Consider the following 40,586-nt stretch of genomic DNA (forward strand, 5'->3'; position numbering starts at 1 on the left):
CGCCCGAACAGCTGGCACGCCAGCGACGGCCAGCCCGGATCGGTGTCGNCGCGGGCGCGGTCCAGGCAGCGCAGGCACGGCCCCGCGCCGGGCAGCACCAGCGGCCCGACGATCCCGGCCCCGTCGCGCAGGGCCACCGGCAGGTGCGGCACCCGCTCCCGCATGAGCCGCGCGACCAGCACGGGATCGGGGGAGAGGGCGTCCGCGAGCAGCACGAGATCGACGCCGCGGCCGGCGGGCGACCAACTCCGCGCCGTCCCGGCGGTCACCCGGACCGCGTCGAGCGAGGCGAGCTCGCCGAGCACCGTGTCCGAGACCGGCCCCTTGCCGTGCAGGTGCACCTGCAGGTGCGAGCGCGGCGGCTCGGCCTCGAGCAGGCCGTGGCCGCGCAGCGCGTCGAGCAGCTCCCCGACGTCGGCGGCCGTCATCCCGAGGTCGGCGGCCCGGCGCTCGAGCTCCCGCGGGGTCCGGAAGGACTGCAGCCACCGCAGCAGCCCCGCGGTCGCGTCCGGCGCCAGCCACGGCGGCGGCCGCAGCACGGGCGCGCCGGTGGCGGACGCGCCCAGCTGTACCAGCGTGGGCGGCCGCACCACGACGGTGAGGTACGGGTTCAGACGGTGCCGCATGGCTCCAGTCGAGCACGCCGATGCGCCGCGAACCGCCCGGAATCACCGGTTATCCACAGGCCGGAACTCCCCGTGACCAGGGGTGACCCGCCGCGGTCGAGATCCGTCGTGCGGCGGCCGCGGCGCGGATACGGTCAGTCGTCGGATTCGCCGCCGGATTCGCGCCCCAGCCGCTCGATCGCGCCGATGGGGTCGTCGAGGTCCGACGGGTCCGCGCCCGACGCGTCGCCCAGCATGCGGTCGATGAAGGCCGCGGGCGCGTCCAGATCGGAGGCGTCCGGGATGAGGTCGGGGTGCGCCCAGATGCCGTCACGCTGCTCCATCGAGGTCGCGTTCAGGATCCGCTCCCACAGGTCGGCGGCCTCGCGCACCTTGCGGGGGCGCAACTCCAGCCCCACGAGCGTGGCGAAGGTCTGCTCCGCCGGACCGCCCGACGCGCGGCGGCGGCGCATCGTCTCGCGCAGCGCGGCGGCGCTGGGCAGCCGGTCGGCGATCGCCGCGTGCACGACCGTCTCGACCCAGCCCTCGATGAGCGCGAGCAGCGTCTCGAGGCGCTCGAGCGCCGCGGTCTGCTCCGGCGTGGCCTTGGGCTGCAGTGCGGCGCCCTGCGCGGCCATCAGCTCCTCGAGCTTCGACGGGTCCTGCAGAGCGCTCGGATCGAGGTTCTGGGAGAGCTCCTCGATGCCCGACATGTCGATGGTGATGCCGCGCGCGTACTGCTCGACGGTGTCGAGGACGCGGGCCCGCAGCCACGGCACGTGGGAGAACAGGCGCTGGTGCGCGGCCTCCCGCGCGGCCAGGAACACCAGGATCTCCTGGTCCTTGACGTCGAGGTCCTTGCCGAAGGCCTCGATCGCCTCGGGCAGCAGCGCCGCGGTGTCCTCGGGGCCGAGCGGCACGCCGATGTCGGTGCTGGTGAGCACCTCCTTCGACAGCGAGCCCAGCGCCTGGCCGAGCTGCGTTCCGAAGGACATCGAGCCGATCTGGGCGAACATCCCCATCATCGGCGCGGCCATCTCGCGCGCCTCCTCGGGCATGCTCTGCATCCACGAGCCGGAGATCTTCTCGGCCACGGGGTTCACGAGCCGCTTCCAGGTGGGCAGGGTCTTCTCCTGCCAGTCGACGGGGGTCCACGCGGCGGTCTTCTGCGGGCCCGCGGGGAGCACGGTGGCACCGTCGAGCCAGAGCTGCGCGAGGTGCATCGACTCCTCGACGGCCTTCCGCTGGCCGTCGGAGACGGGCTCGTGCTTGCCGAGCGTCTGGCGCGCGAGCTGCGCCGCGACCGTGTAGTTGACGGGCTCACCGGTGCCGGCGCCCGGGCCGGTCATACCGGAGCCCATGCCGGAGATCATCTGGCCGAGCTGGCTCAGCATGTCGCCCAGCTGCGACATGTCGAAGGGCTGACCGGCGCCGAAGGGCTGGTCCCGTCGGCCTTTGCCGTCGTCACCGCCGTCGTCGCCGGAGGAGAATCCGAAGGGCAGGTCATTCATGACTCCACGGTACTGCCCCGGTCCGGTTCGGACCGTCCTGTGCGTCACGCTCTGCGCGAACAGGCGGCGGTTACGCTGTGGCCCGTGACGGAACGCAGGATCACGACAGCTCTCGCCGCCCTGGTGCCGCTCCTGGTGCTCGTGTTGCTGGGGATGGTCGTGACGGTGCCCTACGTCGCGGTCGGGCCCGGCGACACCGCCGACACCCTGACCACGTACGCCGAGCGCGGCGCCGACGGCACGTTCTCCGACCGCAAGGTCATCACCATCGACGGCCTGCCCGTGCACCAACCCGCCGGGCAGCTGCGGTTCACCACGATCGCCGTCACCGACGGCCTCAATCTCTACGGCGCCCTCGCCAAGTGGATCAGCGGCGAGCAGATCGCGCCCCGCGACGCCTACTACCCGCCGGGCGCCACCCGCGAGCAGATCGAGGCGGGCAACCGCGAGCAGTTCACCGGCTCCGAGTCCTCGGCCACCGTCGCCGCGCTGCGGTACCTGAAGATCCCGACCGCGGCCGGCGTCGTCGGCCTCAGCGAGGGCGGACCGTCGCAGGGCAAGCTGCGCGAGGGCGACGTCCTCGAGTCGGTCGACGGCGCGCCCGTCACCACCCCCGACCAGGTCGCGAAGGGCATCGAGGGCAAGAAGAAGGGCGACGTCGTCACCGTCGCGGTCCGTCGCGCCGACGGTGCCGCGCAGGTCCCCGTCACGCTCGGCGAGTCCGAGGGCAAGCCGCGCCTCGGGATCGTGGTCGGGCAGGTGCCCGCCGATCCGAAGATCCACATCGGCTTCGGGGTGCAGCAGGTCGGCGGCCCGTCGGCGGGGCTCATGCTCTCCCTGGGCATCATCGACCTCGTCGAGCCGGGCGACCTCACGGGCGGGAAGAACGTCGCGGGGACCGGGGAGATCGCCTCCGACGGCAAGGTGGGGCCCATCGGCGGGATCGAGCACAAGCTGCGCGGCGCCAAGCGCGACGGTGCCTCCGTCTTCCTGGTGCCCGCCGCCAACTGCGACGCCGCGAAGTCCTCGCCGCCGGCGGACCTGCAACTGGTCAGGGTCGAGACGCTCGACGGTGCGCTCCGGGCGCTCGCCGACGTCCGCGAGGGGCGCCCCGCGCCCTCCTGCTGACGTCCGCGGCGGGCTCAGTCCTCGTCGAACGTGGCGAGCAGGCCCTGGATCAGGCCGGGCGCGAGCTGGTCGGCGCGCAGCAGATCGGCGTCGGCGAACGGGTCGTCGTCGTCCGGCTGCAGCGTGAGCAGCGTGATCCGGTGGCCGTCGCGCAGGACCGCGGCGACCATCCGCGCGGTGCGTCGCTCGGGGTGGCTCTCGGCGGCGGCGCGGCCCGCCCGGTCGGCGGCGTCCACGTCGGCCAGGTGGGGTTCGAGGGCCCCGTCGAGGTCGGCCTCGGCGTTCGGCGGCAGCACGATGATCTCCTGCACCAGCGCGCAGCCCACCACCTCGTCGGGCCACGTGGTGGTGGCGAGCACGTGGTTGAGCTCGGTGCTCCCGCCCTGCGGGTCGCCGGGCAGCGGCTCCTGCTCGATGACGGTGAGCGAGGCACCGTCGTCGAGGATGTCCGCCCACTCCGGCTGGCTGGTGGCGAGCAGGGTGGTCGGGACCAGCCCGAACAGCTGCGGCGGCTGGCCCCATCCCTGCGGCTCCACGAACTCGATGGCCTCGCGGGCTGCGCGGCCGAGGGCCGCCTCGTCGAATACCTGCTCCGGCTCGTCGTAGCTCACGCGCCCATGATCGCATCCCGCGCCGCGCGCGGTACCACGTCGGTGAGCACGCGCGAGTCCCATCTCGGGCAATCCGTACAGTGGTTGTCGTGACGACACCTCGTGCCGCGGGCATCCCTTCGCTGTCCCGCCGGGCAAAGATCCTCATCGCGCTGGCCGTGGTCCTGCTCGCGCTGCTGCTCATCGGTCCGCGGGTGGTGGACGTGATCACCGCCTTCCTCTGGTACGGCTCACTGGGCCACGCCGGGGTGTTGCGGACGGTGCTGCTGTCGCGCTTCGGCCTGTTCCTGGTGACGGGCGTGGTCCTGGCGTTGTTCACCTTCGCCGGCATGTGGCTGGCGTACCGGGTGCGGCCCGCCTTCCTGCCCTCGCCCACGGACGATCCGGTGGTGCGCTACCGCGCCGTCGTGACCAGCAAGCTGAAGACCTTCGCGATCGTCCCCGCCCTGCTCATCGGCCTCATCGCCGGCATCTTCGGGCAGGCCGGGTGGCAGCAGGTGCTCCTCTTCTTCAACCGGCAGCCCTTCGGCGAGACCGACGCCGAGTTCGGCATGGACATCGGCTTCTACGCGTTCACGCTGCCCTTCATCGAGTTCGTCCTCGGCTTCCTGTTCGCCGGCCTCATCGTCATGTTCCTCACGAACCTGGTGGCGCACTACGTCTTCGGCGGCATCCGCCTCGCAGGCCGCGAGGGCTCGCTGTCGCGCGGCGCGCGCATCCAGCTCGCGGCGATCGCGGGCGTCTTCCTGTTGACCAAGGCCGTCGCGTACTGGTTCGACCGGTACGCCCTCGTGTACTCGAACCGGTCGCCGATGTTCACCGGCGCGAACTACACCGACATCCACGCCATGCTCCCGGCGAAGGCGATCCTCACGGGCATCGCGATCATCTGCGCCGCGGCCTTCTTCTTCGGGATCGTCCTGCGGGACCTGCGGGTCCCCGCGATCGCGACCGTGCTCATGCTGTTCTCCTCGCTGGTGGTCGGCGTCGGCTGGCCGACCGCGGTGCAGACCTTCTCGGTCGGCCCCAACGCCGAGAAGGAGCTGCCCTACATCGCGCGGAACATCGAGGCGACCCAACAGGCCTACGGACTCGCGAGCGCCAAGTACGAGAAGTCCGACCCCAAGGCCTCGCCGGACGCCCTGCAGACGCTCACCGCCAAGGACGCGCCGTCGCTGCAGAACGTGCGGCTGCTCGACCCGAACGTCGTCTCGCAGGCCTTCTCCAACTTCGGCGGGCTCAAGGACTACTACCGGCTCACCGGCAAGCTGTCGGTCGACCGCTACGACGTGGACGGCAACCTCACCAACGTGCTGCTCGCGCCGATCGAGCTCGACCCGAGCAAGACCCCGTCGGACTGGACCTCGCGGCACATGGTCTACACGCACGGCAACGGGCTGATCACCGCGCCCGCCGGCCAGGTCGACCAGGTGGTCAGCGAGAGCGGCCGCGACGCCGTGAACAACAACAACGCGGGCGGCCAGCCCGTGTTCACCCGCAACGGCGTGGCCGGCAGCAAGCCCGTCACGCAGCCGCGGATCTACTACGGCGAGATCATCGGGTCCGATCCGAACTTCTACTCCGTCGTGGGGAGCACCGGCGACCCGCGCGAGCTCGACAGCGACACCGAGCGCTCGCGCTACGAGGGCGACGGCGGCGTCGGCATCGGCAACTGGTTCACCCGCCTGGCCTACGCCATCAAGTTCACCGAGCGGAACATCCTGCTCAACGGGAACATCGGCCCGGACTCGAAGATCATCTACCAGCGCGACCCGCGCGACCGGGTCAAGCAGCTCGCCCCCTTCCTCACGGTGGACACGAAGACCTATCCGATGGTCGATTCGCGCACCGGCCGCATCCTGTGGGTGGTCGACGGCTACACCACGCTGCCGAAGTACCCGTACGCGCAGCAGACCTCGCTGTCGGACGCGACGGGTTCGCGCCAGCAGAACACGCCCGGCCAGCAGGCGCAGCGTCGCCAGGTGGACGAGAAGGTGGGCTACATCCGGAACTCGGTGAAGGCCACCGTCGACGCGTACGACGGTTCGGTGCAGCTGTACCAGGTCGACGAGGCCGATCCCGTCCTCAACGCCTGGAAGAACGTCTTCCCCGGCGTGGTCCAGCCGAAGAGCGCCGTGCCCGCCGAGGTCGCGCAGCACTTCCGGTACCCGCAGGACCTGTTCGAGGTGCAGCGCTTCCTGCTGCAGAAGTACCACACGACGGACCCCGACACCTTCCGCCGGCAGAATGACGTCTGGCAGGCCGCTGCGGCCCCGAACGAGACGCCCGACAAGGACGGCCTGCAGTCGCCGTACTACTCCGTGGGCGCGGCTCCCGGCGGCGGCCCGGCGCAGTTCCAGCTGTCGTCGATCCTGCAGGCGAAGGACCAGCCGTACCTCGCGGGCCTCGTCTCCGTCGCCTCGGAGGGCGAGGACGCGGGCCGGTTGCTGGTGCGCGACATGCGCGAGCTGCCCGGGCGCCGGACCCCCGGCCCCATGCAGGCGGCCGACCTGATCAAGGGTGCACCGCCGGTGGTGGCCGACAACGCCAACATCCAGGCGCTCAACCCGAGGTTCGGCAATCTGCAGGCGATCGCGCTCGCGAACGGCGGCCTGACGTACGTCTGGCCGATGTACGCGCAGTCGACGGGGGAGAGGGCGGCGCCCAAGCTGATCAAGGTGCTGAGCCTGAACCCGGTCACCGGCGGCGCGGGCTACCGCACGACGGTCGCCGCCTCGCTCACCGACGCCGGCTACCGGGGCGTCGATGCTGCGCTCGCGACGGCCGCGACGGGCGTCTCCGGCCCGACCCAGGGCCAGACGGTGCCCGGCGGGCAGCAGCCCGGGCCGAGCCAGCCGCCCACGCAGGCGACGGTGCCCGGCGGAGACACTCCCGAGGTGCAGGCGGCCGTGAAGGCCGTCTCGGACGCCTGGAGCTCGGTGCTCTCCGCGCAGCGCTCCGGCGATCAGGTCGCCGTCGGCCAGGCCATGAAGCAGCTCGGTGACGCGATCACCAAGCTGCAGGCGGCCGAGACGAAGGCCCGGGGCGGCAACTGATCTCAGCTCTCGGGCCGGGGCGGCGACGCCCGGCCCGGCCCGAGAGACGAGCGTCACGTTCAACTGATTTGCACATCGTGAGCGCATTCCAGTAACGTGGTGTTCACCCGACGCGGGGTGGAGCAGCTCGGTAGCTCGCTGGGCTCATAACCCAGAGGTCGCAGGTTCAAATCCTGTCCCCGCTACTAGGTCGAAGGCCCCCGGAGAAATCCGGGGGCCTTTCGCATTCCCGGGCTCTCTCCACATCAGGACCGTTGGGAATCAGTACCGTCGGGGCGTGGCCACGGAACTCCAGCGGATGCTCGCGGGCGAGCGCTACCGCGACAGCGATCCCGAGCTCGTGGCGATGCGGCGCTCCTGCGGCCGGCTGCTGGACCGGTTCAACGCCACCGCCGCGGACGACGACGCGGGGCGCTCTCAGATCCTCCAGGAGCTCCTCGGGGGCATCGGCGAGGGTTCCTGGGTCATGCCGCGGTTCCAGTGCGACTACGGGGCGCACATCAGCATCGGTGCCAACAGCTTCCTCAACTACGACGCGATCCTCATGGACTGCGCGCCCATCACGATCGGTGACGACTGCTCGATCGGGCCCCGCGTGCAGTTGCTCACCGCGCTGCACCCCGTCGAGGACCATGCCGCACGCCGGGCGCGGTGGGAGACGGCGCAGCCGATCACGATCGGCGACAACGTCTGGTTCGGCGGGGGCGTCATCGTGTGCCCCGGCGTCACCATCGGCCGGAACACCGTGATCGGCGCCGGCAGCGTGGTGACCCGCGACGTGCCCGATCACGTCGCCGCCGTCGGCAACCCGTGCCGCGTGGTGCGCTCGCTCCCCGTCGAATGAACCAGGTACCGCAGCTCGTGACAGCAGCGACAACCTCCGATAAGGTGGCCTTATGAAGCTCGTCGCCGAGTACCGGGCGGCGCGGCAGGAGGAGAACGCCGCGCGGTTGCGGCGTGGACTGGCGCTGCGTGCTCTCGTCGCCTCGGGTTTGAGCCAGCGTGAGATCGCGGATCGGCTGGGTATTACGCAGCCTGCAGTCAGCCAGCAACTGAAGTCCGCGCCGCCGTCGAGCGATGTGCACCCGACGGAGCTACTCGATGCGGCAAGCCCCATCCTCGTCGCCCTCGCCGCAGAGCACGGTTACCGACGGCTGGCCGTGTTCGGCTCAGTGGCTCGCCGCGAGGCGCGAGCGGATTCCGACATCGACCTGATCGTCGAGGCGCCGCCCGAGACATCCACGTTCGAGTTCCTACTCTTCAAACGGCTCGTCGAGGAGGTCCTGGGGCGCGAGGTCGACCTGCTCGAATACGGCGGCCTGACCCCGGGGCTCGATGACGACATCGAGCGTGAGGCGGTACTTCTCTAGATGGAGCGCGCCGTCGCAAAGGAACTGATCCACATGCGCGGATGGCTCGCGCGCGTTGCCGGCATCGTGGCCCGGGGAAAGGCCGACTACCTTCGAGACGAGCTACTGCAGGAAGCCGGTGACTCGCCGATGATGAAGGTGGGCGAGGCGGCGAACCGACTAGCTCGCCTCGAGGTCGATGCTCCCGACGGAATCGACTGGGCGATCGCGGTGGCCAACCGAAATTTCCTTATTCATCAGTATGATTCGATCAGTCGCGAGCTCACCTGGTTGACCTTGTTCCGCGATCTCGCAGCGTGGGCCATGCTGCTGTCCTCGCTGTTCGACGAAGCAGATCGGTCCTCCGGAGCCTCCGATCAGTAGTCGATCGCTACCTGTTCGCGCGCACCTCGGCGACGCGCTGCCGCACGCGCGGCGCCACGTCCACGACGAACCGGCGGCACTGCTCGTAGTCGTCGTCATCGGCGCCGAAGACGAAGGTGTCCATGCCCGTGTCCACGACGAGGCCGGTCAGCTGCTCCGTCCACTGCTCGACGGTGCCGTGGAAGGGCTCGTCCGACGGGGCGTCGTCGATCGACCCGAAGATGTTGTAGACGCGCCGGATCGAGGCGGGATCCCGGCCGGCGGCGCGCGCACCGTCGTCGATGGCGGCGTGCCGCTCGGGCAGGGTCGGGGGAGGGAAGAACGAGTTCGACGGTGCCCACCCGTCGGCATGGCCGCCGAGGAAGCGCAGCAGCTTGGGGCCGCCCACACCGAGCCAGACGCCGATGTCGTGGGCGGGCCGCGGGCCGGGGTGCACACCGTCGAGGCGGTAGTGCTCGCCGTGGAAGCGCACGGACCGGTCCCCGGACCACATCAGCCGGATCACCTCGACGGCCTCCTTGAGCGCGCCGGCCGCCTCGCCCGGGCTGCGCTCGGGGCCGCCCATCGCGGCGATGGCGGGCCAGAAGGCGCCCGCGCCGAGGCCCAGCTCGAAGCGGCCCTCGGACAGCACGTCGAGGGTCGCTGCGGCCTGCGCCATCACGGCGGGCGGCCGCAGCGGGAGGTTCGCCACGTCGGGGAAGACGCGCACCTCCTCGGTGCGGTCGAGCAGCGCACCGATCAGCGTGAAGGTGTCGACGAAGGCCTGCTGGTAGGGGTGGTCCTGCACCCCGAGGAACTCGACCTTCCCGTCCGCGAGCTCGGCGAGCGCGAAGCAGTTGTCGAGCGCCGCGGCGGACGGGGTGACGAAGAGCCCGAACTCGACGGGGCGGAGGTAGTCCATGCCGCCAGCCTAGGCTCCGCGGGAGCGGCCGGCAGGGGTACGGCGCGCGTCGGCGACGGCGGCCCGGACGGCGCTCCTGCCCGGATCCGCGCCGGTGGGGACCGGAGGTGGCTACGCTCGGCCTGTGCCGACGAGCGCTGACTTCCGGGCGTGGTGCGCCGCGAGCGGGTACGACGAGGGAGCGATCAGGGAGGCGGACCGTCGCGGTCTGCGACTGGTGTCGCTCGCGGCGTACGCCTCGGCGGCGGTGAGCTTCGGCTTCGCGGTGATCGGCCTCGCCTTCGGCGGCCCACACCAGGTGATGATCGTCAACGTCGTCTCCGGCGCTGCGCTGGCGCTCGTCCCGCTTCTCGGCCGGTTCGGGCCGCTGGCGGCGCCGACGGCCTTCTTCGCGGTCGCGACGGTCACGCTGTGGAGCCTGTGCGTCCTGCTCGGCGAGGGCGTCGGACTCCTGTTCTACTACCTGGCCATGGCGGTCGGCGTCCCGATGATCGTGGGCGTCCGCAGGATCGCGGCGTCCGCCGTCGTGGTCGTGGTGTGCCTCGCAGCCGTGATCCACCTGCACTTCACCGTGCCGGACGACACCGGACTGGTTCCGCACTGGTTCGCGACCACGGGCTTCGTCGTCAACGTGATCGCCGCCGCGTCACTGGCCGTGGCGACGGTCGGCGCCGGGCTGTTCCAGATCGAGCGCACCGAGGCGGCGCTGGAGGAGGAACTCCGACGGTCCGAGGCGCTGCTGAACAACATCCTCCCGCGCTCCGTCGCGGACCGGCTCAAGCAGCCCGATCATGCCGAGGTCGCCGATTCCTACGCCGACGCCTCGGTGCTGTTCGCCGACATCGCCGGATTCACGGAGATGTCCAGCCGCACCTCGGCCGCGGACGTCGTGCGCTACCTCGACCGGCTGTACACGACCCTCGACGCGCTCGTGGAGCGGCACGGGCTCGAGAAGATCAAGACCACCGGCGACTCGTACATGGTGGTGAGCGGCGTCCCCGAACCGCGCGCCGATCACCTCGAGGAGCTCGCGCGGTTCGCCGTGGCGCTCCAGGCCGCGGCGGCCGGGGTGGCGAACGCCGACGGCCGTGCGACGCCGCTCCGGATCGGGCTCGCGGACGGGCCCGTCGTCGCCGGCATCGTCGGCTCGAAGAAGTTTTTCTTCGACGTGTGGGGCGACGCCGTCAACGTCGCCTCCCGGATGGAGTCGACGGGGATCGTCGGCCGCATCCAGGTGACCTCGTCGGTGCACGACCGGCTGGCGCCGTCGTTCGCGTTCGAGGAGCGGGGCGTCATCGCCGTCAAGGGCAAGCCGGACCAGCTGACCTGGTTCCTCCTCGGCGAGCGGGCCGGCCTGCAGGCCTCCTGACGCCGGTCAGAAGCGGATGGGGCCGGTCAGCAGCGGTACGAGTTGTCGGTGCCGACCGACTTCACGGTGGGCTTCTTCCCGCCGGTGCAGGTGATGGTGTTGTCGTGGCCGCTCACGTCCACGGTGGAGGCCGAGCCCAGGGTGATCGAGTTGTCGCTGCCGATCACGCGGAGCGAGGTGACGTCGCGCAGCGTCAGCGTGTTGTCGTGCCCGTTGACCTCGACGCGCTTGCACGCGGAGGTGAAGACGAGCGCGTTGTCGGAGCCGATGATCTTCACGTCGTCGTTGCAGGCGAGGGTGCGCACCTGGTCGTGACCGAACAGGTCGATCGTGGCGGAGGCCATGGGCGCGGCGAGCGAGCCGCCGAGCAGGACGGCGGCCGCGACGGCGGCGGAACGGGCGAGGGGCTTGGGCATGGCGGTCGTCCTTCTACAACGTTCGATCCGGTCGAATCGGACAGTACCGGGTTCGGATCACACTGATCGGGACGGTTCCGATCCTGTGACGTGATCGGCAGAGTGTCCTGTCATGCCCGGGCGAGTCCCCTCGCCCGCCCCAGCCGCAGGAGTCAACCATGCCCACCCTCGTCATCGTCGCGTTCGTCGGACTGCTCGGGCAGCTCGTCGACGGGAGCCTCGGGATGGCCTTCGGCGTGACCGCGACGACCTTCCTCGTCGCGCTCACGACGCTCTCGCCGGCCGCCATCAGCGCCACGATCCACCTGGCCGAGATCGGCACCAGTGCCGTCTCCGGCGCCTCGCACTGGCGCTTCGGCAACGTCGACTGGAAGGTCGTGCGCCGCATCGGTATTCCCGGCGCGATCGGAGCGTTCGCCGGCGCGACGGTGCTCTCGAACCTCTCCACCGAGGTCGCCAAGCCGCTGATGTCCACCATCCTGCTGCTGCTCGGGCTGTACGTGCTGCTGCGCTTCACCTTCCGCGGCATCGACACCAAGAACCTCGGCAAGCCCCTGAAGTCCCGCTTCCTCGCCCCGCTGGGCCTGTTCGGCGGCTTCGTGGACGCCACGGGCGGCGGCGGATGGGGCCCGGTCGGCACCCCGGCGCTGCTCGCCTCGGGCCGGATGGAGCCGCGGAAGGTGGTCGGCACCATCGACACCAGCGAGTTCCTCATCGCCCTGGCCGCGTCGCTCGGCTTCCTCGCCAACCTCGGCGGCGAGGGCGTGAACTTCGCCTACGCGGGCGCGATCCTGCTCGGCGGCGTCATCGCCGCGCCCTTCGCGGCCTGGCTCGTGCGCCACTTCCCGCCGCGCCTGCTCGGCGCGTCGGTCGGCGGCCTCATCATCCTCACCAACGCCAAGACGCTCATGGGCAAGAGCGGGCTCGCCCTCGATCCCGGCACCCAGCGCGTGGTGTACATCCTGATCGTGGCCGGTTGGATCGCCGCCTTCGCGTACTCCTTCGTGCAGTACCGGCGCGACGCGGTCCTCGAATCCGCCGATTCCATCGCCGATCTGGCGGCGCGCAACGCGAGCTCCGCGGGAGAGGCGAAGGAGACCGTCCCGGCCTGAGCGCCTGATCGCCGGGTGCGCTGCGCCCTGTGGAGGATCGTCCTCGCTGAGCGAGCTCGATCCTCCACACGACGATCCGCGCGGGGTTCCGTGCGGCGGACGAACTCATGGTGTGGGAACCGGGTCCCGCGTCCACGTCGTGATCGCCGCGGGCCCGTGGCCGCGATCGAGCCCTCGGATCAGGACGGCGCAACCGATTCCGGAGAGCAGCATCCCGATGGTGAAGGTCGGCGCGTAGCCGAGCAGATCGCCCGAGGCTCCGCCCGCGAAGCCCGCCGCGCCCTGCGCCGCCACCACCGCGCACGCGAGCACGGTGTAGTCCGCCCCGGCATGGTCGCGTTCGCTGGCGTCCATCATGAGGGTGAACAGCGCGACGGTGGCCGCGCCGCCGAAGACGTGCTCGGTGAGGTTGGCCGCCACCACCATCGGAAACCCGCCGACCCCGAGCGCGGCGACGACGTACAGCCCGATGGTGACCGTCTGCGCGACGCCGCCGAGAAGGAGGGCGGAGCGGCGCCCCCGCCGGAACGCCCACCAGCCGCCGAGCGCGGAGCCCACGAGTGCGCCCGTCGAGCTGAGTACACCGCTCACGGCGGCGATCTCCTTGAGCGTGAGCCCCGCGTCATGGAGGAACGGACCGGCGATCGACGAGACCATGGCGTTGCCGAACTTGTACGCCGCGATTAGGCCGATCAGCGCGAGGACGCCCGGTCGACGGAGTCGGTGCCACCACGCCGTGCCGAGGCCCTCGAGCCTGCCGGAGTCCACCGCGGGCGCGCCGCCGGCGGGCTCGTCGCGCGCCAGCAGGACGACGGGGACCGTGCACAGCAGGATCAGGCCGCCCAGGGTGAGCAGCAGGACGCGCCAGCCGCCCTCGGCGTAGATCCAGAGCAGCCCGCCGCCGCCGGCGATCATGCCGAGCCGGTAGGCGCCGGTCTGGATGCCGTTGCCGATGCCGCGATCCTGGGGGCCCAGGAGCCGCACGGCGATGCCGTCGGTGGCGATGTCCTGGGTGGCCCCGAGCAGGTTGACGGCCGCGATGGCGACGAACAGCCACCGCAGCGAGCCGGCGAGATCCGTGGCCGCCAGGGCGAGGACGACCCCGGCGGAGCCGAGCTGCGTGGCCAGCAGCCACTGCCTGCGGGTGCCGATCCGGTCGACGGCCGGCGCCCACAGGAACTTCAGACCCCACGGGAGGTACAGGAGGGAGGTGAGGCTGATCGCGGTGAGCGACAGGCCCGCGTCGCGCAACAGCACGGGGATCGCCTCGGTGAAGAAGCCGAACGGGAGCCCCTGGGCGAAGTACAGCCCCGTCAATAGGAGGAACACGCGCCATCGCACTCAGCGATTCTGGCAGCCCGCTCCGGGCGAGGAGCGGCCAGGTCTCACTGGGCGGGACGCGAAAACGCCTGTGGCGGCCGGTTCACGAGGAATCGACCGCCACAGGCGTCAGTCTTCAGCAGTGGGTGCGAACTAGCCGCGGCCACCGCAGCTCGGCCACGCGCCGATGCCCTGCGAAGCGAGGACGTTCTCCGCGACGCGGATCTGCTCGGCACGCGAGGCGTTGTGGGCGCTGCCGGTGCCGCCGTTGGCGGTCCAGGTCGACTGGCTGAACTGCAGCCCGCCGTAGTAGCCGTTGCCGGTGTTGGTGCTCCAGTTGCCACCCGACTCGCAGGCCGCGATGGCGTCCCAATCGACGCTGTCGGCGTTCGCAGCGCCGGTGCCGAAGGCAACGGGAGCGGCGACGATCGCGCCGGTGACGGCCATCATGCCCAGGGTCTTGCGGATGTTCTTCACGGTGTTCCTTTCGCCTGTGCGCATGCCAGGACACAGCCCGATTGGGGCGGAGGTGTCGGGGAAAGACATGGACCGTGCCTTCTCTGTCGGGCACGGCAGTGGGCTGAGAAAAGATCGCTCAACGGCTTCGGCGACGTGGTGCGTCACGCTGGAAGCGGTCCGGCGCCCGAGGGAAGATGCTCTCGTTTCGGCGGCGGGCCCACACATACGCGGTGGTTCGTGGATTCAGTTTTGTTCCCGTTGACCGGGTCGAGATGAACACTAGGGGCCTATCGCCGCGGTGTCATCCCCGCCGCGGGACGGTCGCGGTTTGATAACGCTTCGGTCACGATCGGCTGTGAGGACTGTAAGACCAGGTCACGTGCGCGATCGCTAGCAATAGCTCGCATAGGCAATGACCTGCGAAAAGTGACGGCAATCACAGGTGAAATGTGGCTCCGGTCACGCGTTGCAAGGTTACGGAACGGTGTACGTGATCACGTCCGCGGCGACGCCGCGACCGACGAACGGCGGCGACGACGGCTGTTCGCCGTCGCCGCCGCCGTGGGGCCGCGCGCCGTGTCCGCGCTACTGCGCCGTGGTGACCGCCTCCGCGCCGACGGGGTCCACGATCGCCCCGGACTGCGCGGTGAACCGCCGCAGGAAGGCGTCGCGGTACGCGGGGTAGCGCCCCTCGTTGATCGCGAGCCGTGCGCCGGCGGTGAGCTCGGCCAGGAACCGCAGGTTGTGCCGCGTCACCGCCTGGACGGCCGACGGCGCGTCGGTCCGGTAGAGGTGGTGCACGTACGCACGGATCGGCGACGGTGCCGCACCGTCGGCGTCGAGCGGACGCGGGTCCTCCCGGAAGAGCGGGGTGGACACGGCGATCGGGCCGCCGGCCGTCAGGGCGATCCCGCGTGCCGCGAGGTCCTGCGGTGCCGCCGATTCGACGAGGTCGACGCCGGCGTCGATCGCGTGCAGCAGGTCCTCGGGCCCGCGCACCGCCCCGAGGTAGCGCGGCCGGGCCTCGTCGAGCTCCGCGGTGAGCGACGCGAGGGCGTCGCGCGCCCGCGGATCCGTGGCGGCACCGACGATCCGGACGCCGCCGAACCCCAGGCCGCCCGATCGGACGTCCTCCTCGTGGCGGGCGAGGAGATCGCGCAGCGCGGACCGGTCGTGCGCGTATCGCACGGGAACGCTGGCCCACAACGACATCGCGCCCCGGCGCTGCGCGGTGAGCCAGTTGTGCTCGGCCAGGGCGTGGCGGGCGCCGGCCGCCGCCGCGGGCGCGAAGATCACGTCGCCGCCCAGCCGGTACGCGGCCGTGACGGCCCCCGCCGGATCCGACGACGGTGCCGAGACGTCCACGAACAGGGGCAGATTCCAGCCGGCGAAGGCGGCGATACCGCCCGCCTCCTCGATCGTCTCGGCACCCGGGTGCAGCTTCAGCCGGGCACCGTCGACGATGACGCCGCCGGCGCCGAGCCGCCCGGCCGACGCGGGATCGATGCCCGGGACCGCGGCCAGCGGCGCGGACGCGACGAAGGCGGGCGTGGCGATCGCGCCGTGCGCCGTGTGCAGCGTCCCGGCGCGGACGGTGCCCGTCCCCGCGGTGATCTCGAAGCGCACCGGGTCGGTGACGGATTCGGCCTGCAGCCGGGCGTGGGCGGAGAGGGAGCGGTAGTCGGAACGCAGTTCGGACAGCTCGGCCACCAGCGCGCGGTTGCTCGCGCGGAGTTCGGCGAGTTCCGCTGCGCTCTTCGGGATCTGCGGCGGCGCCGGAGCCGCGGTGACCGGCCCGGGCGCCGGGGCGGGGATCCGGGTCGGCGCCGTGGTCGCGTGCGCCGTCGGTGCCGGGGCCTGCAGTGCGGGCGTCGCGACCCGCTCGACCGGGGCGGTGGTGGCCTCGGTGTCGGGGTTCATCGCCCGGAGCCCGTCGCCCTCGACGTCGATGCGGGGGAGCACCTTGTCGAGCCATCGGGGGATCCACCATGCGCGTTCGCCCAGCACGGCCATGGCGGTGGGCATGATGATCATCCGCACGAGGAAGGCGTCGAACACGATGGCGGCCGCCATCGAGAAGCCCATCAGCTTCAGGAAGGTCATGGAGGAGAGGGTGAATCCGGCGAAGACGGAGATCATGATGATCGCGGCGGCGGTCACCACGCGCGCCCCGGACCGGTAGCCGATGCGGATCGCCTCCAGCGCCGGCGCCCCGTGGTGGTGCTCCTCGCGCATCCGGCTCACCAGGAAGACCTGATAGTCCATCGCAAGGCCGAAGACGATGCCGATCAGGAAGATCGGCATGAACACCAGGATCGGCCCGCGCTCCTCGGGCGCGATCCAGCCCAACCAGCCGTCCTGGAAGAAGCCGACCGTGACGCCGAACGTCGCCGCGATCGAGAGCAGGAAGCCGAGCGAGGCGATCACGGGGATGATCACCGAGCGGAAGACGATCATCAGCAACAGGATCGCCAGCCCCACCACCACGATGAGGTACAGCGGCAGCTTCGAGGTGAGCGCCTCGGAGAAGTCCGCGTTGATCGCCGCGGCACCGCCGATGCCGATGTAGGTCGACGTGGCGCCGCCGACCGTCTCGGCCCGGTCCCGCAGCTCGTCGAGCAGGGTCGCGGTCTGCTTCGTCGACGGGCCCGACTCGGGGACGATGATGAACTGCGCGGCATCGCCGGTCGCGTTGGGCACGGGGCCGATCACGCCGTCGTGCGCGATGCCGGGCAGGGTGCGCGCCTCGTCCGCGAAGCGCTTCGCCGCGGCGGTCAGGTCGCCCTTGCCCTGCGTGTCCACGACGGCGACCAGCGGCGACGACTTGCCCGCGCCGAACGCCTCGCTCTGCATCTGCACGGCCGCCTTGTCCGACGGTGCCGCGAAGTCCAGTCCGAGCTCGATCTTCCCGATCGGGATGGCGGCGACCGCGAGGAGCGCGACGGCGCCCACGAGGAAGGGGATCGGCTTGCGGGTCAGCAGCTCGCCGATGCGCTGCCCCATCGGACGGCGCTCGGTCTGCTCCGGCGTCCACAGCAGCGGCAGCCGCGGCTTGAAAACGGCCGACTTGAACATGCCCAGGAGGGCGGGCAGCACCGTCAGCGCCACTAGGACCGCCAGCGCGACGGTGACCGCGGCGCCGAGCCCCATCTGGGACAGGAAGGACATGCCCGTGATGGACAGCCCGCACAGCGCGATGATCACGGTGGCGCCGGCGAAGACCACGGCGCTGCCGGCCGTGCCGACCGCGAGGCCGGCGGCGTGCGCCCGGTCCGTGGTCGTCGTCAGTTCCTGGCGGTAGCGCGAGATCACGAACAGCGAGTAGTCGATGCCCACCGCGAGCCCGATCATCATCGACAGGCCGGTGGTGGAGGTGCCGAGCGTGAGGAACGAGGTGCCGATCGCGATGATCGACGTCGAGAGGCCGATGCCGATCAGGGCCGCGCCCAGGGGCATCAGCGCCGCGAGGAGCGCCGCGAAGGTGATGATCATGACGATCACGGCCACCACGATGCCGATCATCTCCGCCGGCGGCTCGGCCTCGGTCTCGTTGGCGGAACCGGCGCTCTCGACCTTCAGGCCCGCGTCGGTGCCCGCCTTCTTGGCGGCCGCGACGGCGTCGATCGACTCCTCGGAGACCTCCTTGACATCGCCGAAGGAGAACTGGATCTGCGCCGTCCGGCCGTCGCTGCTGAGGTTCTCGGCCGCGGCCGCGCCGACGGTCGGGTTCGGGATCGCGGCCTTCTCGCCGGCGGTGAGCTGCGGCACCTCCCGCAACTTGGTCACCACCGTGTTCACGGCCGTCGCGTTGCCGCCCTGGTCCAGCCGCTGCCCGTTCGTGGACTGCAGTACCACGGTCGCGGTCGGCGCCTGCGTCTTCGCGGTCTCGGGGAACTTCTCCTGCAGCACGTTCTGCGCCTCGACGGCCCGGCTGCCGGGGAGGTTGAAGTCGTCCTTGAAGGGCTTGGACAGCGATGAGCCCGCGGCCCCGATCGCGAGGAAGGCGACGATCCAGAGCACGAGGACGAGCCACCATTTGCGGTAGCTGAACCGTCCGACCTTGTAGAGGAGTGATGCCATGGCTTCCAGTGTGGCCGCCGGATGCGGAGCACGGTAGGCCTCGAAAGCCCTTGTGGACGACCGATACCCGCTTCGTAGACGATGGTCGCACCGGGCCGCGGGCGACCCCCTACGAAAGTCGTACGGGCGGCACCGTCCTGCCTAGCGGTGGGTGAGCCCGGCGTCGTGCGCGAGGATCGCGAGCTGGACGCGATTGGCGACGTCGAGCTTGTCCAGCAGGCGGGAGACGTGGGTCTTCACGGTGGCCTCGCTCAGGAACAGGTCGCGGCCGATCTGCGCGTTCGAGCCGCCCCCGGCGATGCCGAGGAAGACCTCGCGCTCCCGGTCGGTGAGCACGGCGACGCGTGCCAGCGCGGTGCGGCGGCGGTCCTCCCGAGGATCGGCGGCGAAGCGCTCGATGAGCTTGCGGGTCACGCTGGGCGAGAGCATGGCCTCGCCCGATGCGACCACGCGGATGCCGTCGAGCAGCTGCCGCGGCGGGGTGTCCTTGAGCATGAAACCGGCCGCGCCGGCCTGCAGCGCGCGCAGCACGTAATCGTCGAGATCGAAGGTGGTGAGCACGATCACCTGCGGGGGTTCCGGCTCCGCGCGCACCGACGCGGTGGCGGCGAGCCCGTCGACGGAGGGCATGCGGATGTCCATGAGCACCACGTCCGGCCGGAACTCGCGGACCAGGCCCACGGCCTCCGCGCCGTCGCCGCCCTCGCCGACGATCGAGAGGTCCCCGGCGGACTCGATGATCATGCGCAGGCCGGACCGCACCAGTGGATCGTCGTCGATGATGACGATGCGGGTCACGGGGCCTCCCTGGGGTCGTGACCATCCTGCCACGGCCCCGGCGGATCAGGCGCGCTCGACCGGGACCGGGAGCTCGGCGAACACCCGCCAGCCGCCCGCACCGGTGGGGCCGGAGGCGAGCTCGCCGCCCGCGAGCTGCACGCGTTCCGCGAGGCCGATCAGCCCGGAACCCGAGCCGGGGAGGGGCGGTGCGGGCGAGCGCGGGCGGTCGTTGACCACCTCGATCGACAGGCGGTGCTCCTGCAGGCGCACCGTGACCCGGACGGCCGCCGGGCCGGCGTGCTTGCGCACGTTCGTCAGGCTCTCCTGCACGATGCGGTACGCGGTGCGGCCCAGGGCCTCCGGTACCGCGTGTTGGGCGGCCGCGCACTCGTCGATCACCAGGTCGACGGTGGCGCCGCCCACGCGGGACTGCTCGACGAGGCGGGCCAGGTCGGCCAGGTCCGGCTGCGGCGCGAGCGGTTCGGTGTCGGTTCCGCGCAGCACGCCGAGCACGCCCCGCAGGTCCTCGAGGGTCTCGTGCGCGGTGGAGCGGATCTCGGCCGCCGCCCGCTCGACGGTGCCGGCCGCCGCCGCGTTCACTTCGAGCGCACCCGCCTGCAGCGCGATGAGCGAGACCCGGTGGGCGAGAACGTCGTGCATCTCCCGGGCGATGCGCGAGCGCTCGGCGGTCCGCGCCTGCGCGGCGCGCAGCTCGCGTTCGGCCTCGGCGCGGACGGCGCGCTCGCGGAGCGATTCGATGAGGTCGCGGCGCGCGCCGACGTAGGACCCCCAGAGCGCGAAGGCCGCCGCGAGCGCGACGCTGGTGAGGGTGTCGCCGAGCCGCCACGGGGTGCTCGACCACGGATGGGGGACGGCGAGGGAGGCCGCGACGAACGCGGTCGCGATGACCAGTACCCGGTCGCGACGCCGCACCGCGAGGGTGAACAGGCCGAGGAGCGCGACACCCGGGAACCCGACGGCGGCCGTGAGGATCCCGCCGATCACCGTGACCTCGAGCGGCCACCGGCGGCGCCACCACAGCAGCAGGGAGCCGGCCAGGCCCACCGTGAGCGCGATGGTGCCGTAGGCGGTGGAGCCGCCCTGCCACTCCACCGCGGCGGTGGCGACCGCGAGCAGCGCGGAGAGCAGTACGCACGCGCCGTCCCGCAGGCGCGGTGCGATCCACCACCGCTGCCACCGCGGCCCGGCCGCGCTCGAATCCATGGGTTCACGGTACTGGCGGACGGCGCCGGCGGGGAGTCGTCGAACGTCGCGACCGGGGCGCCCGGGCCTACGACTTTCGTCGGAGCGGGTGCGACGACGGGAACGGGGCGCCGCCGCGGCCGCAGCCGCGCCGACGCCCCGTCGAGCTCGTGCCCCCGGGTTACTTCAGCTGGGAGCTGGTGAGGTCCAGGTGGCGGCGGGCGATGATCAACTGCTGGATCTGCTGCGTGCCCTCGAAGATGTCGAGGATCTTCGAATCGCGGGCCCACTTCTCGAGCAGGGTGCGCTCCGAGTAGCCCAGCGCGCCCGCCAGTTCCACGGCCTTGAGGGTCACGTCCGAGCCGACCCGGCCCGCCTTGGCCTTCGCCATCGAGGCGTTCATGGAGTTCGGGAGCTTGTTGTCGGCCATCCAGCCCGACTTCAGCGTCAGCTGATAGGCGGCCTCCCAGTCCGACTCGAGACGGATGAACTCGGCCGCGGCGTGCGGCAGGGTGTTCACGGGCGCGTCGTAGTCGATGACGATGCCCGCGTTCTCGAGGACGGTGCGCAACTCCTCGAGCGATGCCCGAGCGACGCCGATCGCCATGGCGGCCACCAGCGGACGGGTGTTGTCGAAGGTCTGCATGACCCCGGCGAAGCCCTTCTCGACGTTCACCTCGGCGCTGCCGAGGATGTTCTCGAAGGGGATGCGGCAGTCCTCGAAGCGGATCTCCGCGGTGTCGGAGGCGCGGATGCCGAGCTTGTGCTCGAGCCGGGCCACGGTGACGCCCGGGTGCTCGCGGGGCACCACGAAGGACTTGATCGCGGCGCGGCCGGCGCTCTTGTCCACGGTCGCCCACACCACGATGTGGTCGGCGCGCGAGCCCGAGGTCACGAAGATCTTGGTGCCGTTGAGCACCCACTCGTCGCCGTCGCGGGTCGCGGTGGCGGTGACGGCGGCCGAGTCCGAGCCGAAGGAGGGCTCGGTGATCGCCATGGACGCCCACACCTTGCCGAAGCGCTCGAGCTGCTCGTCGGTCGCCACCGCGGCGATGGCGGCGTTGCCGAGGCCCTGGTAGGGGAAGGCGAGCATGAGACCCGCATCGCCCCAGCACATCTCGATCGCGTTGATGATCGACTCCATGGTGCCGCCGTTGCGGCTGCCCGCGGTCACATCGGCCGGCTTGGGCTTGGGCTTCTCCTCGCCCTCGCCCGACTTGCGGTCGCCCGAGGCGGCCGACGGCGCCTGGCCCGCATCGGCCAGCCCGTCGTAGAGGGCCGCGATGGTGTCGAGCTCCTTGGGGTACTCGTGCTCCGCGAGGTCGTACTTGCGCGAGATGGGGCGGAAGATCTCGGCCGCACCCTGGTGCGACATCTCGGCCGACGCCTTGAGCTTCTTGGGAAGTTCCAGATTGATTGCCATGATGGTTCTTTCAGGTCAGAAGAGTCGGTCGACTAGAGGACGACGACGCCCTCGGCGATGCCCACGGCGCGCAGGTCGCGGTACCAGCGCTCCACCGGGTGCTCCTTGGTGAAGCCGTGGCCGCCGAGCAGCTGGACGCCGTCCAGGCCGATCCGCATGCCCTTGTCGGTGGCGAACTTCCGGGCCAACGCGGCCTCGCGGCCGAAGGACAGGCCCTGCTCTGCGCGCGAGGCGCCGCGCCACACGAGCAGCTCCAGGCCGTCGATCTCGGTCGCCATGTCGGCCACGGCGAAGGCGACGGCCTGACGGTGCGCGATCGGCTCCCCGAAGGCCTCGCGCTCCTTGACGTACGGCGTCACGTAGTCGAGGACGGCGCGCGAGGTGCCGAGCGCGAGCGCCGACCAGCCGAGGCGGGCCAGGCGCACCACGTCGGTGTAGTTCTGGTTCGCGGTGTCGAGATCGACCTCGCCGAGCAGGGCCGACGTGGGGACCTTGACGTTGTTGAGGTTCAGGCGGCCCAGCGACGCGGCGCGCAGACCCATGCTGGGGTCGCCCTCGATGATCACGCCGTCGGTCCCGGACTCGACGATGAACAGGGCGGACTTGCCGTCCAGCTTGGCGCCGACCACGAACAGCTCGGCCGAACCGGCCTGCGGCACCATCGACTTCACGCCGTTGAGTACGAAGCCGCCGGCGGTGCGGGTGGCCTTGGTGGCGAGCGTGAACGGGTCGAACAGCGCGCCGGGCTCGGCGATCACCACGGAGGACTGCGGCACGGACTCGCCGGCGTACTCCTTGAGGTAGGTCTGCTGCTGGCCGTCGGAGCCGAACTGCGAGAGCGTCACCGCGACGCCGCTCGGCGCGAGGATCGGCAGCGCGAGACCCATGTCGCCGTGGGCGAGCGCCGCGGCCACGAGGGCGTTGGTCACCGCGCCGCGGTCGCTGCCCGCACCGTCGAGCTCCTCGGGCACGTTGATCATGGTGATGCCGAGTTCGGTCGCGCGATCGAGCAGCGACGCGGGAGCCGCGGTCGCCGCGTCCGCCTCGGCGGCGGCCGGGCGGACGATCTCCGCCGCGAAGTCCCGCACCGTGTCGGCGATCATCTGCTGCTCGTCGTCCGGGGTGAGGTCGTAGTTCGACTTCGTGCTCGAGCTCAGGCGCTTCGGCTTACCGCCGCCGGCGACGACCTTGAAGGTCCGGTTCGCGGCGCCGAGCGCCTTGAAGCCGTGCTTGGTGCCCTCGTAGGCCACGCGGTTCACCACGTCCTGCAGACCGCGGTTCTGCACGAACGGGGTCTGCACCACGGCCATCAGGGCGCGGATCAGCTGGCCCGTGGGGTTCCGCCGGATCGGGTTCTTCCCGATGGCGCTGGTGTCCCGGGGATCGGTTGACGTGCTCATCTCCACCATCTCGTCGTCGTGGTGGCGCAGGTCATGGGGCTGTTCCCCGGCGTCCGCGCCGCCAACTTACTCATCAGTCAGATGAGACCTTACTCCTCGGTAAGTTGTGTGCCAAGGGGTCGGACGAAAAGCGTGTCGCGAGGTCAGGGATTCAGTCGCGTCAGGACCTGCGGGTGCAGCACCGGATTGGCGGCGACGGCCGACCCCGCGTGCGGGCCCGCCGTCCCATCGGTGCCGGTGAACAGGCCCCCGGCCTCCCGCACCAGGATCTCGACCGCGGCCAGATCCCACAGCGAGACCTCGGGCTCCACCGCGATGTCCACGGCGCCCTCCGCGACCAGGCAGTAGCTCCAGAAGTCGCCGTAGCCGCGCAGGCGCCAGGCGTCGTCGGCGAGGGCGAGGAAGCGCTCGCGTCCCGCGCGGTCGGCGAAGTAGGACAGGTCCGAGAACGAGATGCTCGCGTCGGCGATCTCGCGGACCCCGGAGACCGTGATCCGGCGGGGCTCGGCACCGTCGAACTGCGTGAACGCGCCCGCCCCCGCGGAGGCGAACCAGCGGCGACGGAGCGCGGGCGCCGAGACGACGCCGACCACCGGCACGCCGTCCTCGAGGAGCGCGATCAAGGTGGACCAGACGGGGACCGCGCGCACGTAGTTCTTGGTGCCGTCGATCGGGTCGATCACCCACTGGCGGCCGGCGAAGACGGGCTCACCGCCGAACTCCTCGCCGAGCACCGCGTCGCCGGGGCGCTCGGCGGCGAGCCGCTCGCGGAGGAGGGTCTCGGTGGCGAGGTCCGCGTCGGAGACGGGCGTGAGATCCGGCTTGGCGTCGACCTCGAGGTCCAGGGCGCCGAACCGCGCCATGGTCAGCGCGTCGGCGGCGTCCGCGAGGGCGAGGGCCAGGGCGAGATCGGGGTGCTGGGGGTTCGACGGTGCGCTCGACATGCGAGAACGGTAGCGGAGGCCGCGCACGGGCGCGGGGCGGTCCCCGTCGGTAATCTGGACATATGGAATGGATCTGGGTGCTCCTGCTGGCCGCGATGCTGGGCGCGCTCGTCGTCATGTGGCAGCGCTCCAAGCGCGGCACGCTCGGCACCGCGCCCGCCGGACCCGGCATGGAGGACGGGATGCTCACGCTCAGCGGCGTGAGCCCGCGCCCCGTCGAGCCCGATCAGAAGGGGCAGGCCTTCGTCACCGTCTCCGGCACCGTCGAGGGCCCGACGACGCCGCCCACGCACGTCTACCGGCGGCTCGTGATCGACTTCGCCGAGCGTTGGCCGGAGGTCGGTGACCGCCTGCCCGTGTATTACAAGGTGGGCAAGGTCGACAGCTCCTGGCAGCTCGGATCGCTGCAGCCGCCCGCGATCTGATCGCTCGGGCCTAGGTGGTGAGGAGCCGCCACAGGCCGATGGTGCCGACCACCACGATGATCGTGCGCAGCGCGGTCGGCGAGAGGCCCCGGCCGAAGCGGGCGCCGAGCGCGCCGCCGACCAGCGATCCCACCGCGATGACGCCCGCCACGGGCCAGTCGATGCGGTCGAACGCCACCGCGAGGTAGAACGCGGCCGCGACCACGTTCACCAGCAGGGAGAGCAGGTTCTTCGCCGCGTTGAGACGCTGCAGGTCGTCGTGCACCAGGACGCCCATCGCGGCGACCAGCAGGATGCCCTGCGCGGCGGTGAAGTAGCCGCCGTACACCCCGATCGCGAACGTGGCGGCGACGAGCGCCGCGAGCCGACCGGTCGACGGGGGCGCCCCGTCGTCGGCCGGAGCCGTCCACCGCTGGATGCGCGGCTGCAGGACCACCAGCGCCAGGGCCAGGACCAGGAGCGCCGGGACGATCGTCTCGAAGACGGTCTCCGGCAGGTGCAGCAGGAGGAACGCGCCGACCAGCGCCCCCGCCACCGACGCCGGCATCTGCCAGCGCAACCGGTCGAACTGTCCGGAGAGTTCGCGGCGGTAGCCCCACGTGCCGGAGATCCCGCCGGCCACCAGGCCGATGGCGTTGCTGATCGTCGCGGTCACGGGCGGGACGCCGAAGGCGACCAGAGTGGGGAAGGTGATGAGGGTGCCGCTGCCGACGAGGGAGTTGATGAATCCGGCGCCGACGCCCGCCGCGAGGACGATCAGCAGCTCCCATCCGACCATGACGCGACCATAGTGCGCCGCCCGCCTCGCCCGTCGCGACGGGCCAGTATCCTGGGTGACTGTGCATCCTGACGTAGCCGCAGACATCGAGAGCCTCGAGACCACCCTGCAGACGGTGGAGAAGGTGATCGACCTCGACGAGCTGCGCCGGCGCGTCGACGAGCTGGAACACAAGGCGTCCGACCCCGAGCTGTGGAACGACCAGGCCAACGCCCAGCAGGTCACCAGCGAGCTGTCCCACGCCCAGGCGGAGCTGCGTCGCGTCACCGACCTGCGCCGGCGGCTCGACGATCTGCCCGTGCTCTACGAGCTGGCCGACGCCGAGGAGGGCGACGACAAGGCGGCCGCGCTCGAGGACGCGGACGGCGATCGCGCGCAGCTGCGCACCGAGATCGAGGCCATGGAGGTCAAGACCATGCTCTCGGGCGAGTACGACGCCCGCGACGCGCTGGTCAACATCCGCGCCGGCGCGGGCGGCGTCGACGCCGCGGACTGGGCCGAGATGCTCATGCGCATGTACATCCGCTGGGCCGAGAAGCACGGCTACGGGGTCGAGGTCTACGACACGAGCTACGCAGAGGAGGCGGGCCTGAAGTCCGCCACGTTCGCGGTGAAGACCGATTACGCGTACGGCACCCTCTCCGTCGAGATGGGCACGCACCGCCTCGTGCGGATCAGCCCGTTCGACAACCAGGGCCGCCGCCAGACGTCCTTCGCCGAGGTCGAGGTCCTGCCCGTGGTGGAGACCACCGACCACATCGACGTCGACGAGAACGAGGTGCGCGTGGACGTGTACCGCTCGTCGGGCCCGGGCGGCCAGTCGGTCAACACCACCGACTCCGCGGTGCGGCTCACGCACATCCCGACCGGCATCGTCGTCACCTGCCAGAACGAGAAGAGCCAGCTGCAGAACAAGGTCTCGGCCATGAAGGTCCTGCAGGCCAAGCTGCTCGAGCGCAAGCGGCAGGAGGAGCGCGCGCAGATGGACGCCCTCAAGACCAACGAGGGCGCCTCCTGGGGCAACCAGATGCGCTCCTACGTGCTGCACCCGTACCAGATGGTCAAGGACCTGCGCACCGAGTACGAGGTGAACAACCCGTCGGCGGTGCTCGACGGCGACCTGGACGGCTTCATCGAGGCCGGTATCCGCTGGCGGATGCGTGGCGATGACGACTAGCGCGCTGCTGGCGAACTCGATCCTCCCCGACGTCACGGGGTGGCGGCTCCTCATGTACGAGCGCGTGCTGCCGATCGCGCTGTGGATCATCGCCGCGGTGCTGGCGAACCGGTTCGTCAACTGGGCGTCGGCGCGCGTCACCATGCGCATCGACGCCCAGTTCAAGAACAGCGACTCCCTCGTCCGCTCGGAGTCCGCGAAGCACCAGCACGCGCTGATCCAGGTGATCAGCTGGGTCGCGATCGCGGCGATCTACCTGTTCGCGACGTACCAGATCGTCAAGGCGCTCGGCGTGCCGATCAACGCCCTCGTCGCGCCGGCCACCGTGATCGGTGCGGCCCTGGGTTTCGGCGCCCAGCGGGTGGTGCAGGACCTGTTGGCCGGGTTCTTCCTCATCACGGAGCGGCAGTACGGCTTCGGCGACGTGGTGAACCTCGCGCTGACCGGCGGCTCGACCGCCGAGGGCACCGTCTCCGACGTCACGCTGCGGGTGACCAAGCTGCGCAACACCGACGGCGAGGTCATCACCGTGCCGAACGGCCAGATCGTCAAGGCGACGAACCTGTCCAAGGACTGGGCGCGGGCCGTCGTCGACATCCCGCTGCCCAAGACCGTCGACATGGGCAAGGTCAACACGCTGCTGCACCGCGTCGGTGAGCGCGCCTACCACGACCCGAAGATGTCGACGCTGCTGCTCGACGAGCCGACGCTCATGGGCATCGAGTCGATCGACCTGGACCAGGTGAACCTGCGCATGGTCGCGCGGACGCTGCCCGGAAAGCAGTTCGAGGTCGGTCGAAACCTGCGCGAGCGCATCGTCCGCAGCCTCGCGACCGCGGGCATCGACGTCGCGCCCGTCACCGACACCGTCGAGGACGAGGAGGAGGTGAGGCCGCAGTGACGGACATCTCGAGGGGTCCGCAGGACGAGCCCGAGGACGCCTCGGAGGCCACGACGGAGATCCGCGCCCAGGCCGCGCCGTCCGAGCCCACGCAGCAGCCGTCCGAGCCCACGCATCCGCTCCCGACCGTCTGGGAGCGGATCCCGAAGACCATCCCGCACACGCGCGCGCGGACCAGCACCGTCGTCCTGGGGCTGTTGTTCCTCGGCCTGATGTGGTGGTACCTCGACCTGTACGCGCAGTTCGTGCCGGAGGAGCAGCGCCGCACGGGGCAGCCGCCCGCCGCCACGACGACCGCCCCCGCCCAGGAGGCGCCCACCTACGACGCGCCGGTCACCACCACGACGCCGAGCAGGCTCCCGTCGAGCGCGGTCCCGTCCAGCGCCGCGGGGGAGTCCGGTGCACCGTCGTCGACGGTGCCGGGCCGTTCGGCCGAGCCGGGTACGCCCACGTCCGGTGGGACGACGCCGACCACCACCGCACCGGGCGGCATCGTGCTGCCCGGCGGGGTGACGCTGCCCGGGATTCCGGGCGCGACGACCGAGCCGCCGGCCTCCGGCGGCGCACCGACGACGACGGTTCCGCCGGGGTAGTCCGCCGCGTCAGTAGACTGGGCGCTCGTGATCACGCTCCAGAACGTCACGATGAAGTACAAGGCGTCGGCCAGGCCGGCGCTCCACGACCTGTCGCTCGAGATCGGCAAGGGCGAGTTCGCCTTCCTGATCGGGCCCTCGGGTTCCGGGAAGTCGACGTTCTTCCGGCTCCTGCTCAAGGAGGACAAGCCGACCAGCGGCGACGTCTACGTGGGCGACTACCACGTCAACAAGCTGTCGGGCCGCCGCGTGCCGCAGCTGCGCCAGTCGCTGGGCTGCGTCTTCCAGGACTTCCGCCTGCTGCAGCAGAAGACGGTGGCCGAGAACGTGGCCTTCGCGCTCGAGGTGATCGGCAAACCGCGCAACGTCATCGACCGGACGGTCCCGCAGGTGCTCGACTACGTGGGCCTCGGCGGTAAGGCGGGCCGCATGCCGAGCGAGCTGTCCGGTGGCGAGAAGCAGCGCGTGGCCATCGCGCGCGCCATCGCCAACCGGCCCCTGCTGCTGCTCGCCGACGAGCCCACCGGCAACCTGGACCCCGATACCTCCGCCGAGATCGTGGACGTGCTGGACCGGATCAACCGGGCCGGCACGACCGTGGTCATGGCCACCCACGACCGCCACATCGTGGACTCGATGCGCCGCCGGGTCATCGAGTTCCGCTTGGGCGAGATGGTGCGCGACGACGCCACCGGCGTGTACGGGCTGGGCCGCTGACGGCGCCCGCCGCACCCGCCGACGACGACGAACCGAAGGACTGAATTCCCAGTGCGAGCCAGTTTCATCACCAGCGAGGTCTTCACCGGCCTGCGCCGGAACGTGAGCATGACGATCGCCATGATCCTCACCACCGCGATCTCTCTCGGCCTGTTCGGCGGCGGTCTGCTCGTGGTGCGGATGGCCGACAAGAGCCAGGACATCTTCCTGCAGCGCGTCGAGATCCAGGTGTTCATCGACGACAAGGTCGCCGCCGACGATCCGGACTGCCAGAAGGCCGTGTGCCAGGCGATCGAGTCGAAGATCAAGGCGCAGCCGGGTGTCGACTCGCTGGACTACATCTCCCAGGACAAGGCGCTCGAGACCGCCAAGACCAAGACCTTCGCCGGCCAGCCCGAGCTGGCCGAGCTGGTGCGCCCCGGGGTGCTGCCCGCGTCCTTCAAGGTGCGCGTGGGCGACGAGAACAAGTTCGCCGCGGTCATCGACGCGGTGCAGGGCCAGCCCGGCGTGGCCGGGGTGCAGGACCAGCGCGAGTTGGTGGAGCGCGTCTTCTCCGTGCTCAACGGCGCGCGGAACGCCGCCTTCTTCGTGGCGCTGATCCAGGCCGTGGCGGCGGTCCTGCTGATCGCGAACATGGTGCAGGTGGCCGCGTACACGCGGCGCACCGAGGTCTCGATCATGCGGCTGGTGGGCGCTTCCCGCTGGTACACCCAGCTGCCCTTCCTCCTGGAGGCGGTGATCGGCGCGGTGATCGGCGCGGTCCTCGCGGTGGGCGGCCTGTTCGCCGGCAAGGCACTGTTCTTCGACCGGGCCCTGCGCGAGATGTACGGCGTGAACATCCTGGCGCGGATCACCAACACCGACGTGCTGTTGGTCTCACCCTGGCTGATCCTCGTGGGCGCCGGCTTCGCCGCGGTCACCGCCTACGTGACTCTGCGCTTCTACGTGCGGGAGTAGCGCCGCCGATAAGTCGCTTTCCGCGCACCGTCGCATCCCCGTACGATGGAGTGGTTGTCCAGCGTGACCGGCACTCGGTCACGGCGTACGGAAGGGATGGGGACGATGGCGAAGGAGAAGGGGCGCTCGGTGATCGCGAGCAACCGCAAGGCGCGCCACAACTACGCCATCCTCGACACCTTCGAGGCCGGCGTGGTGCTGGTGGGCACCGAGGTGAAGGCGCTCCGCGAGGGCAAGGCGTCGCTGGTGGACGCGTACGCGACCATCGACGACGGCGAGGTCTGGCTGCGCGGGCTGCACATCCCCGAGTACGGCAACGGCTCGTGGACCAATCACACGCCGCGCCGCACCCGCAAGCTGCTCATGCACCGTCGCGAGATCGACTCGCTCACCGGCAAGATCCGGGAGGGCAACCAGACGCTGGTGCCGCTGTCGATGTACTTCAACGAGGGCCGCGTGAAGGTCGAGTTGGCGCTCGCCAAGGGCAAGCAGGACTACGACAAGCGGCAGGACATCGCCCGCCGCACCGCCGAGCGCGAACTGGTCCGGGAGCTGGGCCGGCGCGTCAAGGGCATGCGCGGCTGATTTCTTTCCGGCGGTGCCCGGCGTGGCGCGTTGAGATCCGACCTTGACCGGCGTTCACTTGAGATACGAGTTACTGATGTGACTCGTGGGACTCAAGTGAGGAGCGGATCCATGAGTGTCGAGAACAAGGCCAAGGTCGTTTCGCTGGCGCACCGCGTGGGCGCGGTGCTGCTCACCGTGCTGATGAACATGAACGCCTCCGCCGCCGGCGTGCGGCTGCGTACCGTCTGATAATCGCTGGACAGGTGCCGATGCTGGTGCGGTAGTATGGAACTTCCACTCCGCGAGGTGTGGGCTTCCGCTGAGGCGGACGATGAGGGGCCGATCGGTTTCGACTTCGTTTGTTGACGCGGGGGAAGCGTGCCGGTGCAGGCTGGAGACCACCGTAAGCGTCGCAGCAACCCTATAAGCGCCGATTCCAATCAGCGCGACTTCGCTCTCGCTGCCTAAGCAGCCAGGCGAGTCTGTCAGTCCGGGTTCGCCCTCGGCCCGGGTACTGGCATCAGCTAGAGGGATTCACCCCGCGGTGCGGTCGCGGTATCGCGGGGGACATCAAACAGCGACTGGGATCGTCATCCCGGCTCGTCCGTGAGACCGGGAGATCCGAGTAGAGGCACAGCGGACTGCGCACGGAGAAGCCCCGTAGAAATGACGGAGGACCCGGGTTCAATTCCCGGCGGCTCCACAGCGAAGCGCCCCCGGTCATCGGCCGGGGGCGCTTTCGTGTCCGGTGCTACTTCTTCACCTCGCAGGCGATCCCGTCGCCGTCGCGGTCGAGGTGGCTCGCATAACCGGGATCCCCCTTGAGTAGCGGGGCCTTGCCGGCCTTGCGCACCTCGGTGCAGTTCTTGTAGTACGGGTCGGCGTGCGAGACGGCGGCGGGGGCCGCGAGCGCGGCGAGCGAGAACGCGGCGACCAGGACGCGAGTGAGGGTGGGGGACATGGGGAACTCCTGCAGACCGGGGGAAGCGACGACTGCGGGACGGTCCCTCTCCCGCGGTTCCTACGGTGTACGCCTTTGCGGTGGCAAGAGGATCGTCGGATATGGGTAATTAGCCGGGAAACTGACCGTATCGCACGATTTGCGCGGAAGGGGGCGGAGCGCGCATCGGTGAAACAAGTTCTAGAAATGTCTCTCGATCGGACGCGGGTTGGGCTATCGTCCGTGGGCATGAACCTGCGTTCCGTATGGCGACGGGCCGCCGTCGCGGCGGCCGGCATCGCGCTCCTGGTCGCGGCACCGTCGACCGCGGCGCCGCTGCCCGAGAACTTCAACTTCTTCGGCGGCATACCGTCGGAGCTGACGAACCCGAACGGCTCGCTGCCCGGGACCAACGACTACTCCTGCAGGCCCACGGCCCGTCACCCCAACCCCGTCGTGCTCGTGCACGGCACCGGTGGTGGCTCGCAGACCAACTGGGGCGCCTACGCGCCGCTGCTCAAGAACGACGGCTACTGCGTCTTCTCCTTCACGTACGGCGCTCTGCCCGGGGCGCCGTGGCCGGCGAATCAGATCGGCGGAACCCGGCCGCTCGCGACGAGCGCGCAGCAGCTCAAGGCGACGGTGGAACGTGTTCTGGCAGCGACCGGCGCGCGGAGGGTCGATCTCATCGGCCACTCGCAGGGCACGCTCATGCCGTCGTACTTCGTGAAGTACCTCGGCGGGGCCGACAAGGTGGGCAAGTACGTCTCGCTCGCGCCGCTGTGGCGCGGCACGGGAGGCGACCTGGGGCGCGCGACGTCGGTGTTCGTACGCGGCCTGAACGTCCGCGACCCGTACTTCCCGATCTTCGAGTCGATCGGCGACATGCTGCCGGGATCCCGGTTCCTGGACAAGATCTGGGCGGGCGGCACGCCCTACGCGCGCGGCGTCGAGTACACGAACATCTCCACCCGCTTCGACGAGTTGGTGCTGCCGTACACGAGCGGCCAGCTCGACGGGCCGCCGGGGACGAAGGTCACCAACATCGTGGTGCAGGACACCTGCGGCCAGGATCTCTCGGACCACCTCGCGATCGCCGGCTCACGTCGGGCCGCCTACTTCGCGCTCAACGCCCTCGATCCGCAGCATCCGCGGCCGGTGCCCTGCTACGTGGTGCCGCCGTTCACGGGAGCCTGACCGGGGTAGGTCTCGCCGTGCGGGTCGCCGCAGCGGTCCTCGGCGCCCGAGTGATCGACCTGCAACGTGGCGTGCTCGATGTGGTACTCGTCGTGCAGCAGGTCGCTGATCGTGCACCGCACGGCGTGGCAGTCGGCGCCGGGGTCGACGAGGATGTGCGCCGAGAGGGCGGGCTGGCCCGAGGTGATCTCCCAGATGTGCAGGTCGTGCACCTCGGTCACGGTCGGCACCGCGGCCACGTCGCGCCCCACGGCGGCGGGATCGATGCCCTCGGGCGCCGCCTCGAGGAAGATACGACCCGAGGCCTTCACGAGTCCCCACCCCGCCTTGAGCATGAGCGCCGCCACCACGAGGGCGGCGATGGCGTCCGCCCGGCCCCAGCCGGTGGCCCAGATGATCGCGCCGGCGATCGCGGTCGCGATGAAGGCGTACAGGTCGTTGAGGATGTGCTGGTAGGCGCCCTCGACGTTGAGGCTGGTACGGTTCGCGCGCCGGATGGCCCACGTGGCGGCGAGGTTCACCGCGCAGCCCGCGAGTGCGGTGAAGAAGACGAGCCGCCCGTCGACGTCGGGCGGCGTGATCAGCCGCGAGACGCCCTCGTAGACGAAGAACGCGGCGAGCAGCAGGAGGGTGATCCCGTTGGCCTGGGCCGAGAGGATCTCCACCCGCTTGAGGCCCCAGGTGTATCCGCCCTTCGCGGGCTTCGCGGCGATCTTGATCGCGACCAGTGCGAGCACGATCGCCGCGGCATCGGTGAGCATGTGCGCCGCGTCGGTGATGAGCGCGAGCGAACTCGCGATGATGCCGATCGTCACCTCGATCGCCATGAAGGCCACGAGGAGCGCCAGCGCGATGCTCAGCCAGCGCTTGTCGGCGTCCGCCGACACCCCGTGGTCGTGTCCCGCGTGTCCGCTCATCTCAGCCCCGCCTCTCGTTCGATGAGATCACCGAACGAACATACATTGCGGTATGCGCATATATCAATGGCGAGCGTCGGGAGGTGTCACTCGACGACGGCGAGCGCGTCGATCTCCACCAGCATCACCTCGTGCGGCAGGTCGACGAAGACCGTCGTGCGGCAGGGGAGTGCCGCGCCCTCGGGCACGTTCTCGGCGATGAACGCGCCGTAGACCTCGTTCATCGGGCCGAAATCGTCGCGGGTGGTGAGGTAGACGCGGAACATCAGCACGTCGGCCACGGAGGCGCCGCCGGCCTCGAGGATCGCCTTGACGTTCTCCAGCGTCCGCCGCGTCTGCTCCTTGACGTCGCCCTCGGCGATGTACTGGTTCGTCACCGGGTCCATCGGGCCCTGGCCCGAGACCTGCAGCAGGTTCCCGCGGCGCACGCCCTGGGAGAAGAAGTGGGCGGGAGCGGGCGCGTGGGTGGTGGAGACGGCGGTCGTGGTCATGGTGGTTCCTCTACTCTCGTGATTTCTTCGGTGTTCCCGGGTTCCGGGAGGTTCAGCGCGGGCGGTACCCGCAGTCGCGGGAGATCGCCGCGCAGGTCGCACGCAGCGGCTCCAGGAGCTCCAGTAGCTCGTCGAAGGGCAGGACCACGTCGGGCACCGATACGGACACTGCGGCGACGACGGTGCCGCTCGCGTCGCGGACGGGTGCGCCGATGCAGTTGATGGTGGGCTCGTTCTCCTCGCGGTCCGCGGCCCAGTCCTGGGCGCGGACGCGGTCGATCTCGGCGAGGTAGTCCTCGGGCGTGACGATGGTGTTGGCCGTGCGCCGGGTGAAGTCCATGCCCGCGACGAACCGTCGCAGCTCGTCGTCGGGCAGCGTCGACAGCATGAGCTTGCCGACCGCGCTGGAGTTGAGATTGACCTCCATCCCCACCCGTGAGTACATGCGGATGAGGTCGCGCGATTCGAGCTTGTCGATGTAGATCACCGCGTCGCCCTCGCGGGCGGCGAGGTGCGTGGTCCGGCCGTACTCGCGGTTGAACGCGACGAGGTGCGGCGCGGCGATCTCCCGGATTCCGCGCTGCTCCGAGGCCCGGGCGGCCAGGTCGAAGACGCGCGAGCCGAGGTGGTATCGGTGCGCTTCGTCGTGGTACGCGAAGCGCGCGTCGACGAGCGGCCGCAGCAGGCGCAGCACGGTGGTCTTGTGCACGCCGAGCTCGTCGGCCAACTCGTCGAGCGAGGCGGGGCTCTCGCCCAGCAGGCGGAGGATCTCCAACGCGCGGGTCAGGCTCTGGCTCATGACGGCCGGCTCTCGTCGGGTGGCGGGAACGTCGTGCCGCCCACCCGGATGCCGCCCGGCCCCACGTGCGCGGCGAGCCAGGCGTCGTCATCGCAGGTGAGCAGGGCTGTCATGGCCTCGGGAGGCAGGGTGGCGAAATCGGCGCGCACGGTGAGGGTCGCGGCGGCGCCGGCGTGCCCGCGGCGCAGGCAGGTGCGCATGTCCTCGTCGCGGGCGAGCCCGTGCAGGAAGCCCGCGGCGAAGGAGTCGCCGGCGCCCACGGGCTCGACCACGTCGACCGCCAGCGCGGGGACCGCGATCTCCGCGCCGTCCCGGTCGACGGCGATGGCGCGGACCGCACCGTCCTTGACGACGACGGTGCGCGGTTCGGGCAGGAGGGCCCGCACCGCGGCGGGGGAGCCGGTGCCGAGCACGCGCTCGGCCTCGTCGGAGCCGACCAGCACGACATCGGCGCAGCGGGCCAGCTCGATGACGAGCGACGGGTCGCCGTCGGGCCACAGCTGCTCGCGCCAGTTGACGTCGAACGTGACGACGCCGCGCACGCCGGTGCGGTCGCGGAGCAGGGCCCGGGTGAGGGCGGCGCACGATGCGGAGAGGGCCGGCGTGATGCCGCTGGTGTGCACGATGCGGGCGTGCCCGAGGGTCGCCGCGACCGCCGAGCGGGCGAGGAACTCGGGCCCCATCGCCGCGGCCGCGCTGCCGGCGCGCCGGTAGGTGCTGGTGGTGACGGGCTCGCCGTCCGCGTCGACGCCCTCGGTCTTGGCGTACCGGCCGGTGAAGGCGGCCCCGTCGACCTCGATGCCGTCGGTGAGCACGCCGTGCGCGCGCAGGTGCTCGACGATCCGGCTGCCCTCGGCGTCCCCGCCGACCCGGCTGAGGAAGGCCGTCGGCGTGCCCAACACCGCGACGCCCGCGGCCACGTTGGCCTCGGCGCCTCCGGCGTGCATGGCGGGATCGGGTGCGTCGAGGTCCGCCGCGGCGACCAGTGCCAGCGGTTCCCCGAGGCACGCGATCCAAGCTTCCGTCACCTTCTCGCACCGTTCTTCCGTCTCGTGGTTGTGCAGGTCGTCGTCACGATGCTAGCGTCTGTGACACGCATCACGCAACGGTGATTGCAATATACGCAACGTAGCAGATTGGGATGCATGATGGCCAACGGGAACGACGCGCGGCCGGCGAGGTTGAGTGTGCTCGACAAGGCGGTGCCCGCGTGGGCGAACGGCATGACGACGGCCGACTTCCTCGCCCATGCACCGCGCCTCGCGGGGCTCTCCACGCCGGTGCTCGTGCTCGACCGCGCGGCGATGTCCGACAACGTCGCCGAGTTCGCGCGGTGGACCGCCGCGCACGGCTTCGACCTCGAGCCGCACGGCAAGACCACGATGGCGCCCGCGCTGTGGCAGGACCAGCTCGACGCGGGGTCCACGGCGATCACCGTCGCGAACCTCCCGCAACTGCAGGCGGCCGTCGCCACCGGCTTCCGGAACCTGCACGTGGCGAACGCGATCGCCGATCCGGCCGGCATCCGCTGGCTCGGCGAGGCGCTCGACGCCGACCCGGAGCTCGAGGTCACCCTGTGGGCGGACGGGCTCGCCACCGTCGACGTGCTCGACCGCGGCCTCGCCGCCGCGACGCGGCAGCCCACGGTCCTGGTCGAGTTGGGCGGCCCCGGCGGCCGTACCGGTGCGCGCACCGTCGACGAGGCCGTCGCGATCGGCGAGCGCATCGCGGCGTCCCCGCGGCTGCGCCTCGGCGGTGTGACCGGCTACGAGGGCGCGTTCGCGCACGACACTTCGGCCGCGGCGCTCGGCACCGTCGACGACTACCTGCGCACGCTGAAGGACCTGCACACCCGACTGCGCCCGCTGTACCCGGAGGGCCGCATCGTCGTCTCGGCCGGCGGCAGCGCCTATTTCGACCGCGTCGCCGCGATCCTGGGCGACATCGACGACGCCCGGATCGTCGTCCGCTCGGGGGCGTACATCATCCACGACGACGGCTTCTACCGCGGCATCACGCCGTCCGGCCGCGACGCCGATGCGCCGCGGCTGCGGTCGGCGATGCACGTCTGGGCGCGCGTCATCTCGCGGCCCGAGCCCGGCCTCGCCCTGCTCGACGTGGGCCGCCGCGACGTCTCCTTCGACGAGGGCCTGCCCGAGCCGCAGGCCGCCGCAACGGGTCTCGGCGAACCGTCGCGCCCGCTCGACGCGGAGGTCTCCGCGGTCAACGACCAGCACGCCTTCCTGCGCCTGCCCGCCGGCGACCCGCTCGCGGTCGGCGACGTCGTGCGGCTGGGCCTGAGCCACCCGTGCACCGTCTTCGACAAGTGGCGGGTCATCCCCGTGGTCGCCGACGACGGCGAGAACCCGCAGGTGGTCGACATGATCTCGACGTACTTCTAGGGCGGGGTCATCATGCACGACACACTGATCCGCGCCGCCGCCGTCGTCGACGGCACCGAGGCGCCCCGCTACACCGCCGACGTCGCGATCTCCGACGGCGTCATCACCGCCATCGGCGAAGACCTCGGGCCCGCCCATCGCGTCATCGACGCCGACGGGCTGGTCCTGAGCCCCGGCTTCATCGACATGCACGCCCACTCCGACCTGCAGATCCTCCTCAACCCCGAGCACCCCTCGCGGATCACGCAGGGCGTCACGTGCGAGGTCATCGGTCAGGACGGCCTGAGCTACGCTCCCGTCTCCGACGAGACGCTCGCCGTCGTCCGTCGCCAGATCGCCGGGTGGAACACCGATCCGGCGGACTTCGACTTCTCCTGGCGCACCGTCGGCGAGTACCTGGCCCGCCTCGACGCCGACGGCACCGCGACCAACCTCGCGTACCTCGTGCCGCACGGCCTCCTGCGTGCCCTCACGATCGGCTTCGGCGACGGTGTCGCGTCCCCGGCGGAGGTGGCCCGGATGCAGGAGATCCTCACGCAGGGCATGCGCGAGGGCGCCGTCGGCCTCTCGACCGGCCTCACCTACACCCCGGCCATGTACGCCGACGACGCCGAACTCGCGGCGCTCATGCGCACCACCGGCGAGCTCGGCGGCTACTTCTCCCCGCACCACCGCAGCTACGGCGCGGGCGCGATGGAGGCCTACGCCGAGATGATCGACCTGTCGCGGCGCACCGGATGCCCGCTGCACCTCGCGCACGCGACCCTCAACTTCGGGCCCAACAAGGGCCGCGCGCCCGAGCTCCTGGCCCTGCTCGACGATGCCGTCGCCGCCGGCGCGGACGTCTCCCTCGACACCTACCCCTACCTGCCCGGTGCCACCACGCTCGCGGCGATCCTGCCCAGCTGGGCCGCGGCCGGCGGCGCCGACGCGACGCTGCAGCGGCTGCGCGATCCGCAGGACCTGGCCCGCATCCGGGAGCACCTGGAGCACACCGGATCCGACGGCTGTCACGGCGTGATCGCCGAGTGGCACACCATCGAGATCAGTGGCGTCGGCAACGACGCGCTCGCGGGGTACGTCGGACGGACCGTCGAGCGGATCGCCGCCGACGAGGGGCGCGACCCGTTCGACGTCTGCGTGTCCATCCTTCTCGAGGACCGCCTCGCCACCGGCATCCTGCAGCACGTCGGGCACGAGGAGAACGTGCGCGCCATCATGCGCCACCCCGCGCACACCGGCGGCAGCGACGGCCTGCTCGTCGGCGGCAAGCCGCATCCGCGGGCCTGGGGCACGTTCGCCCGCTACCTCGGCCACTACAGCCGCGACCTGGGGCTGATGAGCCTCGAGGAGTGCGTCGGCCACCTCACGGGCCGCGCCGCCCGCCGCCTCCGCCTGGTCCGACGGGGCCTGGTCCGCGAGGGCTACGCGGCCGACCTCGCGCTGTTCGACCCCGACGCGGTGATCGACCGCGCCACCTACGACGCCCCGCGCACCCCCGCAGCGGGATTCACGCATGTCTTCGTCCGCGGTGTCGCCGCGCTCGACGAGGGCGTCCTCACCGGCGCCCGCGCGGGCGGCGCGCTGCGCCTCACGGAAGAAGGAGTCCTGTGACCGCGAACGACGAATCCGGCCTGCTCGACGCGCTGGCCGCGGACCGCGCGCTCACCGTGGTGCGCGCCCCGGAACTGCCGGATGCGGCGGCCCTGTGTCGCGCGCTCGCCGAGGGCGGGATCCGCACCGTGGAGCTGACGTTCACCACGCCCGGCGTGCTGGGCCACCTCGAGCGCGCGGCGGGCGTCGAGGGGACGAACCTCGGCGTGGGCACGGTGCGTTCGGGGGCGCAGGCCCGCGACGCCGTGAACGCCGGCGCCCGATTCCTGGTGACGCCCGATGTCAACGAAGAGGTCGCGCAGGCGGCCCGCGACCTCGGCGTTCCGGTCTTCCTCGGCGCGCTGACCCCCACCGAGGTGGCCCGCGCGGCCGCGCTCGGCTCGGTGGCCGTGAAGATCTTCCCCGCCCGGGCCTTCGGGCCCGGCTACCTCAAGGACCTGCACGGTCCGTTCCCCGGCCTGCCGCTCCTCCCGTCCGGCGGGGTCGGCGAGGCCAATGCCCGCGAGTTCCTGGGTGCCGGCGCGGTCGCCGTCTGCGCCGGCACGTCCGTCGTGCCCCCCGACACCGTCGCCGCCGGCGACTGGGCCGATATCGCCCTCCGCGCTGCGCGTTTCGTCGCCGCGCTCTGATCCCCTTCCAGAACGGGAGTACCACTCATGTCCTCGGCCATCGACTGGCTGCAGCACGACACCGGGGGTCTGTTGACCCTCGCCGCGGTGTCGATCGCGGTCCTGCTGCTCCTCATCATCAAGGTCAAGCTCGAGCCCTTCATCGCGCTGATCATCGTCTCGGTGGGCCTCGCGCTGGTCGCGGGCGTCTCCGTCGAGAAGCTCGTCGGGTCGCCGCAGAAGGGCGCGGCGCAATCGATCCTGGAGACCGGCTTCGGCGGGATCCTCGGGCACATCGCCCCGATCATCGGCCTCGGCACGGTGCTCGGCGCCATCCTGGAGCGATCCGGCGGCGCCGACGTGCTCACGAGTTGGCTCCTGAAGCTGTTCGGGCCCAAGGGAGCGCCGCTCGCGATGGGCGTCACCGGCCTCATCCTGGGCATCCCGGTGTTCTTCGACATCGGCATCTTCATCCTGGCGCCGCTCGTCTACGTGGCCGCCAAGCGCGGCGGCAAGTCGCTGGTCATGTACGCCATGCCGATGCTCGCCGGCCTGTCGATGACGCACGCCTTCCTGCCCCCGCACCCCGGTCCCGTCGCCGCCGCCGGCCTGCTGCACACCTCGCTCGGCTGGATCATCATCATGGGCCTGGTCTGCGGCATCCCCGCGTGGTTCGCCTCGGGCGTCGTGTGGGGCACCTGGATCGGCAAGCGCGTCATCGTCGACGTCCCGGAGGAGTTCGTGCCGGAGGAGGCGCACGCGAGCAAGGACCGGCCGCCGCTCGCGCTCATCGCCTTCATCATCGCGGTGCCGATGCTGCTGATCCTCGGCGGCACCTTCGGCTCGGTGTGGCTCACGCCCGGGACCAAGCCCTTCTCGATCCTCGTCTTCCTCGGTACGCCCGCGATCGCGCTGACCATCGCCGTGGTGCTGGCGTTCTACCTGCTCGGCATCCGGCGCGGTATCAACGCGACCCAGTTGGCGGAGATGACGGGTGCGGCGCTCAAGCCGATCGGCATGATCCTGCTGGTGGTCGGCGCGGGCGCCCTGTTCGGAGCGGTCCTGCGGGCCACGGGCGTCGGCACGGCGCTCACCGACTCGATGTCGAACCTCGGCCTGCCGCTCATCGTGACCGCGTACCTGGTCAGCTGCGCGCTGCGCATCGCGCAGGGCTCGGCGACGGTGGCGATCACCGCGACCGCCGGCATCATCGGCGAGACGGTGGCCGCGGGCAACTACTCGCAGGCGCAGATCGCGCTCATCGTCATCGCGATCTCCGCCGGCTCCATCATCCTCAGCCACGTCAACGACGGCGGCTTCTGGATCGTCGCGAAGTACTTCAACATGACGGTCAAGCAGACGCTCATGACCTGGTCGGTGCTCGAGACCATCCTGTCGGTGGTGGGCTTCGCGATGGTGCTCATCGTCTGGGCGATCGTCTGACGTCCGCGG

At 71.0% G+C, this 40,586-nt stretch carries 37 protein-coding genes, 1 tRNA gene and 1 other RNA gene; 21 read left to right on the forward strand and 18 right to left on the reverse strand.

Annotated features, from left to right (window positions below; genetic code table 11):
* Window positions 1-760: 760 nt before the first annotated feature.
* Window positions 761-2,116 (reverse strand): zinc-dependent metalloprotease, encoded by a 1,356-nt coding sequence (locus ACNAYW_RS08540; protein WP_415849277.1) that lies wholly within the window; start codon window positions 2,114-2,116, stop codon window positions 761-763.
* 84 nt (window positions 2,117-2,200) lie between these two features.
* On the opposite strand from ACNAYW_RS08540, the gene ACNAYW_RS08545 reads away from it, so the two are divergent.
* Window positions 2,201-3,244 carry a YlbL family protein gene (locus ACNAYW_RS08545; RefSeq protein WP_415849278.1) on the forward strand — a complete coding sequence of 348 codons (1,044 nt, stop codon included), beginning with the start codon at window positions 2,201-2,203 and terminating at the stop codon, window positions 3,242-3,244.
* Between the two features lie 14 nt (window positions 3,245-3,258).
* Here ACNAYW_RS08545 and ACNAYW_RS08550 read toward each other — a convergent pair whose 3' ends face one another.
* Complete coding sequence (locus ACNAYW_RS08550; RefSeq protein WP_415849279.1) at window positions 3,259-3,855, reverse strand: PPA1309 family protein; 597 nt, start codon at window positions 3,853-3,855, stop codon at window positions 3,259-3,261.
* A gap of 89 nt (window positions 3,856-3,944) precedes the next feature.
* Here ACNAYW_RS08550 and ACNAYW_RS08555 point away from each other — a divergent pair, with 89 nt between their 5' ends.
* From ACNAYW_RS08555 to ACNAYW_RS08575, 5 genes are all read left to right on the forward strand, one after another.
* Window positions 3,945-6,911, forward strand: coding sequence for a UPF0182 family membrane protein (locus tag ACNAYW_RS08555; RefSeq protein WP_415849280.1), 2,967 nt, complete (start codon window positions 3,945-3,947; stop codon window positions 6,909-6,911).
* A gap of 111 nt (window positions 6,912-7,022) precedes the next feature.
* A tRNA-Met gene (locus tag ACNAYW_RS08560) sits at window positions 7,023-7,096 on the forward strand.
* 92 nt (window positions 7,097-7,188) lie between these two features.
* Complete coding sequence (locus tag ACNAYW_RS08565) at window positions 7,189-7,755, forward strand: sugar O-acetyltransferase (RefSeq protein WP_415849281.1); 567 nt, start codon at window positions 7,189-7,191, stop codon at window positions 7,753-7,755.
* A gap of 52 nt (window positions 7,756-7,807) precedes the next feature.
* Window positions 7,808-8,281 carry a nucleotidyltransferase domain-containing protein gene (locus ACNAYW_RS08570; RefSeq protein ID WP_415849282.1) on the forward strand — a complete coding sequence of 158 codons (474 nt, stop codon included), beginning with the start codon at window positions 7,808-7,810 and terminating at the stop codon, window positions 8,279-8,281.
* Window positions 8,282-8,644, forward strand: coding sequence for a HepT-like ribonuclease domain-containing protein (locus ACNAYW_RS08575; RefSeq protein ID WP_415849283.1), 363 nt, complete (start codon window positions 8,282-8,284; stop codon window positions 8,642-8,644).
* A 7-nt stretch (window positions 8,645-8,651) separates the two neighbouring features.
* Here the strand turns inward: ACNAYW_RS08575 and ACNAYW_RS08580 are convergent, their stop codons facing one another.
* Window positions 8,652-9,545, reverse strand: a complete 894-nt coding sequence (locus tag ACNAYW_RS08580; protein WP_415849284.1) for an LLM class flavin-dependent oxidoreductase — start codon at window positions 9,543-9,545, stop codon at window positions 8,652-8,654.
* 124 nt (window positions 9,546-9,669) lie between these two features.
* On the opposite strand from ACNAYW_RS08580, the gene ACNAYW_RS08585 reads away from it, so the two are divergent.
* Window positions 9,670-10,914: an adenylate/guanylate cyclase domain-containing protein gene (locus tag ACNAYW_RS08585; RefSeq protein WP_415849285.1), complete on the forward strand. Its 1,245-nt coding sequence runs from the start codon at window positions 9,670-9,672 to the stop codon at window positions 10,912-10,914.
* A gap of 26 nt (window positions 10,915-10,940) precedes the next feature.
* On the opposite strand, the gene ACNAYW_RS08590 is transcribed toward ACNAYW_RS08585, so the two are convergent.
* Entirely contained in the window at window positions 10,941-11,330 is a 390-nt protein-coding gene (locus ACNAYW_RS08590) for a DUF3060 domain-containing protein (RefSeq protein WP_415849286.1), read from the reverse strand.
* 158 nt (window positions 11,331-11,488) lie between these two features.
* Between ACNAYW_RS08590 and ACNAYW_RS08595 the strand changes: the two genes are divergently transcribed.
* On the forward strand, window positions 11,489-12,442 hold the full coding sequence (locus ACNAYW_RS08595; RefSeq protein WP_415849287.1) for a sulfite exporter TauE/SafE family protein: 954 nt from the start codon (window positions 11,489-11,491) through the stop codon (window positions 12,440-12,442).
* A gap of 105 nt (window positions 12,443-12,547) precedes the next feature.
* Here the strand turns inward: ACNAYW_RS08595 and ACNAYW_RS08600 are convergent, their stop codons facing one another.
* The 8 genes from ACNAYW_RS08600 to hisN all read right to left on the reverse strand — a co-directional run bounded on the left by ACNAYW_RS08600 (window position 12,548) and on the right by hisN (window position 24,051).
* Window positions 12,548-13,783 (reverse strand): MFS transporter, encoded by a 1,236-nt coding sequence (locus ACNAYW_RS08600; protein WP_415849288.1) that lies wholly within the window; start codon window positions 13,781-13,783, stop codon window positions 12,548-12,550.
* Window positions 13,784-13,915: 132 nt separating this feature from the next.
* Window positions 13,916-14,239 (reverse strand): transglycosylase family protein, encoded by a 324-nt coding sequence (locus ACNAYW_RS08605; protein WP_415849289.1) that lies wholly within the window; start codon window positions 14,237-14,239, stop codon window positions 13,916-13,918.
* A 567-nt stretch (window positions 14,240-14,806) separates the two neighbouring features.
* Complete coding sequence (locus tag ACNAYW_RS08610) at window positions 14,807-18,301, reverse strand: tRNA-guanine transglycosylase (protein ID WP_415849290.1); 3,495 nt, start codon at window positions 18,299-18,301, stop codon at window positions 14,807-14,809.
* Window positions 18,302-18,442: 141 nt separating this feature from the next.
* Complete coding sequence (locus tag ACNAYW_RS08615) at window positions 18,443-19,099, reverse strand: response regulator (RefSeq protein ID WP_415849291.1); 657 nt, start codon at window positions 19,097-19,099, stop codon at window positions 18,443-18,445.
* Between the two features lie 45 nt (window positions 19,100-19,144).
* Complete coding sequence (locus tag ACNAYW_RS08620) at window positions 19,145-20,305, reverse strand: sensor histidine kinase (RefSeq protein WP_415849292.1); 1,161 nt, start codon at window positions 20,303-20,305, stop codon at window positions 19,145-19,147.
* A 160-nt stretch (window positions 20,306-20,465) separates the two neighbouring features.
* Window positions 20,466-21,707: an acyl-CoA dehydrogenase family protein gene (locus tag ACNAYW_RS08625; protein WP_415849293.1), complete on the reverse strand. Its 1,242-nt coding sequence runs from the start codon at window positions 21,705-21,707 to the stop codon at window positions 20,466-20,468.
* Window positions 21,708-21,739: 32 nt separating this feature from the next.
* Window positions 21,740-23,116 carry an acyl-CoA dehydrogenase family protein gene (locus ACNAYW_RS08630; RefSeq protein WP_415849294.1) on the reverse strand — a complete coding sequence of 459 codons (1,377 nt, stop codon included), beginning with the start codon at window positions 23,114-23,116 and terminating at the stop codon, window positions 21,740-21,742.
* A gap of 134 nt (window positions 23,117-23,250) precedes the next feature.
* Window positions 23,251-24,051: a histidinol-phosphatase gene (gene hisN, locus ACNAYW_RS08635; RefSeq protein WP_415849295.1), complete on the reverse strand. Its 801-nt coding sequence runs from the start codon at window positions 24,049-24,051 to the stop codon at window positions 23,251-23,253.
* 62 nt (window positions 24,052-24,113) lie between these two features.
* Here hisN and ACNAYW_RS08640 point away from each other — a divergent pair, with 62 nt between their 5' ends.
* On the forward strand, window positions 24,114-24,476 hold the full coding sequence (locus ACNAYW_RS08640) for a hypothetical protein (protein ID WP_415849296.1): 363 nt from the start codon (window positions 24,114-24,116) through the stop codon (window positions 24,474-24,476).
* A gap of 10 nt (window positions 24,477-24,486) precedes the next feature.
* Here ACNAYW_RS08640 and ACNAYW_RS08645 read toward each other — a convergent pair whose 3' ends face one another.
* Window positions 24,487-25,254, reverse strand: coding sequence for a sulfite exporter TauE/SafE family protein (locus ACNAYW_RS08645; RefSeq protein WP_415849297.1), 768 nt, complete (start codon window positions 25,252-25,254; stop codon window positions 24,487-24,489).
* Between the two features lie 61 nt (window positions 25,255-25,315).
* Between ACNAYW_RS08645 and prfB the strand changes: the two genes are divergently transcribed.
* From prfB to ssrA, 7 genes are all read left to right on the forward strand, one after another.
* Window positions 25,316-26,431 carry a peptide chain release factor 2 gene (gene prfB / locus ACNAYW_RS08650; protein ID WP_415849298.1) on the forward strand — a complete coding sequence of 372 codons (1,116 nt, stop codon included), beginning with the start codon at window positions 25,316-25,318 and terminating at the stop codon, window positions 26,429-26,431.
* Entirely contained in the window at window positions 26,421-27,332 is a 912-nt protein-coding gene (locus ACNAYW_RS08655) for a mechanosensitive ion channel family protein (RefSeq protein ID WP_415849299.1), read from the forward strand. Before prfB ends, ACNAYW_RS08655 begins: the two co-directional genes overlap by 11 nt.
* Window positions 27,329-27,925 (forward strand): hypothetical protein, encoded by a 597-nt coding sequence (locus ACNAYW_RS08660; protein ID WP_415849300.1) that lies wholly within the window; start codon window positions 27,329-27,331, stop codon window positions 27,923-27,925. Before ACNAYW_RS08655 ends, ACNAYW_RS08660 begins: the two co-directional genes overlap by 4 nt.
* A 27-nt stretch (window positions 27,926-27,952) precedes the next feature.
* Complete coding sequence (gene ftsE / locus ACNAYW_RS08665; RefSeq protein WP_415849301.1) at window positions 27,953-28,642, forward strand: cell division ATP-binding protein FtsE; 690 nt, start codon at window positions 27,953-27,955, stop codon at window positions 28,640-28,642.
* A 51-nt stretch (window positions 28,643-28,693) separates the two neighbouring features.
* The gene (gene ftsX / locus ACNAYW_RS08670) at window positions 28,694-29,599 is read left to right on the forward strand and encodes a permease-like cell division protein FtsX (RefSeq protein WP_415849302.1); all 906 of its coding nucleotides are present in this window, start codon (window positions 28,694-28,696) and stop codon (window positions 29,597-29,599) included.
* 105 nt (window positions 29,600-29,704) lie between these two features.
* On the forward strand, window positions 29,705-30,184 hold the full coding sequence (smpB, locus tag ACNAYW_RS08675; RefSeq protein ID WP_068530451.1) for an SsrA-binding protein SmpB: 480 nt from the start codon (window positions 29,705-29,707) through the stop codon (window positions 30,182-30,184).
* Window positions 30,185-30,501: 317 nt separating this feature from the next.
* Window positions 30,502-30,872, forward strand: a transfer-messenger RNA (tmRNA) gene (ssrA, locus tag ACNAYW_RS08680).
* 45 nt (window positions 30,873-30,917) lie between these two features.
* Here the strand turns inward: ssrA and ACNAYW_RS08685 are convergent.
* Window positions 30,918-31,127 carry an excalibur calcium-binding domain-containing protein gene (locus ACNAYW_RS08685; RefSeq protein WP_415849303.1) on the reverse strand — a complete coding sequence of 70 codons (210 nt, stop codon included), beginning with the start codon at window positions 31,125-31,127 and terminating at the stop codon, window positions 30,918-30,920.
* 228 nt (window positions 31,128-31,355) lie between these two features.
* On the opposite strand from ACNAYW_RS08685, the gene ACNAYW_RS08690 reads away from it, so the two are divergent.
* A complete protein-coding gene (locus ACNAYW_RS08690) occupies window positions 31,356-32,303 on the forward strand; it encodes a lipase family alpha/beta hydrolase (protein WP_415849304.1) in 948 nt (315 codons plus the stop codon).
* Here the strand turns inward: ACNAYW_RS08690 and ACNAYW_RS08695 are convergent.
* The 4 genes from ACNAYW_RS08695 to ACNAYW_RS08710 all read right to left on the reverse strand — a co-directional run bounded on the left by ACNAYW_RS08695 (window position 32,273) and on the right by ACNAYW_RS08710 (window position 35,538).
* Window positions 32,273-33,220 carry a cation diffusion facilitator family transporter gene (locus ACNAYW_RS08695; RefSeq protein WP_415849305.1) on the reverse strand — a complete coding sequence of 316 codons (948 nt, stop codon included), beginning with the start codon at window positions 33,218-33,220 and terminating at the stop codon, window positions 32,273-32,275. The two genes, ACNAYW_RS08690 and ACNAYW_RS08695, sit on opposite strands and share 31 nt — an antisense overlap.
* Before the next feature lie 86 nt (window positions 33,221-33,306).
* Entirely contained in the window at window positions 33,307-33,711 is a 405-nt protein-coding gene (locus tag ACNAYW_RS08700; protein ID WP_415849306.1) for a RidA family protein, read from the reverse strand.
* A 52-nt stretch (window positions 33,712-33,763) separates the two neighbouring features.
* Window positions 33,764-34,510 carry an IclR family transcriptional regulator gene (locus tag ACNAYW_RS08705; RefSeq protein WP_415849307.1) on the reverse strand — a complete coding sequence of 249 codons (747 nt, stop codon included), beginning with the start codon at window positions 34,508-34,510 and terminating at the stop codon, window positions 33,764-33,766.
* Complete coding sequence (locus ACNAYW_RS08710; protein WP_415849308.1) at window positions 34,507-35,538, reverse strand: sugar kinase; 1,032 nt, start codon at window positions 35,536-35,538, stop codon at window positions 34,507-34,509. The genes ACNAYW_RS08705 and ACNAYW_RS08710 overlap by 4 nt, the downstream gene beginning before the upstream one ends.
* Window positions 35,539-35,658: 120 nt before the next feature.
* Here ACNAYW_RS08710 and ACNAYW_RS08715 point away from each other — a divergent pair, with 120 nt between their 5' ends.
* Genes ACNAYW_RS08715 through ACNAYW_RS08730 form a run of 4 tightly spaced genes read left to right on the forward strand, consistent with a single transcriptional unit; the run spans window position 35,659 to window position 40,577 of the window.
* Window positions 35,659-36,912, forward strand: coding sequence for a type III PLP-dependent enzyme domain-containing protein (locus ACNAYW_RS08715; protein WP_415849426.1), 1,254 nt, complete (start codon window positions 35,659-35,661; stop codon window positions 36,910-36,912).
* A 12-nt stretch (window positions 36,913-36,924) separates the two neighbouring features.
* Window positions 36,925-38,526, forward strand: coding sequence for an N-acyl-D-amino-acid deacylase family protein (locus ACNAYW_RS08720; protein ID WP_415849309.1), 1,602 nt, complete (start codon window positions 36,925-36,927; stop codon window positions 38,524-38,526).
* The gene (locus tag ACNAYW_RS08725; RefSeq protein WP_415849310.1) at window positions 38,523-39,155 is read left to right on the forward strand and encodes a bifunctional 4-hydroxy-2-oxoglutarate aldolase/2-dehydro-3-deoxy-phosphogluconate aldolase; all 633 of its coding nucleotides are present in this window, start codon (window positions 38,523-38,525) and stop codon (window positions 39,153-39,155) included. The genes ACNAYW_RS08720 and ACNAYW_RS08725 overlap by 4 nt, the downstream gene beginning before the upstream one ends.
* A 27-nt stretch (window positions 39,156-39,182) precedes the next feature.
* Window positions 39,183-40,577, forward strand: a complete 1,395-nt coding sequence (locus tag ACNAYW_RS08730) for a GntP family permease (RefSeq protein WP_415849311.1) — start codon at window positions 39,183-39,185, stop codon at window positions 40,575-40,577.
* The last annotated feature ends 9 nt before the right edge of the window (window positions 40,578-40,586 follow it).

The organism is Tsukamurella ocularis, assembly GCF_965138335.1.
Taxonomy (GTDB): domain Bacteria; phylum Actinomycetota; class Actinomycetes; order Mycobacteriales; family Mycobacteriaceae; genus Tsukamurella; species Tsukamurella ocularis_A.

What these genes read in the sequence shown, in the direction of transcription:
- ACNAYW_RS08540 (WP_415849277.1), bottom strand. Translation starts at nt 2,116, where the DNA reads ATGAATGACCTGCCCTTCGGATTCTCCTCCGGCGACGACGGCGGTGAC.
- ACNAYW_RS08570 (WP_415849282.1), top strand. Translation starts at nt 7,808, where the DNA reads ATGAAGCTCGTCGCCGAGTACCGGGCGGCGCGGCAGGAGGAGAACGCC.
- ACNAYW_RS08575 (WP_415849283.1), top strand. Translation starts at nt 8,282, where the DNA reads ATGGAGCGCGCCGTCGCAAAGGAACTGATCCACATGCGCGGATGGCTC.
- ACNAYW_RS08580 (WP_415849284.1), bottom strand. Translation starts at nt 9,545, where the DNA reads ATGGACTACCTCCGCCCCGTCGAGTTCGGGCTCTTCGTCACCCCGTCC.
- ACNAYW_RS08590 (WP_415849286.1), bottom strand. Translation starts at nt 11,330, where the DNA reads ATGCCCAAGCCCCTCGCCCGTTCCGCCGCCGTCGCGGCCGCCGTCCTG.
- ACNAYW_RS08595 (WP_415849287.1), top strand. Translation starts at nt 11,489, where the DNA reads ATGCCCACCCTCGTCATCGTCGCGTTCGTCGGACTGCTCGGGCAGCTC.
- ACNAYW_RS08610 (WP_415849290.1), bottom strand. Translation starts at nt 18,301, where the DNA reads ATGGCATCACTCCTCTACAAGGTCGGACGGTTCAGCTACCGCAAATGG.
- ACNAYW_RS08620 (WP_415849292.1), bottom strand. Translation starts at nt 20,305, where the DNA reads ATGGATTCGAGCGCGGCCGGGCCGCGGTGGCAGCGGTGGTGGATCGCA.
- ACNAYW_RS08625 (WP_415849293.1), bottom strand. Translation starts at nt 21,707, where the DNA reads ATGGCAATCAATCTGGAACTTCCCAAGAAGCTCAAGGCGTCGGCCGAG.
- ACNAYW_RS08630 (WP_415849294.1), bottom strand. Translation starts at nt 23,116, where the DNA reads ATGGTGGAGATGAGCACGTCAACCGATCCCCGGGACACCAGCGCCATC.
- hisN (WP_415849295.1), bottom strand. Translation starts at nt 24,051, where the DNA reads ATGTCGAGCGCACCGTCGAACCCCCAGCACCCCGATCTCGCCCTGGCC.
- ACNAYW_RS08640 (WP_415849296.1), top strand. Translation starts at nt 24,114, where the DNA reads ATGGAATGGATCTGGGTGCTCCTGCTGGCCGCGATGCTGGGCGCGCTC.
- ACNAYW_RS08645 (WP_415849297.1), bottom strand. Translation starts at nt 25,254, where the DNA reads ATGGTCGGATGGGAGCTGCTGATCGTCCTCGCGGCGGGCGTCGGCGCC.
- ACNAYW_RS08655 (WP_415849299.1), top strand. Translation starts at nt 26,421, where the DNA reads ATGACGACTAGCGCGCTGCTGGCGAACTCGATCCTCCCCGACGTCACG.
- smpB (WP_068530451.1), top strand. Translation starts at nt 29,705, where the DNA reads ATGGCGAAGGAGAAGGGGCGCTCGGTGATCGCGAGCAACCGCAAGGCG.
- ACNAYW_RS08685 (WP_415849303.1), bottom strand. Translation starts at nt 31,127, where the DNA reads ATGTCCCCCACCCTCACTCGCGTCCTGGTCGCCGCGTTCTCGCTCGCC.
- ACNAYW_RS08690 (WP_415849304.1), top strand. Translation starts at nt 31,356, where the DNA reads ATGAACCTGCGTTCCGTATGGCGACGGGCCGCCGTCGCGGCGGCCGGC.
- ACNAYW_RS08695 (WP_415849305.1), bottom strand. Translation starts at nt 33,220, where the DNA reads ATGAGCGGACACGCGGGACACGACCACGGGGTGTCGGCGGACGCCGAC.
- ACNAYW_RS08700 (WP_415849306.1), bottom strand. Translation starts at nt 33,711, where the DNA reads ATGACCACGACCGCCGTCTCCACCACCCACGCGCCCGCTCCCGCCCAC.
- ACNAYW_RS08705 (WP_415849307.1), bottom strand. Translation starts at nt 34,510, where the DNA reads ATGAGCCAGAGCCTGACCCGCGCGTTGGAGATCCTCCGCCTGCTGGGC.
- ACNAYW_RS08715 (WP_415849426.1), top strand. Translation starts at nt 35,659, where the DNA reads ATGGCCAACGGGAACGACGCGCGGCCGGCGAGGTTGAGTGTGCTCGAC.
- ACNAYW_RS08720 (WP_415849309.1), top strand. Translation starts at nt 36,925, where the DNA reads ATGCACGACACACTGATCCGCGCCGCCGCCGTCGTCGACGGCACCGAG.
- ACNAYW_RS08730 (WP_415849311.1), top strand. Translation starts at nt 39,183, where the DNA reads ATGTCCTCGGCCATCGACTGGCTGCAGCACGACACCGGGGGTCTGTTG.